We start from the raw sequence: 42,626 nt of genomic DNA on the forward strand, positions 1-42,626 counted from the left end.
GTCCTTCATACACCATTTCGTTGCCAACGGCTTTTTTCTGCAACACCTCGTTGACTTCCGCGGGCGGCTGACCGTATCCGCCTAATAAATAACGCTTCACTTCATTGGTGATGGTTTTGTAGCGCTGCCCCGCCAAGACGTTGTACACCGCTTGCGTGCCAACGATTTGCGATGTCGGCGTGACCAGCGGCGGAAAACCCAAGTCAGCACGAACACGAGGAATTTCCGCAAACACCTCACGAATCTTGTCTAAGGCGTTTTGTTCTTTTAGCTGATTGGCAAGATTAGACATCATGCCGCCGGGCACCTGATTGATCTGTACCGACACATCTTCCCGGGTAAATTCACTTTCAAACTGGTGGTATTTTTTACGCACCTCATGAAAGTAATCGGCGATTTCTGACAACAGAGTCAAATCCAATCCAGTGTCGTAATCTGTGCCTTTTAAAGCCGCCACTTGGGATTCTGTCGCTGGATGGCTGGTGCCGCTGGCGAAGGAAGAAATCGCCGTATCAATACGATCTGCGCCGGCTTCAATGGCTTTAAGCTGACACAGGGGCGCCAAGCCAGACGTGGAGTGACTGTGCACCACTAATGGCAAGTCCACCGCGTCTTTAATGGCTTTGACGAGATCGTAGGTTGCATAAGGCGTCAACAACCCCGCCATGTCTTTTATCGCAATGGAATCCGCGCCCATGGCCTGCATTGCCTTGGCTTGTTCAACAAACAAAGCCGGCGTGTGCACGGGACTGGTGGTGTAACACAGAGTACCTTGGGCGTGTTTACCGGCTTTTTTCACCGCTTTCATCGCCGTTTCAATGTTGCGTAGATCGTTTAACGCATCGAACACACGGAACACATCAATGCCATTGTCAGCGGCTTTTTGCACAAAGGCCTCGACCACATCGTCGGCATAATGGCGGTAACCCAGTAGGTTTTGTCCACGCAACAACATCTGCAGGCGGGTATTCGGTAACGCCGCACGCAGCTGACGCAAACGCTCCCAAGGGTCTTCTTTTAGGAAACGTACGCAGGCATCGAAGGTCGCGCCGCCCCACACTTCCAATGACCAAAAGCCCACTTGATCAAGTTTTTCACAAATCGGCAACATGTCTTCGGTGCGCATGCGGGTGGCAATTAAGGATTGATGGGCATCACGCAAGGTCACGTCGGTGATTTCTACTTTTTGTTTCAGCTGATTCATTTTTCTTTTCTCCTGCGGATTATCGACCAACGTGGGCGGCAATGGCGGCGGCCAATACCAAGGCGATGTCACTTGGGTTACGTTTGATGGAATAGTTAAGCAATTCTGGGTGCATGGGCACAAAACTGGTGTTGAATTCGCCCTTCACAAAGTCTGGGTGCTTGAGAATTTGTTGATAGTAATTGGCGGTGGTTTTGATGCCGTGCAAGCGCATATCGTCAATGGCACGACGACCGCGAGCGATCATCTCGTCCCACGTCAAAGCCCACACCACCAGTTTCAAACACATGGAATCAAAGTAGGGTGGAATCTCGTAGCCGGTATAGATGGCCGTATCAACCCGAACCCCCGGGCCGCCCGGTGCATAGTAATGGGTAATGCGACCAAAACTCGGCAAAAAGTCGTTTTTCGGATCTTCTGCATTGATACGAAACTGCATGGCGTAGCCGCGATATTGGATGTCTTCTTGGCGAAAACTCAGAGGCAAGCCTGCCGCAATGCGCAATTGCTCCCGCACGATATCGACTCCGGTAATTTGCTCCGTGATGGTGTGTTCCACCTGCACTCGGGTGTTCATTTCCATAAAGTAGACTTCGTTGCCAGACAACAAAAACTCCACCGTACCGGCGTTTTGATAACCTACTGCCTGCGCCGCACGCACCGCCAATTCGCAAATGTATTGACGTTGCTCAGGGGTAAGCTGTGGACTGGGGGCAATTTCAATCAGTTTTTGGTTACGACGCTGGATCGAGCAATCACGCTCGTACAAATGAATGGCATTACCTTGAGCATCAGCCAGTACTTGAACCTCAATATGGCAAGGGTCAAGAATGCATTTTTCCAAGAAGACTTCCGCCGAACCAAACGCCTTGGTCGCTTCTGAAATCACCCGAGGGTACTGCGCCGTCAGTTCTTCTGGGGTGTCGCAACGACGAATCCCGCGACCGCCGCCACCCGACGTGGCTTTGATCATCACCGGATAACCAATGCGCCCCGCTAGGGTCAAGGCGTCTTCTAGGCTATCAAGGTTGCCTTCGGAACCTGGAGTGATGGGAATACCTGCGGCGCGCATACTGTCACGGGCTTGGGTTTTGTCGCCCATTTTATGAATCACAGAGGAATGAGGGCCAATGAAAGCCACACCTTTTTGTTCGCACAACTCGGCGAAATGGGCGTTCTCAGATAAAAAACCGTAACCGGGATGAATAGCGTCACAGCCGGTTTCGATAGCAAGGTTCACCAAGCGCAGTGGGTCTAGGTAACCGGATAAGGGATCGTCACCCAATGAATAGGCTTCGTCGGCGCGTTTAACATGCAAAGCATAGCGATCCGGCTCAGTGAATATGGCCACAGAGCGAATCCCAGCCTCTGAGCAAGCGCGAATGATACGAACCGCAATCTCCCCTCGGTTGGCAATCAACACTTTTTTTAACATGAGACTCTCCTTTTTGTTGAGCTTTTAGACTACTTAAGCTCAGCGAAAAGGAAAAATTGATATTTCATGGGTTATCTATAAGCTATTCGTGATGGACAACCCCAAAGACAGGACTCCCCCATGCCACAGAGTATACAAAGTTTGGTCAGTCGTCTGACGTTTCGACAGTTACAGGTGTTTAACAGCGTGTATGAGTTACGCAGTTACAGCCGCGCTGGAGATATGTTGGGCCTAAGCCAGCCCGCGGTAAGCAATCAAATTCGACAACTGGAAAACGCCCTTGAACAACCACTGTTTGAATACCTTGGTCGCCAACTTTACAGCACACCAACGGCGGAGCGCTTGGCGCAATGCGTGGCCGGCATGTTCGATGAAATTCAACGTTTTCAGCAGGATATCTCGACACAGCAAGGCCTGATCGCAGGTCAGTTGACCTTGGTGGCGGTCAGCACAGCCCAATACATAGTGCCGTATTTATTGCGTGCCTATACCAATTTGCACCCGAACGTGACGATCAATGTGAAGGTGATGAATCGTGCCGCTGCCATTGCACGCTTGAGCGATCATCATGATGAGCTGGTCATTATGGGCATGGTGCCCAATGACAAACCTGTGTTTAGCCTACCTTTTTTGGACAATGAACTGATTCCCGTTGCCCCACAAGGTCATCCTATTTTGACGGCATCGCCCGTGACATTACACCACTTTTTAGAACAGGGTATCTTGCTGCGGGAAAGCGGCTCCGGTAATCGCCTTGCACTGGAATTGCATTGCCAGAAACAACGTATTCGCCTACAAGCCAGTATGGAAATTGGCTCTAACGATGCCATAAAACACGCGGTGATTGCCGGCCTCGGCGTTGCCGTTTTGCCAAGGCTGGGGATTTTATCTGAACTGGCATTGGGCACCTTGGTTGAAGTCCCCATCAAAGACTTTCCCTTACGCCGCTCTTGGTGTCTGATTCATCCACAAGGCCATCACCCCACACCGGCCATGCGGTCTTTTATTGATTATGTGCAACAAAACATCAATCCATTTGGGCAGATGTTTGCGCGCATGAAAGCTCTGCCCTAAAAAAGCTTTACCATAAAAAAGCTCTGCTATAAAAAAACTGCCATAAAAAACGACGCACTGGGCGTCGTTTTAAATACCAACAATCGATTTTACAACTGGCTCAACACGTATTCCGCTGAGCTGACCTTGTATTCGCCTGGCTCATCAAGCCATAACTCTTGCACTATGCCGTTATTCACTAACATGGCGTAACGACGACTGCGGATGCCCATTTTCGCGGCTGAAATGTCTAACTCTAAGCCCATAGAACAGGTAAATTCCGCCAAACCATCAGACGCCATGGTAAGGTGTTCTGCGTTGTTGGCCAGTCCCCAAGCATTGACGACGAAAATATCATTCACCGCTAGGCACACAATGTCGTCGAGGCCTTTGGCTTTTAATGCGTCGTAATGCACCACATAACCTGGCAAGTGGCTGGCACTGCAGGTTGGGGTAAAGGCCCCAGGCACGGCAAACATTAAGACGGTTTTGTCTGAAAAAAACTCGGTCACATCAATTGTTTCTGGGCCTTCTTCACCCATAATTTGAAACGTACCATGAGGCAACATATCACCAACATGAATCGCCATAAATTGCTTCTCCCGTTTTTAAGTTGACGCCATATTAACGCAACCTTATTTTTTCTCATACTGTCCAGGGTGTTTTTTCTCTGGACCGGCTTTTAGACCGTTTGCTCAGATCGTTGACTCGGACAACTTACCCGAATCGCCTGGATTTCTTTCATCCGGTCAATCTGGTAAATTACTCGCCTCTTGCTTAACTCGACCTGTGCCTTATGGATTGCCCTCTTTACGAAAAAATTGCCAACCAAATTGAACAACAGGTTGCAGAAGGTATTTTCTTACCCGGTGCAAAAATCCCCTCTGTGCGCAAGTCGAGCAAGCAAATGGCCGTCAGTGTCGCCACCGTGTTACAAGCCTATAGCCTGCTAGAAGACCGTGGCGTAATTAAAGCCCGTCCTCAAAAAGGTTACTTTGTTCAGGAAACACAACGACCCGCGTCGCCCGCTAAAAAAATCGAGCCAACGAAAACCGAAGAATCGGTACACACCCTACTGCAACGTCTTTTGCATGTGGTGCGAGACGACACCATGGTGCAATTTGGCAGTGCGGTCCCCAAGAGCCAGTTTTTGCCTGTGCGACAGTTGCAACGCTCGGTGGGTCGCTTGATGCGCCTCGAACCGGAAGTCTGTGTGTCTTATGAATTCACGCCAGGTTCCTTGGCGTTACGCCGTCAAATTGCCATTCGTATGCTCGATAATGGCTGTCAGTTGCAACCCGACGACATTACCATCACATTAGGCTGCCAGAACGCCCTGATGCTGTCGTTGCAAGCCGTCACTCAACCCGGTGATACCATTGCCATTGAAAGCCCTACGTATTATGGCGTGCTGCAAGCCATTGAAACCTTACAACTGAAAGCCATTGAGATTCCCTGCGACACCGCCACAGGTATTGACACCGAGGTGCTCCAACAAGCCACTGCCGACTGGAACATCAAAGCCTGTGTGGTGACGCCAAACAATCACAACCCGACCGGCAGCTCTTTGAATCATGCTGCCCGATTGCGCTTGATTGCATTGTCCGTTGAGCACGATTTTGTGTTAATCGAAGACGACATTTACGGGGAGCTCAGCTATCAAGACAAACGCGACCGCGCGCTTAAAGCCGACGATCAGGCCAATACAGTGATTTATTGCAGCTCTTTTTCAAAAAGTATCGCCCCAGGGTTTCGTATTGGCTGGCTGGTTGGCGGCGCTTATCAGGCGATTATTGAGCGTCAAGCCCATGCTCAATCCTTGGCGATTCCAACTTTAACGCAAACCGCCATTGCGAACTTCTTAGAAAACGGTGCCTATGACCGACATTTACGCAAAACCCGTCAGGCTTATCAGAACAATCTGGCGCGCTGCCAACAACTGATCACCCAACACTTTCCTGACGGCACGCAAATGTCTTACCCAAAGGGAGGCTTTTTGTTGTGGGTTACCTTGCCGAAAAAAGTCAACGCTATGAAGTTGCATGCGCAAGCGTTGGAGATCGGCATTGGCTTATTACCCGGCTTAGTGTTCAGTTTTACCTCGCAGTATCACCATCACTTTCGCTTAAATTATGCCTTAAATTGGGACAATGCCATCGATACGGCTTTAAAAGAGCTAGGGCGATTGAGCCACCAGCAAATGCAAGACGCGCTTTAAGACAACATCGAAAAACAAAGCACATTTCATATAAGTTTAAGTTATGATTTTGCTTTCTCGCATCTTAAAATTCATCTGTACAGGCAGGGCAAAAAGCGTACAATTCGCTTTCTTTTTTAAACACTCTGCCTGTTTGGCCGATAACATTAATATCAACTTTAGTAGCTGGCTTGTTGCGATGGAATTTGTTGCACATCCGAGAGACCTTCCATTAGATATTACGCTAATTGAAGATCAGCCTTTCCCGCCTATCTGCGCAGAAAGAGCTGGGTTTGTCGGTATTACCTATGTCACCCTTCGTCCTTTTGATCACGGGCGCTCGGTCAGAATTACACTGGAAGAAATAGACCCTAACTTTTGTGTTTCTGGTCGTGTTGTGTCCTGTTGTAAAGCGGCCGACGGTTATCAAGTGGCGATTGAATTCCCCACCAAAGAAGAGTGTTATTGCGTTCGTATGATCGAGCAGTTGTCGCAAATCGAGCATTATCGACGCCAAGCCAAAATCGACGGCCGACGACTCAATTACAATGAAGCCGCCGCTGAATGGATTCAAAAGTTCGCCGCCAGTTTCCCTGCATTCTCCCTGTAATTCCCCGTTTTTTACCTTATCCATCAACTATTAGACCCTAAAGACTATGACCACACCTCTTTCCCAGCGTGATATCGAGATCATTACCGCACAACTTGGCCGCACACCAAGCGGCATCAATGCCATCGCCCATTATTCGCCAAACGGCACACCACAAGTATTAGAAATGGAAACTTGGGTCTTTGATCAACCTTTTCCTACTTTGTATTGGTTGTCCAGTAAGGCCATCGACAAGGCGTTGGCGAAAATAGAAAGCCACGGTGTGGTGAAAGAGTTGGAACAGCGTATTTTGGACGACGAAAGTTTGCGCGAAGCTCATCATGCCTCTCACCGCGATTACATTGCACGCCGTTGGGCGGTGATGAGCGACGAACACAAGGCCATCATTGAAGAAAAGGGCTTCAAGCCTTTGTTTGATAAGCTGGGGATAGGCGGCATCGCCAATTGGGACAAGGTACGCTGTCTGCACATGCAATACGCCCACCATTTGGCAGGCGACAATGTGATTGGTCGTATTCTGGACGAAGAATACGATATCAAAGCCATTGCTGACGCGGAATAAAGCTAACGCAAAACACAGCTAACGCAGAATACAGCTAACGCAGAATAAAAGCCGCTTAATAGCGCCCTAGTCTCGGGTACGGACGCGATCCACTGCTTTTTGCCACCCCTGGTAAAGCTTATCGCCCGTGCCCTTTTCCATGGTCGGCTCAAACCGCTGGTCCGCCACCCATAAAGTACTGATGTCGTCTAGAGAGTGATAAATCCCTGTGTGTAAGCCCGCCAAGAAAGCCGCACCCAAGGCGGTGGTTTCGGTCACACAAGGTCGCTCTACGGTGATTTCCAGCAAATCACTCAGAAATTGCACCATCACATCGTTAATCACCATACCGCCATCAACACGCAACGCACTGAAGGTAGCACCGTCTTGTGCCATGGCTCCGACCAGGTCGCGAGTTTGATAACACACCGAGCGCAAGCCCGCACTGACAATGTCGGATACACTGGTGTCTCGGGTTAGCCCTATCATGGCGCCACGGGCGTCCGGGTCCCAATAGGGCGCCCCCAAACCGGTGAAGGCCGGCACCAAATACACGGAATCATCATTCAGGGCTTGCTTGGCAAGACTTTGGGTTTCTTTGGCATCAGAGAAGAGTTTCAAGCCATCACGCAACCATTGAATCGCTGCCCCCGCGACAAAAATACTGCCTTCTAGGGCATAGGTCACCTTGCCATTCAAACGATAACCCACTGTGGTTAACAGCTTGTGTTCAGAACGAATCGGTGTCTCGCCGGTATTCAAAATCATAAAGCAGCCAGTGCCATAGGTGCTTTTTACCATGCCTGGTGTAAAACACGCCTGGCCGATCAGCGCCGCCTGTTGATCCCCTGCAATGCCATTGACAGGAATCGCCGCGCCCAACCAGTGAGCGTCGATGACACCAAAGTCAGCACTGCAATCCATCACTTCGGGAAACACCACATCGCCGATGCCCAACAGCGTGATCAACTCTTGATCCCACGCTTGTGTATGTATATTGAAAGCCATGGTTCGCGCCGCATTGGTGGCGTCGGTTTTATGGGAAGTACCGCCGGTCAAGCGCCACAACAAAAAACTGTCTACCGTTCCGAAAGCCAGTTTGCCTGCTTGCGCTTTATCACGCGCACCCTCTACGTTGTCGAGTATCCAACGTATTTTGGTGGCTGAAAAATAAGGGTCGATCAGCAACCCGGTTTTTTCTTGCACCTTTTCACTCAAACCCTGATCGCTCAATTGCTGACAAAACGTCGTCGTGCGTCGGTCTTGCCAAACAATGGCGTTGTACACCGGCTCACCCGTGTCGGTGTCCCATAGGATAGTCGTTTCACGTTGATTGGTAATGCCGATGCTTGCTATCGCTTGGGCGGCGATGCCTGTATCCTTAAGCACGGCTTGGCAAACTGACAAGGTGGATGTCCAGATGTCTTCTGGATTGTGTTCCACCCAACCATCATCAGGAAAGATTTGTGGAAACTCTTGCTGAGCCTGACCGACTCGGGTGCCTTTTTCATCAAATAAAATGGCACGGGAACTGGTGGTACCTTGATCGATAGCAAGAATATAATGGGTCATAGCGGGTTCTCTTTGATATAACGGCCGCTTAATCGTAAGCGACTCAGTACAGTGTTATTTTTGTTTTTTGAACATTAATATTCAAATACGAATATTTTCTATTAAAAACCAATACACCCGTGTTTAGCAAGCAGTAACCCTCTTAAGGAGAAAAAAACGCCATGGGGCAACGCTCTCGACAGGACAAGATTGTCACGATTGTAAAAGAAACCGGCTACGTCACCATTGACGAGCTGGCCAGCAAGTTTGCGGTGACGCCACAGACCATTCGTCGCGATATCAATGATTTGGCAAAATCTGGACAGATACGTCGTCATCATGGCGGCGCCAGTTGTGACTCCAGTACCACCAATGTGTCCTACGCCACTCGACAAATTTTACAGCTTTCTGCCAAAGAACAGATTGCCAAGCGCATCGCGGCGGAAATTCCAAACAATGCGTCTTTATTTATTAATATCGGCACCACCACAGAAACGGTGGCCCGTGCCCTACTGCATCATCAAGGTCTGCAAGTCATCACCAATAACCTTAATGTGGCGGCGATTTTAAGCGCAAAAGAAGACTTTACCGTGATCATTGCCGGTGGCACAGTGCGCTCAAGGGACGGCGGTGTGATGGGGGAAGCCACCATTGATTTCATCAATCAGTTTCGGGTGGACTTTGGTATTATCGGCATCAGCGGCATCGACCCGACTGATGGTTCATTGCTAGATTACGATTATCAAGAAGTGCGAGTCGCCCAAAGCATTATCAATAATTCACGCAGTGTTTTCTTAGCCGCCGACAGTGAAAAATTTGGCCGTAACGCCGTCGTGCGTTTGGGTAATATCACTCAGGTAGATCGCTTGTTCACCGATGCCCCGCCACCCAAAGCCATTGCGGCTTTGATGAAGGAACATAAGGTTCGTCTTGAACTGTCATCTTAATGCTTTAAGGTGACAGCCTGCCTTTTTGCTTTCCTCTTAAAACAACCCTTTTTACTTTCTTTTTTCTGCTTTTCTTTTAAAACGGCTTTTTTCTTTACCGTTATTCTCACCCCACTCTTACTAAATATTCATCATAAGGTCACAAAAGGGTGTTGTCATAGAGGATCAACACCTTTACTATCGAACATAAATGTTCACTTTCGAACAAAATAAACCTTTTTGAACACGCGAGGCTCCACATGAATTCATCCCATTTTGACGTATTTGTCGTTGGTGGCGGCATCAATGGTACCGGTATCGCTGCCGACGCGGCAGGTCGAGGTTTGCACGTGGGGCTGTGTGAAATGGGCGACTTAGCCCACGCGACCTCTTCGTCCAGCAGCAAACTGATTCATGGTGGCTTGCGCTACCTTGAGCATTATGAATTCCGCTTGGTGAAAGAAGCGCTAAACGAACGAGAAGTGTTATTGAAAGTGGCGCCGCATTTAGTGACACCGATGCGCTTTCAGATGCCCCATCGTCCTCATTTACGCCCTGCTTGGTTGATTCGTCTTGGGCTGTTTTTGTATGACACACTGGGCAAACGTGAAACGCTCCCCGGCTCTAAAGGGGTGAAATACGGTGCGGACAGCCCACTAAAAAGCGACATCAAACAGGGTTTTGAATATTCTGATTGCTGGGTAGACGATGCACGCTTGGTTGTCATCAACGCCATGAGTGCGCAGCATCACGGCGCAGCCATTTTTGCCCGCACGCGTTGTGTCTCTGCCAAACGCCAAGACAACCAATGGCACTTGGTGCTAGAAGATCAACTGACTCAGGAAACCCAAGAAGTGACGGCCAAAGCATTAATTAACGCGGCCGGCCCTTGGGTGTCGTCTTTTATTGAAACCAAGTTAGAGCGAAAAGCGCCCTACGGCATTCGTATGATTAAGGGCAGTCACATTGTGGTGCCGAAGCTCTATGAGCACAATAACGCGTTTATTATGCAAAACACCGATAAGCGTATTGTGTTCGCCATTCCTTACCGTGACGATTACACCTTACTGGGCACCACGGATGTAGAGTACAAGGGAGACCCTAACACGGTTGAAATTGACAGTGATGAAACCCAATACATTCTTAACGTCACCAACGATCACTTTAAGAAAACCTTGTCCCCAGCAGACGTGGTGTGGAGTTATTCAGGGGTTCGCCCTTTGCTAGAAGATGAATCCTCTGATCCGTCTGCGGTGACACGAGATTACACCTTACACCTTGAAGATCAGCAAGGTCAGGCGCCTTTATTGAGTATTTTTGGTGGCAAAATCACCACTTATCGTAAATTGGCCTTGTCAGCGATGAAGAAAATCGCCCCCTATTTTGAGCAACAAATAGGCGACGGCGTGAACACACAATGGACGCACAGCAAGCCCTTACCCGGTGGCGACCTGGGCATGTCTCTGGACGCTTTTGGTTTGGCCTTGCAGAAACAATACCCTTTTCTGGGGGCAGCGCTTGCCCGTCGTTTTGCCAACAGTTATGGCACCTTGACCCACTTGATGCTGGAAAATATCAACGACAAAGACGGCCTTGGCCAAGACTTTGGTCATCAGTTGTATCAAGCGGAAGTCGACTACTTAATTAAGCACGAATGGGTCCATGACGCGGCGGATATTTTGTGGCGTCGTACCAAGCTGGGGCTGGAGTTCACACCCGATCAGGGTGACACTCTGCAGGCGTATGTGATCGCACAGTTCTGATAGGTTAACAAATCTTACCAAGGGCTCGTCTAGACAATTGTTTAGGCGGGCTTTTTTTGCTTTACTGACCCCTCAGCTCTGCACAGCCGCTCGCCACGTCGTTTATTTTTTAGGAAACACACACACAATGGATTTGGTCTTTTTCGATATCTCGCTCTGGGTGTTTCTGGCCTTGTTTGCGGCGGCATTTTTTGCCGGCGTTATTGACGCAATCGCGGGGGGAGGCGGCTTAATTACCGTGCCCGTATTGCTGGCGGCAGGCTTGTCACCGGCGGAGGCCTTGGCGACAAACAAGCTGCAAGGCTGTGCCGGTACCTTGTCGGCTTCTTATCATTTTATTAGAAGGGGTCAAGTGACCTTGTCTAAAATGTGGTTGCCCATTGTAATGACCGCGCTGGGGGCGATTTCAGGCACCTTACTCGTCTCTTATTTGGACAGTCGCGTCTTACTCAAAGCCGTACCAATCATTTTAATCGCCGTGGCGGTTTTCTTCTTCTTTTTACCCAAGTTACAACCCTATATTGCCCGTCGCTTATCCCTTAGCCACGTTCAGTTCGCGGTTATCATTGGTACGACCATAGGCTTTTACGATGGTTTGATTGGCCCAGGCACAGGGGCTTTTTTTTCAACCGCGTATTTGTGTTTTATGGGGTTCAATCTGGTCGCCGCCACCGCACACACCAAGGTGCTTAACGCCACCAGCAATGTGTCGTCGCTGTTGGTGTTCTTGTTCAGTGGCCATATTATCTGGGCGTTGGGCATCTCCATGGGCATAGGCCAGTGGATAGGGGCACAAATTGGCTCACGACTGGTGATTACCAAGGGCGTCAAATTAATTCGCCCTATGGTCATCATCATGTGTTTGGCGATCTCGGTCAAACTGCTAATAGACCCATAACCACCCGCACTAGAATATACAAGGTGACGTTGTCAACGAATCATACGCTGCGGATTATTGGAACAGCCGTTGATCAAAGGGATATTGGTACTGATCAACAATAGAAAAGTGTTTTGAGTCAGGGTGGAGTGGGTTAAATAAATAATTATACGAGTGCGGGACAATAACAGACGGCACTTTTAATAGAACGCTTTGAGCATTGGCCAACCACGCATCTCCAATTCTTCGCGTGATGCTTTGCTCACGCTGCTCCTCAAGAGTAAGACCTGCCTCTAAAGACTCCACTAAAACAGAGTCATCAAAATCAACTCTAAGCAACTGAAAACAGTCTGGTAAATCTTCCAAATCCACATTTAAATGAACTCGAATCTCCAACAGAGCGAGTGCAGGATGTTCGGCCAAATACACAATAGGATTCCCTGCATTATGCCATCGCCCTGCCTGTCTCATCCCGCCAATTCCCTTCAAGTCAGCAAAATTGCTGATTCTCCACAACGTCATGCAAAGTACCCTTCGTTTAGACGATACAAAGCATCACGCACCATAGCAGCACCAAATTCCGTTCTCATGTACGCGTTTGGGGTTTGATGATCAAATGCCGCAAAAGGCTTAGCGAGCCATTTATGGGCTTTTTCTGTATTACCGAACACCTCTTCTGCTAGAGCGATAGTTTGTGCTGCTCTGAGCAGTTTAGCGGTCTCTTCCGTTGTAAAACGCTGCTTTTTAGTCACGCGATGGTTCAGTGTACGACGTGGAATGATCCAGCTCGTATTCGCTGTTGGCTCAAAGCGAATGAAATGCTCAAAAGCCTGAGGTGTTACCCCTTCCAAAGCGATCGAATTAAAATCTTTTTCACCACCAATCACCAGACTTGTCATCTGCGATACCCGATCAAATACCCGCTCTGCAAGTGTTTTGTGTTCAGTAGAATTTAAGGCAGATTTAACATTGAATGTGACAGTTTGCATCGGCATCTCTCTTACGGTTTGGCAACATGCCTTATACTACATGGCATATTGCCTTTAAATCAATTCCACGGGTTAAAATTTGTTCACCTTGATTCACTGACATCGAATCAAAATGGACAATAAACTACAAGCCGCCTAGGTAACTTCTTTATAGCTGCTCAGGCGTGGTTAGGGCGTCTTCTGCCGAGTATTGATAGCACTCAGTCACCAACCAACGCAGCAGTTGTTGCACTGGCTCTCGCTGGCGCTGCATATCAGGGCAAACAAACAGGTAGGCGTGACCTTGATCTAAGGTTTCAGTAAAGGGGCGCATTAATCGACCTTGCTGTATGTCGTCCATCACCAAAGGCGTTCGTCCTAAAGCCACACCTTGCCCTGCAGCAGCGGCCTGTACCGCTAAATCTCCGCGGTTAAAACTGATACCTCGGGACAATTTGACGCCCTTTGCATTGGCCAGCAGCAACCACTTTTCCCATTCCGCATAAGGACTGGAAAAGCGCCATTCGGAATCGTCGTTTAATAAGGGCACTTGCGTTAGCTGAGCCGGTTCAAACAGCCCGCGTGACGCTGCAAACGCTGGACTGCACACAGGAAACACCTGATCTTTCATCAAGGGGACGATATAGCCTTTTGAGTTATGAACATGGCTGTGAATAATGGCGACATCAATTCGATCCCGCTGAAAATTCACCTCTCGGTCATTGGCTTGGATTCTAAGCTGCAGGTCTGGATAGCTTTCTTGCAGGCTGCCCAAACGCGGAATCAACCACTTGGTCGCAAAGGACGGCATGACCGACACACTGAGGATGTTGGAGGTTTCTTCTTCCTGCAAATCCAGAATTAAATCATTGATTTCATTAAAACTGTGGTTGAGTTGTACGGCCAAACGAGCACCCGCCACGGTTAACTCTAGACGTCGGTGATAACGTATAAATAGGGTCAGACCCAAACGCTCTTCCAACTGGCGAATTTGCTGGCTGATCGCCCCTTGGGTTAGATGCAGCTCTTGAGCGGTCTTGGTAAAACTCAAATGCCGCGCGGCCACAGCAAACGTCGCTAAGCCTGGTAAAGGAATCGATTTCATAATGTCACGGCGCTACTTTTTACTAGATTCGTTTAAATGTTTCATTCTGTTTTTTTGCTAAAAGAAAGCAGGAGAAAGTAAAAGAAAGTAGGAGAAAAGAAAAGAAAAGAAGATAGACGACGTATTTTGCATTAATTGAGCTAATCCAACAAATCAAATTATATCGTTTGCCAGTCAAAGGCAAAAAATAGATGATGAGCACAGATTAGGTTATACAGCGGCCTAATAACTGACCACAATTGCCCTAACGATTGTGGTGCTAAAAGAGACTCCCACAGGCCACTTTTAGCAGAGCATGATCATTCCCCACAGTGTGATCCTGCTCAGATTTGCTAGTTACTTTTGTTGAAGCCGGACGTTTGTCCGGCTTTTTTTTGTCTGCCCGATCTTTTCTTACCTATACACTTGCCTGTACAATTTTTTTGCAAAAAAAAGCGGTGACCCTAAAATCACCGCAAAGTAACACACACTGAATGTGTACTGATTAAACCGTCCTATTACGCCGCAGCAGATTCGTTTTGCTTTGCGGCCACATCGCTTGCGTTTGCTAGCTTTTCCATTAGACGAACAACCTGACAGCTGTAACCGTATTCATTGTCGTACCATACGTAAAGAATCGCTTGGTTATCACGAACTTTAGTAGACAAAGCGTCCACAATACCGGCTTGAGAAGAACCGATGAAATCAGAACTTACCGCATCCGCACAATCACTGTAGCCAATTTGACCCGTCAACTCTGCACTGTTAGAAGCCGCTTTTACTGCAGCGTTAATCTCTTCTACAGACGCAGCGGATTTCAAATTCAAGCTCAATACCGCGATCGAAACATTAATAACAGGAACACGAATGGCACTGCCACTTAGCTTACCTTCTAGGGAAGGAATGGCTTTAGAAACGGCTTTTGCTGCGCCTGTTTCCGTCATCACCATGTTCATGCCTGCAGCACGGCCACGACGATCACCCTTGTGAATATTGTCGATCAAGTTTTGATCGTTGGTGTAGGCGTGAACCGTTTCAACATGGCCCGACTCGATGCCGTATTTGCTTTCAAGTACCGACAAGACAGGCGCAATGGCATTGGTTGTACAAGACGCAGCAGAAACGATTTTATCTTCGCTGGTAATGTCGCTGTCGTTAACACCAAATACGATGTTACGCATTTCTTTGCCCGGTGCCGTTAACACAACACGCTCGATGCCTGGACGATTTAAGTGAACACTCAAACCATCGTGATCACGCCAGCGACCCGTGTTATCCACTAACAAAGCGTTGTTGATGCCGTGTGCTTGGTAGTCTACTTCGGCTGGATCAGAAGCATAAATAACTTTAACCGTTGCACCGTTAATAATAAGCGCTTGGTTTTCTTCATCAACTTTAACGATACCTTCGTACACACCGTGAACAGAATCGTATTTCAACAAGCTAGCACGTTTGGTTAAATCGTTGTCGCACGCTTTACGCACAACAATCGCCGCCAAAGCCATACCCGGTGTTGTGTGGCCCAGTGTGCACATACGACGTGCCAATAAACGACCGATACGACCAAACCCATACAAAACAACCGGCATTTGCGCGCCACTTGCATCGCTTGATGTTTGCGCAGACAACATGGATTCCAGATCCGCTTCCGCGATCAAGGCTTCCAACTCAACAGACGTGTTGGCAAGATCGCTGGCTAGGACTTGCTCTAACACTTGATAGACTTGCGCAAGATCCAATTCAGGGTGTTTATCAAATGCCGCCATCAAACCGGTAACGGAATCCGCCATTAATGTGTTTCCAGCCAATTCAACTTTGACGGCTTTTTCACGGCCTAATTTGCCCAAAAGAGGAATCATGGATTCTGCTTGCGAAAGTGCTTGTAACCAAGTGCTTGTCATTGTCTGCCCCCGAAAAAAGACTCTGTGGTATCAATATGCGCGCAGTTTATCGACAGTTTGAGACAAAAACAAATTGAAAGAAGACTACGAAAATCCTTTAAAAACGGGTGTTTAGCAACATTTTTTATAGAAATAACGAGATAGGCCGTGGGTGTTAGAAACTTTACTACATATTTTAAGAGATAAGGCTTTTGAAAGGGGAAAACGTGCGTTTATGTTGTAATAAGCCTACAAGAAGTGACAAGAACTTTCATAAATTATTTTATAAATGCCGTTTTCGTTCCGCTAAAATCCCCAAAATGCAGAAACACCCACCAATCAGCAGAGGACGATAGACCAAATCGACCTGCGTTATTCCCCAGTACACCAAGGGCTGGCTCCAAAGGGTTAATAAACCATAGCCAAAAGTACACATAAGGATAAACGCCATGACTCTGGCAATAAACACCCAGGAAGACACCAAGCGTTTAAGATGAGCGTTGACCTTATCGCCATAAATCACCAGACAGGTTGCCACAAACGCCAAGGCAATGTCTTGCAGATACGGCTGTAAAAAATACGCTAAGCGTAAGTTTAAGTCCAATACAACGGCCAATTTTGCTTTACCTTTTCTTCCTCAGGGCTTCTACATCAATGCGCCCTGAATCGGAGCTTTCACAGAGAGGTTCTTCATCTGTGTAAACAACGGAAACATTATACGTGGTATTGTGCAATCGAATCGAGGTGCCATCGTCAAATTCCCAAGTCGGTTTGCCAATGCCCTGATTCAGATAACCTTCATCCGGCAAGCCGTATTTACGTTGCAACAAATCCCCCAGATATTGGCGTTTCTCTTTGCTTTCTACCACACCAAACAACACCGTCTTGGTGACAAAATCAAACCGATTGTAATAAATTGTCGCAACGGTTAACCCCAAGATACCACTGTCACCCAGGCTATATTTGGCAACACACTCTTGGTAGGAGGGGTAACGGCGCACTTGCATTTTTGACAGTTGCTTTTCCAACGTCTCAATATTGAGGTCGTTAAACGGTAGGCCGAATAACTCTGCCTGGGACGCAATTTGAGGCTTTCTTGACGCCTGTTCTGTTGCAAAAGCAGACACACTCAGACTCATGGCAGACACCAGCCCTATTGCGACGATTAGACCTTTTTTTCCTTGCGACATTATTCCCCTATTTGCCACGCGTAATGTACTCAGATTGCGATATAATAAGCGCCTATAGTAGCCTAATCGTTGACGTGTTTTTATGCAGTAGGTCAATCTTTTACGCCATTTACTATGACAGCATTTTAAAAACCGTCTTTTGAAAACAGTATAAACGAGGTAAAACATGGCTCTTGTTATTGGCATCACAGGTGTCTCGGGCAGCGGAAAAAGCCGCCTTTGTGCGTTATTGGCCGAAGGCCACGAAAACACCATCACCACTTTGTGCCAAGACAGCTTCTATAATGGCTGTGGCAGCATAGACCCAGACGTCTATAATTTTGATGACCTTAGCTCACTGGATTTGGAAAGCTTGGCGCTGGCCATTCATAACTGCAAAAACCGCCAACAGCCGAATGAGATCCCGGTATACGACCACTCGCAACATAAGCGCGTTGGCTATAGAAACCTAGAAGCCACCCATGTTGTCTTGGTAGAAGGTCACATGATGTTCCAAGATGCCGCCATTCGCGATGCGGTAGATTATTTACTGTATGTGGACACCGATCTGGACATTGCCGTCGTACGTCGACTGAAACGTGATATTGCTGAGCGTGGTCGCGATGTAAACGAGGTAACCAGCCGTTATATGCGCCATGTTCGTCAGGCGGCCTTAAAGACCCTTGATATTCGTGGCAAAGCGGATTTTATTATTCCCAATAATAAAAGCTTCACCAACGCCGCCGGCTTGCTACGCAATCATATTGACTATCTTCTCAAAGAAAAAGGCGCTAAATAAGCGCCTTTTCTTTAAGCTTTAAGCCCTAAGCTTCAAGCTTTAGTCTGTTACAGATTAAGCGCGCTTCAGTCACTTTTTGATTTCATCAAAAAAGCGTTTTACGCCATCAAACCAGCTTTTTTGCTTAGGTGAATGGTCAGTGCCTTCGCCCATGCTTTCTGCCAGTTCTGTAAACAAGGCTTTCTGACGTGATGTCAGGTTCACCGGAGTTTCCACCACCGCCTTACAAATCAAGTCCCCTACTGGGCCACCGCGTACTGGCTTAACACCTTTGTTACGTAGGCGGAACAGTTTGCCTGATTGACACTCTGGTGTGACTTTTAGGCGCACACGACCATCAAGGGTCGGTACATCAATTTCGCCACCTAGGGCCGCTGTTGTAAAACTGATTGGCACTTCACAGTACAGGTTGGCACCGTCACGCTCAAAAATAGCATGAGGTTTCACCGAGACTTGCACAAACAGGTCACCCGCTGGGCCGCCGTGTGTACCCGCTTCACCTTCACCAGACAAACGAATGCGATCGCCGGTGTCTACGCCTGCCGGAATTTTCACACTCAAGGTTTTGTATTCTTGGATACGGCCTTGACCATGACAATCATTACAAGGGTCTGAAATAACTTGACCCGCACCGTGACACTCTGGACAGGTTTGCTGAACAGAGAAAAAGCCTTGCGACATACGAACTTGGCCGGCACCACCACAGGTGCCACACGTCTTAGGTGTCGAGCCTTTTTTCGCACCAGAACCATCACAAGTTTTACAGTTTACCAGTGTTGGAATGCGAATTTTTTCGTCACAACCCCATACTGCTTGTTCAAGATCCAGTTCTAATGTGTAGCGTAAATCAGAGCCACGACGGGTACGACTTTGACCGCCACCGCCTCCACCGCCGAAGATATCGCCAAATACATCACCGAAAATATCGCTAAAGCCACCCGCGCCAGCACCACCGCCGTAACCGCCACCACCTTGACCGTTTACGCCTTCGTGACCGAATCGATCGTAAGCCGCACGCTTGTCTTCAGAAGACAGAATTTCATAGGCTTCTGCCAATTCTTTGAACTTCTCTAGGGCTTCTGGGTTGTCTGGATTTTTGTCTGGGTGATACTTATTCGCCAAAGAACGATAAGCTTTTTTAATGTCTTTCTTATCAGCGTCTTTGGCGACCCCAAGAACGTCGTAATAGTCTCTTTTGCTCATCGTAAGCATTCCCGAAATAATAAGTCGAAGTAAAATCGATTGGCTGCCGCTGATTGCCTACTTAAGAAGAAGGCTAAGAACGGCGGTTGTACATAGCAAAACACGGTCCTAGAACCGTGCTCGCTATAACACCTCTCCCCGGAGGGAGAGAAAAATAAGACGCTAGCGCTTATTTTTTGTCGTCTTTTACTTCTTCAAACTCGGCATCTACTGCGTCGTCTTGTTTTTGACCGGCTTCTTCGCCCGCCGCTCCAGCCGCTTGCTCACTCGCATCCGCTTCAGCGTACATTTTCTGAGCCAAAGAGCCTGATGCTTGAGTCAACGCATTGGTTTTCTCTTCAATCTTCTCTTTGTCGTTCGATGTTAAGGCTTCTTCTAATTCAGTGATCGCTGTTTCGATCGCGGTTTTCTCTTCTTCCGTTGCCTTGTCACCAGCGTCAGCCAATGTTTTGCGTGTCGCATGGATCATGCCGTCAGCCGTGTTGCGAACTTGAACAAGCTCTTCGAACTTACGATCTTCTTCCGCATTGGCTTCAGCGTCTTGAACCATTTTTTCGACTTCTTCGTCGCTCAAACCTGAAGAAGATTTGATTACGATAGACTGCTCTTTGCCTGTTGCCTTGTCTTTCGCAGACACGCTCAAGATACCGTTAGCATCGATGTCGAAGCTTACTTCGATTTGTGGCACGCCACGTGGTGCTGGCGGAATATCAGCCAAGTCAAAGCGACCCAATGATTTGTTTTGTGACGCTTGCTTACGCTCACCTTGCAATGCGTGAATGGTAACCGCATTTTGGTTGTCTTCTGCCGTTGAGAACGTCTGAGACTTCTTCGTTGGGATCGTCGTGTTTTTCTCGATCAAGGCCGTCATCACGCCGCCCATGGTTTCAATACCGAGAGACAGAGGCGTTACATCTAGAAGAAGAACGTCTTTTACGTCACCAGACAATACCGCACCTTGGATAGACGCACCGATCGCAACCGCTTCGTCAGGGTTCACGTCTTTACGTGGCTCTTTACCGAAGAATTCTGTTACTTTCGCTTGCACAAGTGGCATACGAGTCTGACCACCTACCAAGATAACTTCGTCGATGTCAGAAGCAGACAATTCAGCGTCTTTCAATGCTTGACGGCAAGGCTCAAGAGATTTCAACACTAGCTCTTCAACCAAAGACTCCAACTTAGAGCGTGTCAATTTCACGTTTAAGTGTTTAGGGCCTGTCGCATCGGCTGTGATATAAGGTAAGTTAACTTCTGTCTGTGAAGAAGAAGACAACTCAACTTTGGCTTTCTCACCCGCTTCTTTTAGACGCTGTAAAGCAAGAGGATCGTTGTGTAGATCAATGCCGGATGTTTTCTTGAATTCAGCCGCTAGGAATTCGATCACGCGCATGTCGAAATCTTCACCACCTAGGAAAGTATCACCGTTGGTTGACAATACTTCGAACTGTTTCTCACCGTCTACGTCAGCGATTTCGATGATAGAGATATCAAATGTACCACCACCAAGGTCAAACACAGCAACGGTTGAATCGCCTTTGCTCTTGTCTAAGCCGTAAGCCAAGGCCGCAGCGGTTGGCTCGTTGATAATACGTTTTACTTCTAGACCGGCAATTTTACCCGCATCTTTTGTTGCTTGACGCTGTGAGTCGTTGAAGTACGCAGGTACGGTGATAACCGCTTCGGTAACTTTTTCACCGAGGTAATCTTCTGCGGTTTTCTTCATTTTCTTCAGTACTTCAGCAGAAATTTGTGGTGGCGCTTTTTTGTCGCCCTTCACTTCTACCCAAGCATCGCCATTGTCAGCACCGATGATTTTGTAAGGCACCATAGAGATGTCTTTTTGAACCACATCGTCTTTAAATTTACGACCGATCAAACGCTTGATCGCAAACAAGGTGTTTGTTGGGTTGGTAACAGCTTGACGCTTAGCAGATTGGCCAACTAACACTTCACCATCGTCGGCAAAGGCAACGATGGAAGGAGTGGTACGATCGCCTTCTGCGTTTTCAATAACGCGTGCTTTTTCGCCATCCAACACAGCAAGACAAGAGTTTGTTGTACCTAAATCAATACCGATGATTCTACCCATGGTTTGTATCTCCAATAAATTCGTTTGTTCAATGATAATTCTGTATTTGGGTACGCTTAAAAATATTTCAAGCGTCCAGTGTCAAAAAAATGACAGTGTTTTTAAGCAGCGCTTGAAACCACAACCATCGCAGGGCGAATTAGGCGGTTGTTTAGGGTATAACCCTTCTGCACAACATCCATCACGGTGTTAGGCTCCATCTCTGGATTAGGCACCATGGTGATCGCCTGGTGTAACTCTGGATTGAAAGGCTGGCCATGTGGGTCCACTACTTTCACTTCAAAGCGCGCTAAGGTTTCAATCAAATCTTTCAGCGTTAGCTCAACACCTTCACGGACAGAATCCGCTTCGCCAGTCGCTGGCGCAGAAGCAAGAGCACGCTCTAGGTTGTCTGCTACATTTACAATTGACTTAGCAAATTTCTCTAGGCCAAATTTATGTGCTTTTTCAACATCGAGCTCTGCACGACGGCGAATATTCTGCACATCAGCATGGGCACGCAAAGCGGCTTCTTTATATTGCGCGGCTTCTTCTTGTGCTTTTGCTAATTCGTCGTTTTCAGTCACTTCTTCAAGCGTGCCTTCAGCAGGCTCTAAAAGCTCTTCTACGGCTTCGTTTTGCGTTTCGCTTTTCAAATCTTGCTCCGTGTCTAGGTTAGGATTTTTTTGCTGCTCACTCATTTTTAACTCCAAATTACAGAAACAATTCTTTGCTTGTGCTGGGTATATGGGGACAGCTTTTGCCCTTTCAACACTAAATACACATTAAATTTGTGGAAAAACTCGCTGATATTTACCGCGAAACAAGGCGTACTTTTACGGCGACTTTTTATTCTTTCTTTTTCCCCTTATAAAGCCCCCTTTTAGCCCTTACAAGGAAAGCCAGTGTGTCAACATAAGCCACAAACACTACGTCCTGCTGGATACACGCCAACACGCTACTTTTCTCGCGCTCTAAAATAGTGCCAACAAAATAGACTTTAAGGGTGAGTTTTATTACTCTTTGTTGTAAGAATAGTGATATTAACTAATGAATTCACATTATTCTGTGCACATTTAAGCGATTCTGGGGCTTTATTTTGCCCAAATTAAACATGGTTTTATTTAAGAATCCACGAAACGCAAATTAGGAGTTACTGAAATGCTAAAATCAAGTGCTTTTGCTACTGCCGTACTCGCCGCATCCGTCGGCTTAGCCGTTTCTGTTCCCGCTCAAGCAGCCGAGCAGCAATTTATTACAATCGGTACAGGTGGTGTAACTGGGGTGTATTACCCTACGGGTGGCGCTATTTGCCGTTTGGTGAATAAAGGTCGTAAAGATCACGGTGTTCGTTGTTCTGTTGAATCGACCGGTGGTTCTGTTTACAACACTCGCACCATTCGTGGCGGTGAACTGGACTTTGGTGTCGTGCAATCTGATGTACAGTCTGCTGCAATGGACGCCAAACGCGCCTTTGCCAATGACGAGCCATACGGCGATCTACGTTCTGTTTTCTCACTTCATTCAGAGCCACTACACGTCATGGTACGCGGCGACTCGGGCATCGAGTCAGTGGCGGATATGGAAGGCAAACGCGTTAATATCGGTAATCCAGGTTCGGGTCAACGTGTTCTAGCAGACGTATTAATGGATGCAGCAGGTATCACGCCAGATGATTTGTCATTGGCCGCTGAGCTGAAATCCTCTGAACAAGCCGCGGCACTGTGTGACGGCAAAATCGAAGCCGCTATTTGGGCAGCCGGTTTGCCAAACGGTTCTACTATGGAAGCCACCTCTACTTGTGATGTGAAACTGCTTGATCTGACCACCTCTGGTACTGATAAAGTCTTGGCTGCAAACCCAGCCTACGCTGCAGCGAGCATTCCAGCAGGCTTGTACCCGAATAACGAAATCGAAATTGCATCATGGGGCCCTAAAGCGACCTTCGTTGCCGATGCAAACACTTCTGACGAAGTGGTTTACGTGTTGGTCAAATCTGTCTTTGATAACTTCTCTGACTTCAAAAAATTGCACCCTGCCTTTGGCACCTTGCAAGAAGAAGGCATGATTAAAGATGGTTTAAGTGCACCCCTTCACCCAGGTGCAATTAAATACTACAAGGAACGTGGCTGGTTGTAATACAAGCCCGTTTTTTGTTTGGTGAATCAATGCCTGTTAGCGTTTCGTTAACAGGCATTGATGTTTTTCCCCGCTCTTTTTCTTTCCTAAAAAGGAACCCTCATGTCTGACAAAACACTGGACAGCGATCTTAACAATACAGATCTTGACAATATTGTTGGTGATTCCGATGTTGGCGGTCGCAGACCCAATGATGCTTTTGGTAAATCTGTCCTGTGGTATTTGCCACTCATTTGGGCGATTTATCAGTTATGGATCGCCTCACCTTTACCCTATATGCTGGGTGTCGGTGTCTTGAATGACACGCAAACACGTTCTATTCACCTTGGTTTTGCCGTTATTTTGGCCTTCCTTGCTTTTCCTGCCTTTAAATCCAGTCCGCGCCATCGTATCCGTGCTCTGACCTGGGTGATCGCCATTGTTGCAGCGGTTTCTGCCTCTTATTTATGGTGGGATTATCGCGGCGTAGCCGATCGTACCGGTGCGCCAAACACAACCGACCTAGTCATTGCCGGTATAGGGATTGTCTTACTACTTGAAGCCGCACGTCGCTCGCTGGGTTTTCCATTAATGGGCGTGGCGCTGTTTTTCCTTGCTTATGTATTTTTTGGCTCTTGGAGTGGCTTGCCTGACATTGTCCAATGGAAAGGTGCGTCGTTTGAAAAAGCCATGAGTCATATGTGGCTCACCAGTGAAGGTGTCTTTGGTGTCGCCCTTGGTGTGTCGTCTGGTTTTGTCTTCTTATTCGTTTTATTTGGCTCTTTGCTTAACCAAGCGGGTGCCGGTAACTACTTTTTACAACTGGCTTTTGCTGCATTGGGTCATTTACGTGGCGGTCCTGCCAAAGCGGCGGTCATTGCTTCTGCGGCAACCGGTTTGGTGTCTGGCTCTTCTATCGCCAACGTGGTGACCACAGGGACCTTTACTATCCCTTTGATGAAAAAAGTCGGCTTCCCGGCCACTAAAGCCGGTGCCATCGAGGTGTCCTCGTCAATCAATGGGGTATTAACACCGCCCGTGATGGGGGCCGTTGCCTTCTTGATGACAGAGTATGTGGGCATTTCCTATGTCGAAGTGGTGAAAACCGCCATTGTACCTGCGGCCATTTCTTATATTGCCTTGGTGTACATTGTTCACCTTGAAGCCCTAAAAATGGGCATGAAAGCCACGTCAACGACCCACCCTGTCAAAATCATTTTGGCGTCTATCTTGGTCATCGCCTTGTCGATTATCTTCTTTGGTGGGGCGCTCTATTTATCTGGCTTGGCGGTGGGTGCCTTAAGTGGTGCCGTCGGAGGGGCCTCGATTTGGATCATTGTTGCCTTGATGTTAGTAGGCTATATCGCTGCCGTACGATTCGCGGCGAAAGGCCCAGATTTAGACATGAGTTTGAACGCCATTGAAAACCTTCCTCCTACGAAGGTGATCTTCAAAACTGGTATTCATTACCTCATGCCTATCATGCTGTTGATGTACTTGCTGATGATTGAACGCAAATCACCCGGTTTGTCAGCCTTCTGGTCAACCATCTTCATGCTGTTTATCTTGCTGACACAAAATCCACTGAAAGCCTATTTCCGTGGCCAAGGTGAAATCGGTCGTCATATTAAAGAAGGTTTATCGGACATCGCTGAGGGCATGATTTCCGGTGCGCGTAATATGATTGGTCTGGCCGCAGCAATGGGTGTGGCAGGCATTATTGTTGGATCGGTCACCCTAACTGGGATCGGTCAAGTCATGGCGGAGTTTGTCGAATTCTTGTCAGGCGGTAATTTGCTGGCCATGTTGTTCTTTGTGGCCTTGATCTCCATCGTGTTAGGCATGGGCTTACCAACAACAGCAAACTACATTGTTGTGTCGTCTTTGATGGCGGGTGTGGTTGTCGAATTAGGGGCGCAAAATGGCTTGATCGTTCCCTTGATCGCGGTACACATGTTTGTCTTCTACTTCGGTATCATGGCAGACGTGACACCGCCTGTGGGGCTGGCGAGTTTTGCCGCCGCGGCGATCTCCAAGGGCGATCCGCTAAAAACTGGCTTCCAAGCGTTTTTCTACTCAATCCGAACCGCCTTGTTGCCTTTCCTCTTTATCTTCAATACGGATCTGTTGTTGATTGATGTGGGACCGATACAGGCCGTCTTTGTCTTTATCTTCGCACTGATTGCTATGCTGTTGTTTGCAGCGGGTACGATGAACTTCTTTGTGGTGAAATCCAAGCTTTGGGAAAGTGCAACGCTTTTATTAGCCGCTTTTATCCTGTTCCAACCTGGCTTTTTCCTCAACCAGTTTGCCCCTGAGTTTGAAACACGACCAGGCAGTGCCGTATTGCAAATGGCCGAAGAAGCAAAAAGCGACAGCACACTGCGTGTCCGTTTGGTGGGTGAAGATCTGTACGGTGATGTGGTCGATGCGCGTTACTTATTGCCTGTTGGCCCCAAAGGCGACAGCGGTGAAGCACGTTTATTCGATTCTGCAGGCCTAGAATTGCGCAACGAAGAAGGCAGATTCTATGTGGATAACCTAAACTTTGGCGGTGCGGCCGAACAATTGGGCATTGATTTCGATTGGGAAGTGGTTGAACTGGAAGTAGAAACCGACCGTCCACCGAAGGAGCTGTTTTACATTCCTGCTCTTTTGATGGTGCTTATGGTGATTGCATTGCAAGTACGTCGCCGTCGTAAACTGGAAATAGAGGCTTAGCCATGAATAAACATATTTTATGCTGTATCGACTTAACCCATACCAAAGACGCAAAAAACGTCATTTTGGAAGCGGAAAGACAGGCCAATATTGACGGTGCTAAGCTGACCATCATGACGGTCATCCCTGATTATGGCTCTTCTTGGGTGGGGTTGTTTTTTAAAGAAGGCACACTGAGCGATGCGGCCAACGCAGCCAGTAACACACTCAAAACCCTTATCAAGGACACCTTACCTGAGCACAAAGGGGTCAAAAGTGTGGTAGAGATTGGCGTGGTGTACGAGCAAGTATTGCATCAGATTGATAAGCTGAAAGTGGATTTGATCGTGCTAGGCGCTCACAAGCCCAACGTGCTTGATCATTTGATGGGCCCTAATGCCGCACACATTGTGCGCTCATCGCCTATTTCCTCTTTAATAGTGCGAACGCAAAAGTAGCGTCAAACTGATAACCCATCAAAAGCAGAATACGCGTTCATCGTATTCTGCTTTTTTATTTTTCGTATCATCCTCCTCCAAACGGGCAAAATAGCAACGAATCCCTGTATTACCAGACAAGGAATACACGTCTCAAAAAGACGCTGACAAGGTCTCACCAGTGCCATAAAAATAAAAAACTAATGTTTTTTTTGTGCCACCCAATAGGCATTGTTTTCCTGTCTTAGCTCCTCATAAGACGTGATCCTTTGTTGTGCACTCTCGCCCCCTTGCGCCACCAGCATGGCCAGAAGATTTTCAATTACTGCCATCATGCCGGTATAACAACCAAAGTAGTGAGTGGATAAGACCGACGCGATCAGGGTCTCGTCTGGGGTAAATTCCGGTGACACAATGTCACTGTCCGAAATCACAATCAGCTTAATGCCCTTACGTTGGGCAAACTGACACGCCTCTATGGTTTCACGAGAATAAGGCGTCATTGCAATGGCAATCATCACGTCCCCTTCTCCTGCCAAATGCAGATCATCAATGGCACTGCCCATATGACGTGGAATCAGTTGCAGGGAAGGCAATGCCATACGACCAACATAGTGCAAGTAAAACGCCATCGCATAACTGGCTCGAACCGCGGTCAAATAGACGCCTTTGGCGGACAAAAGTACATTCACCACACGTTGCATACGATCCGCATCAAGGTGCTCTAAAGAACGCTGGACAATGGCCATGCTGTTTAACGCGGCATCCGCCTGCACGCTGCCACTTTCACCACGCTCTCTTAGGCCCTCAATCCAACTCGGCTGGTCCACGCTGGCCGCCGCCGATACGAGGGATTGGCGAAACGGCTCTCTCAGTTCGTCATAGCTGTCGACGCCCATTTTTTCCGCCAAACGAATCAATGTATAGGTGCTTACCCCAGCCTTACGCGCGGTTTCGCGGATCGGGTCGAGGCCAAAATCCGACGGATGATCAATGATGTATTTGGCCACAGTGCGTAAGCCCCGGGACAGATTGGGAATCGCCGCTTTTAAGTGCACGAGCAATCTATTTTTGAGCGTTGGATCCATAGGCAAACCTCTTTAAACAAAGAACATAAAAATACGACAACTAATTACAAACGTTATTTTTATGAATTATTGACTAAAAATGTAATTAGCGCAAAATTGATCTCGCTCAAGGTTATCAACATTTAACGCTCGCAACATCGTTTGATCGTTTAGGAAACTCTATTATGGCCTACTCTCTCCCTGCCCCTGCTTCCGACGCCGTTATCGGCGCACCAATGGAGGCATAAGCGAATGACTCGTCCTTTTATTATGGTTGCCCCTAATGGGGCACGTCGAGGTAAGGAGGCGAATGCTTCTTTACCTATCACCCTTCCAGAAATGATCACCACTGCTGCCAGCTGTCAGCTTGCAGGCGCCGATGCCTTGCATTTGCATGTGCGTGACGCACAAGGTCGCCATACCATCGACGTTGGTCTGTATCGTGAAGCCACCAGCGAGTTGGCGCTTAAGGTACCGGAGCTTGAGGTGCAAATTACCACAGAAGCAGCGGGCATCTTTGACGTCCCGGCACAATATCAATGCTTACGGGACTTACAACCAAAATGGGCGTCGGTGTCGATTCGTGAAATGGCTCGCGATCTGAGCCTTGCCCCCAAGGTGTACGACCTATGCGCCGAAAACAACACCAAGATTCAACACATTCTGTACAACACAGACGACATTGCTTTGCTGCTGGAATGGCAGAAACAAAGCATCGTCAAGGCCACACAGGACAGCGTCTTGTTTGTACTAGGTCGCTACACCCAAGGTCAGGTGTCATCACCCGATGACCTGACACCTTTTCGTCAAGCATTGCCGAACATCAAACATTGGATGGTGTGTGCCTTCGGTCCAGACGAACACCGTTGTTTAGCCCATGCCGCCCATCAAGGTGGTGCGGTACGCGTCGGTTTTGAGAACAGCTTAGTCGCGCCAGATGGTACGCCACACGCAGACAATGCCGCGTCCATCACAGCGCTAATTAACACGATTGAAAAGGGGTATTCTGCATGAGTCACGTTTTTCCACGCCATTGTCACGCCTCTTTACCAACAGCGGTTGCCGGTGATGGCTGTTATTTGATCGACAAAGACGGTAAACGCTATTTCGATGGCTCGGGTGGGGCTGCAGTCTCCTGCCTTGGGCACTCTAACCAAAATGTCATCAATGCGATCAAAGAGCAGGCAGAGAAATTGGCGTTTGCGCACACGAGCTTTTTCACGTCAGAACCGGCCGAAGAATTAGCGGACTTATTAATTGCCAACGCACCAGGCGATCTAGACCGCGTGTATTTTGTTTCTGGTGGTTCCGAGTCCGTAGAATCTGCTATTAAATTAGCGCGCCAGTACTTTGTCGAAAAAGGCGAACCTCAGCGTCGTCATCTTATTGCCCGTCGTCAAAGCTATCATGGCAATACTTTAGGCGCTTTGTCTGCAGGCGGTAATGTGTTGCGTCGTGAAAAGTTTGCGCCGATCTTGGTGGAAATGAGCCACATTGCCCCTTGTTATGAATACGCAGAACGTGATTCAGCGGAAGACTTAGAAGCCTACGGTCAACGTGTTGCCAATGAACTGGAGGCCGAAATTTTGCGTTTGGGCTCCGGCACTGTAATGGCCTTTATTGCTGAGCCGGTTGTCGGTGCGACCTTAGGCGCCGTGCCCAGTGTACCCGGCTATTTCAAACGCGTGCGTGAAATTTGCGACGAACACGGTGTTTTATTGATCCTTGACGAAGTAATGTGTGGCATGGGTCGTACCGGCTATTTGTTCGCCCATGAAGCCGAAGGGATTAAAGCCGATATCGTGTGTATTGCCAAAGGACTTGGGGCGGGTTATCAACCCATTGGCGCCATGCTCTGTACGGATCACATTTACAACACAGTGAAAGAGGGCTCTGGCTTTTTCCAGCACGGTCATACCTATATAGGCCACCCGGTTGCTACCGCTGCAGGTTTGGCTGTTGTGAAAGAGATGTTAAACAACGACTTGGTCAATCAAGTGAAACAGCGTGGTGCATTTTTGGAACAGGCGTTACAGGCTAAATTTGCTGACCACCCCCACATCGGCGATCTCCGTGGCCGTGGTTTATTCCGCAGTCTAGAGATTGTCGAGAATCGTGACAGCAAAAAACCTTTTGATCCAAGTTTGGCCTTAGCCGGTAAGTTAAAGAAAGCCGCTTTAGAAGAAGGCTTGGTTTGTTACCCAGGTAGCGGAACACGAGACGGTAAACACGGCGATCACATTTTATTAGCTCCTCCCTTCATCGCCAGCGAGGCACAATTAACAGAACTGGTCGAGATGCTATCACGCGCTATCGACAAAACATTATCAAAAACAATAAGGTAAAACACCGCTCAACCCTCTCACTAATGTTTCTATTTTCCCGCTGTCTCTTTTTCTATTGCCATAAGCGGCTTATTATAAGCCGCTGAATGAACAGACGACTTGAGTAATTGGCAAGTGGGTCAAACCGGTAAAGTGTCCGATTATGGCCTAGTTAGTGATTTATTTGATGTCGTACCAGAATTAATGGAGCAATTATAATGTCTAAGTATTGTCTAACGGTTACCTGCCCTTCTCGTCGTGGAATTGTTGCTGCGATCTCCGGTTTCTTGGCTGAAAAAGGCTGTAATATCACAGACAGCGCTCAATATGATGATATCAATACCGATCGTTTTTTTACTCGTCTTAGCTTAGAAAGCCAAGCAGGCACAGAACAAGCAGACCTGGAAAGGGATTTCGCTGCCATCGCCGAAAAATTCGATATGGAATGGGGCTTTCACGCGGAAGATGAGAAAATGAAAGTCTTGATCATGGTGTCACGCTATGGTCATTGTTTAACCGACTTACTTTACCGTAGCCAAATCGGCACCTTGCCCATCGAAGTGGTGGGTGTGATATCCAATCATTTGGATTATCAAAAGTTAGTGGTGAATAACGACATCCCATTCCATTACGTCAATGTTACAAAAGACAATAAGCTCGAAGCGGAAGCGAAACTGCTGAGTTTAGTTGAAGAAAGTGGCGCTGAATTGGTTGTATTGGCCCGTTATATGCAAATTTTATCGGATGAGCTTTGCCAAAAAATGTCGGGGCGAATCATCAATATTCATCACTCTTTCCTACCGTCTTTTAAAGGCGCAAACCCTTACAAACAAGCGTTTGATAAAGGCGTAAAATTGATCGGAGCGACCTCTCATTATGTGACGGCAGACCTAGATGAAGGCCCAATCATTGAACAAGAAACCACTCGCGTCACCCACGCACAATCCATTCAGGATTACGTGAGTTTCGGACGTGAAGTAGAGTCTTCTGTTCTGGCTCGTGCCGTTCATGCCCATGCACGTCGCCGTGTGTTCCAAAACGGAGCAAAAACCGTGGTTTTCCCAGCATCGCCAGGCAGTTACTCTGCCGAGCGAATGGGCTAGGCATTAAAGGCAATCACAATGCGATGCTGTCAGGCAAAGCCGCTGCAATAAAACCTCCCACCAAAACCCCCTTGCTGCTATACCGCAAGGGGTTTTTTCTTTTTGGGGCTTGTATCTTCGCATCAAACTACTGTATAAATAAATAGCACTGTATAGATAAACAGTTAATTTATCTCTGTCTATTTTCTCTTTGGAGTTTTTATGCTGACCAGCATCGCTATTGCCAACTTTGCCATTGTTGAATCTCTTGAACTGGAGTTCAAAAAAGGCATGACCGTTATTTCGGGTGAAACCGGAGCGGGTAAGTCCATTATGGTCGACGCCTTATCCCTTTGTTTGGGTGATCGCACCGATGCTGCGGTTGTTAGGCATGGTCAGAAAAAAGCCGACATCAGCGCCAGTTTTGATATTCAGCACTACCCTCATGTCCATCGATGGTTAAGTGAGCGCGATTTAGAGCAGGATCAGCATTGTATTTTACGTCGTGTCATCAGCAAAGAGGGTCGTTCTAAAGCCTATATTAATGGTCGCCCTTGTACCTTGAGCGATTTAAAAGAAGTAGGAAGCCAACTGGTCGACATTCATGGCCAGCATGAACACCAGTCACTCTTGAAAAAAGATGCTCAACGCCAGCAGTTAGATGCGTATGGACAACTTACCGAGCTAAGACGGTCTGTAAGCCAGCAGTACACGACCTGGCGTCAGCTAAAAGACGCGTTATCTGCTCAGCAAAATCGCTCTGCTGAGTTTGACGCCAAGGTGCAACTCTTGTCTTACCAAGCACAAGAACTGCAGCAGCTCGATTTAAAAGAGGGTGAAATAGAAGCACTTGAAGAGGAACAGGCTTTTCTGTCCAATATCGCCGACTCTCAATTCAAGGCTTATCAAGCCAGCGGGTTACTCGTTGACAGCGACGAAGGCAATGTCTGCTCACTGTTGCATCAGGCGATCAATAGCGCTGGCCAGATTCGCCCGGCCACCAAAGCCCTGGAAGATGCCCTCGATATGATGAACGCCGCGCTGATTCAAGCTCAGGAAGCCGCCGATAGTCTGCATCACTACCAAGACACCTTGGAGCAAGACCCAGAGCGTCTTACCGACATTGAACAGCGCCTTTCTGATATTTACGATACCGCGCGTAAACATCGCACCCTGCCTGAAGGCTTGTTATCACTACGAGAAAGTGTGGAGGCTGAGTTAGATGGGCTGCAAGGCAGCGAAGAAAGCATTGAAGCCTTAAAGGAAAAAGAAGAACAGGCTTATGAAACCCTCACGGCATTGGCAACCACCTTGACAGAAAAGCGTATTCTGGCGACAGATGATCTCGCCCAGAAAGTGGAAGAGCAGATACACGGTTTGGGCATGCCTCATGCGCGTTTCTTTATTCAATGCCAGCCTTTGAATCAGGTCACGGCACACGGTTTTGAAGACATCGAATACATGATTGCTTCCAACCCTGGGCAACCGGCTCAGCCTCTGCGTAAAGTGGCTTCTGGGGGCGAATTATCACGTATCAGCCTTGGTATCCAAGTCGTCACAGCGCACACGTCCATCATTCCGACCTTGGTGTTTGATGAAGTCGATGTTGGCATCAGTGGTGGAACCGCAGAAGTGGTTGGACGCATGCTACGCTCTGTTGGGCAGCGTGGTCAGGTATTCTGTGTCACACATTTGGCGCAAGTGGCTGCACAAGGCAATCAACACCTTAGAGTCAGTAAACAAGTCACCGAAGAGGCCACCTCGTCTCAAGTGCAACAACTGCAAGAACAAGATCGCACCCAAGAAGTAGCTCGCTTACTTGGTGGCTTAGAACTCACCAAGCAAACATTGGCGCATGCCCGTGAAATGCTGGGCAATGTACACTTGCAATAATCGCTGTGCTTTTTGGCATTAAACGCAAAAAGCCTAAACAAACCAAGTTTGTTTAGGCTTTTTTGTGACTTAATGTCTCAATTTGATTATTGCTTAGGGCGCACGTAAAGAATCAAACTGTGGTCTTCAATTTCATAACCATGCTCTTCGGCAATTTCATGCTGACGCTTTTCAATAATAGGGTCAACGAATTCAATCACTCTGCCTGATTCTAAACAAATCATATGGTCGTGGTGATCTCCTTTCGCCAATTCAAACACCGCCGTACCTGCTTCAAAGTGATGACGCTGAACCAACCCAGCGGTTTCAAATTGAGTCAGCACACGATATACGGTCGCAAGACCCACATCTTCCCCTTGATCGAGCAAGGTGCGATAAACATCATCAGCACTCATGTGACGCTCACCGGCACTTTCAAGGATTTGTAAAATTTTCACTCGCGGCAAGGTTACTTTAAGGCCGGCTTTTTTTAGCTCTTGATTTTCGCTAGTCATGAGTCATTCTCTATTCGATCTTGTTAATAATTACTTTATCATTAGCACACCAGAGTAAGGATGATACAAATGAAAAAATCAGTGTTAATACTATGCGCAGCGATATCACTGAGCGCATGCAGTTTATTTCCCCCTCCGTACAAAGTGCCTGTGACACAAGGCAACTTGATAACAGAGGAGCAACTAGCAAAGTTACAAGTAGGCATGTCTGAGTCTCAGGTGACTTACCTACTGGGGAATCCTATGCTAAAAGATACCTTTAAACCTAATGAATGGCACTACTTGTACGTTACTCGTTATGCAACACCCGACACCAAAAAGAGCAACGCTACCGATTTAACCCTCATTTTTGAACGAGGTGTGTTAACCGAGATTCAAAATCCCTAGCCTTTAGCGGCTTTTGCTGCACGGTTGGCCCGAGCTTGCTTCGGGTCAACCTTCAGCTCTCGGTATAACTCAACACGCTCACCTTCTTTTAACGTTTGCTCTTCTGGCTTACGCACGGCTTTGCCAAAGATACCTAGCTTAACGGTCTCAATGTCGATGTCCGTAAATTCATGGTGGATATTCGACAAGCGCACCGCTTCACGCACAGTACACCCCTCTTCGACGTCTAAACTGATGATTTTCTGCTTTTCGGGTAAAGCATAGGCGACTTCTACTCTCATGTTATTCACCATAAACCACTTTTGCACGCTTACTAAACGAGTCCACCATGGTATTCGCAATTTGGCTGAACACGCCACCAAAAGCAAATTTCAACATACCACTTAATTCAAACTCGATGTTTAACATAATTTTACAGCTTGTCGGTGACAATTCCGTAAACGTCCAAACACCGTGCAAGCTTTTAAAGGGACCTTTTACCAACGTCATCTCAATACGACTGTAATCATGCAAAAAGTTCCGTGTGGTAAAACTTTGTCGAACGGGACCTTTGCCCACTTCAAGGGACGCTACGATTTCCGTTGGTGTTTTGGACACCAAGGTGGAACTTAAACATCCTGGTAAAAACTCTGGATAACCATCCACATCATTAACCAAAGCGTACATTTGCTCACAACTGTAGTTAACATGAGCAAAACGTTCTATATGACTCAAACTAGACTCCTATCCAACCAGCAAAAGCAATCACAATCATTGCCGGAATACTGATGTATTTCAATGTGTTATACCACCATTGAAAATGATTTGTTTGTTTCGTAATCATTTCATTCTGCAACATTGAGCGAGGTATAAACCAAGCCACCAAAGCGGACAATAAAATCGCCCCCAATGGCAATAAAATAAACGAAGTGATTCCGTCCAGAAGTTCAAAAAAATTGCGACCAAATAATATTTTGCGGTCACCATGATTGAAAGACATCAAAACGGCAATGCCAAGCAGCCAAACCGCACTGCCCATCAATAACGCAGCTTTTAAACGGGCAATGTAAAATTTCTCATGCAACCAAGCCACAAAGAGTTCCAACATAGGAACGGCTGACGTCAATGCCGCTATCAGCAATAAGCTAAAAAAGACACCAGAGAAAAGCTGTCCACCTGGCAGGTTGCCAAAAATAATGGGTAAAGATACAAACGTTAAACTTGGCCCTGCTTCAACGTCAATATTAAACGCAAACACCAGTGGAAAGATCACTAATCCCGCTAAAAGCGCAACCAACAAGTCTATTCCGACAACAATACTGCACGCCCGTGCGATGGACATATGCTTACTCATATACGCACCGTAAGCAAACATGGCTCCCATACCAACACTTAAACTGAACAAAGCCATGCCAACTGCGGCTAAAATAACGTCAAAATTGACATCTTGCCATGACCAACGAAACATAAAATCCAATGTTGCTGTCATATTGCCTATGACCATGGCATACGCCGCCATCAACAACAAAGTCACGATCAGAATAGGCAGCAACAAACGAACCAAGGCCGATAAACCACGAGTCACCGATTGCCCTACGGTCAAAACCACCAAGCCCATAAACACAGAATGCCACAACAGCATTTCGGTACGGTTGCCAAGCAAATCGTCAAACATGGTCGACGCACCCGCTTGCGTTATTCCGACAAACTCACCTGAAAGCGCACGATTCAAGTAGGCCAATGCCCAACCAGCAATGACGCTGTAAAAAGCTAAAATCAAAAAACCGGTGATACCCGCCAACCAAGGCACGCCTACCCATGCAGGATGAATAATACGGCGTTCACTTAAATCATTGACCGTATCAATAGGATTGGAACGCACGGTCCGCCCTAGCGCTACTTCTGCCATTAATACAGGTAAGCCCACCAGCAACAAGCACAGGCAATAAATCACTAAAAACGCACCGCCGCCGTTTTGCCCGAGCACATAGGGAAACTTCCAAATATTCCCTAAACCCACCGCCGATCCACTGGCCGCAAAAATAAATATCCACGGACTCGACCAGATACCTTGTAAACATCGACTTTCAGGCATAAATTTAAACTCTAATGACACTTTACGTGTTTTAAAGATAGGTGCTCAAAGCAGGCAGGGTCAATACAACCTCTACGCGACTATCAAAAATGAATAAGTAACTATTAATTTTCTAACATTCAGGCGTATACCTCAAGAAAAGCATAGGTTTTTGCCACTATCGACCGTATAATTTGTAACTATGAGTAAAGTAAAGAAAAAATCCAGCAGCACGGGCACTATTGCGCTTAATAAACGTGCAAAATACGACTACTTTGTCGATCAGAAATTCGAAGCCGGGTTGGTTTTGTCTGGTTGGGAAGTAAAGAGTCTACGTGAGGGCAAAGCTCAGCTTGTCGACTCGTTTGTCATCATTCACCAAAACGAAGCTTGGCTCGTCGGTGCAAGGATAACGCCTCTTCTGAGTGCGTCAACACACGTGGTTTGCGAACCGATGCGTCAACGCAAGCTCCTGTTGAACCGCAAGGAATTGGATAAAATCATCCAAATCACTGAGCAGAAAGGCAAAACCTGTGCCGCCATGGCACTTTACTGGAAGGGCAACAAAATCAAATGTGAAGTGGCCCTAGTAACCGGTAAAAAAGACCACGATAAACGCGACACAGAACGCGATCGTGATTGGTCAAGAGACAAAGAACGTCTAATGAAACATGCTTAATATGTTTGTGATTTTTAGGCATACAAGGTAAGCATTTCAGCGTAATCGCTAGCGTAAAAAGAATATTTCCGTTAGTATTACGCAACTTATTGGGGACGACATGGTTTCGACGTCGGTTACAAACCCAAAGGTGCATGTCGAGAGTGATGCGTGATCTCGTAAATCCCCCGCATCAATTTAATAGTCGCAAACGACGAAAACTACGCTTTAGCAGCCTAAACCGCTGCTAGTGTGCTGCCCTCAGGTTGCTTGTAGCCAGAGACTCTGCAGTATCATAAATTACAAGATGCTAACTGATGCCCCGCCTAGGGATAAGGTTCTAAGACTAAGTAGGCTCGCCATTAACACCCTGTCCTTCGGGCGGTTCGTGGTCAAATAATTGAAGTGACTATGCATGTAGAGCCGATGGCAGCGGACTGACGGACGCGGGTTCGATCCCCGCCGTCTCCACCAAACATCTTAAAAACCACCCTTTTGGGTGGTTTTTTTTTGCCTCAAACCCTTGTTTTCACTGGCTTACAGCCCTATTCTCGCTTTTAGAGGGGTTCAATAAGTTTCTATTAGTTTCGCTGATGCCCCTATTTTTTGGGGGTATTTCAGCAAACCAAAAACGGTCATCTGTTACTTTAGCTTAAATCCAGTCGAAGCGTTTTACCCAGCGCCTTAGCCGCATTATCCAAGGTGTGAAGGGTAATGGATGTGTTGTTGGGGTCTAGCAGTCGATCAAGTGCGGCACGGCTGGTGTTCATTAGTTGCGCCATTTTGGTTTTAGTGAGGTGTTCTGTTTCAATTTTCTGTTGGATTTCCCATGCGATCACACGCTTAATGGCGACAGCATTCGTTTCCGCTAACACGCCTGTTTCTTCTAAAAAGTCATCAAATGATGAACCTATGTGTGTATTAGCCATGCTCTACCTCCCGTTGGCGTTTTTTGCCTAGCTCTAAATCTGACTTTGATGTCTTTTGTGTTTTTTTAATGAAGCCATGAAGTAACACCAAACGCTCATCATGAAAACAGAACAAAACACGGGCAATACGGCCACCGCCTAAAGTGGTTCTGACTTCCCATAATCCGTCCCCCATGGAGCGACAAACAGGCATACCAATTGGCCAACCATATTCCACTAATTTAATATCCTGCCCGATTACGCTTCTGTCTTCCTTGGGCAACGACAACAACCACTCACGTAAAGGCTCGTTACCCGAGATCGACCGATAAAAACACGCAGACACTTTCTTTCGACTTTGATTTTCCATAATCATTTGTACCATAAATGATACGATAGAAGCTATCGTGTTCTAAATAATTGCGCACCTTCCGTACGCATTGAGCGAAAAATATACTCATGGAACAAATAAAACTAATACGAACACATTAGCTGAATGGGGGCATAAACAGAAACATTAAAAATATTATCTTTAAATAACAAAAGCTTAGATATAAGTTCGAGTGCCGCCGTACCACCAAACATTGAAAGGCCACCTGATTAGGTGGCCTTTTTTTATACCTAAACCCTTGTATTTACTGGAAATGTTACACCTGTCGTATATGATTTAGGGAAAGCTGGAACTGATTTTTCTTTATTAAATATATTCACCTCTCTTTTATCTACAATAACACACCCAGCTGTGACTGAGCTAAAGAGCGATTGCCGTACTGCTTTTTACGGTTCTTAATGACACTGAGGTGTGAAACTTTCGTACATTAACATCAGTGTGGATAACTCGATCCACAAACGTTTCATAGGCTTCCATGTTGGGCACAGTGACGATCACCATAAAATCGTAAGTACCAGTAATTTGATAGCAATGCATGACTTCTGGAGCTTTACTGATGGCAAGTTTAAAGCCATCGTAGACATCTTTTCGATCTCTCTCCATTTCTACCGATACCAGTAAGGTTAGCTTGTTACCACAGACTTCAGGGTTGACTAACGACACATCAGCAACGATGACGTTGCTGTCTCGCAAGCGCTTAACTCGTTTGTGACAAGCTGGTGGCGATAGCCCCACTTCCTCTGCCAGCTCAATATTGGCAATACGATTGTTGCGTTGCAAAATGTTGAGTATCTTTTTGTCTATCTTGTCTAATTCCATATATTTCTCAATATGATTATATTTCGATGAAATATTTCTTAAAACGCCAAAATTAGAAATTTATATTGATTGATAGCTCGAAATTAAGCGACATATTTTTCCAGAAGTACATAAAATTTTCGCCATTCTTACTGGAGTAGAAAAATGCAAATACACATAAAACGCTGGACAAAACAATTATTTCATGGCCTGTTCAGGGAGATTTTTGATGTCACCTGGACGCTGTATAAAATCATGGTGCCGATGATCATAGTGATTAAAGTGGTAGAAGAGTTGGGCGGCATTGAGCTACTGAGTCTATGGCTGGGGCCTGTGATGTCGATCGTCGGTTTGCCCAGTGAAATGGGCTTGGTGTGGGCCACAACCCTGGTGACCAATATGTACGCTGGATTGGTGGTGTTTATGAGCCTAGATACCGAATTGACCGTCGCTCAGGTCTCCGTGCTGAGCATTCTATTGTTGCTGGCGCATTCTCTGCCTGTCGAAGTCGCGGTGGCGAAAAGAGCTGGCGTAGGCATTGTCGCGACACTGACGATTCGCCTTGGTGGTGGTTTACTCATGGGGTGGCTGCTGCACCAGTATTATCACCATTTTGGTGTGTTAAACACGCCCACAGAAGTGGTATGGAGACCTGAATCCAAGGTCGATGCCAGCTATTTGGTTTGGGCAATTGAGCAGGTAAAAAGCTTGGTGATGATCTTCGTGGTGATTGCTGTGCTGATGACGTTTTTGCGCTTACTGAAACTGCTTGGTATCGAAAAACTCATGGGCATTGTACTGCGTCCTATTTTATCTGTGTTGGGCATCAGCCGTGAAGCGACCAACTTAACCATAGTAGGCATCACTCTAGGCATGTCTTTTGGTGGTGGTTTATTGATCAACGAAGCCAAGCGCGGACACATCACACCACGGGACATCTTTATCGCCATGATGCTGCTTAATTTAATGCACAGCATGATAGAAGATACCTTATTGGTATTATTAATTGGCGCCAACTTCACCACTGTATTCTGGGGGCGCATTGTGTTTTCGATTGTGGTGATCGCTATTCTAGCCTTTGTTGTCAAACGCATGGACGAAACCCGCTGCCAGAAATACTTGTATTCGAAAGTAGAGACATGACAGACAGGCAAATAGTCTAAAAGAAAGCGCGTGAATGGTTATACTGATAATATGTTTCATACATCACAATAGATGTTGTTGTTGCAGGGTATTTGAAGGGGGCTATGACCATTCGAGCGTTTAAACCCAGCAAAAAAGAAAAAATCGGGCGGCTTTCGGCCTTGGCACTGTTTAACGATCCACTGAGTGCATCGCAGCAGTTAGCAGAAGGATTTGACTTCGCCGTCATTGGGCGCATTACTCAACCTAAAACACCCTCAATGCCAAAAAATCAAAAGATTTGCACAACGAGTCGCGTTTTCTATCGATCCAAGGTTGGCAACAAAATAGCAGTGACTGCTCCCCTAACTTTCAAGTTCTCAGCTAATAGCATAGGCACCCACGATCGATAAGTAAAAATAAGAGCATCAGTAGCTGTGTATAAATAAGAAAACAGCTTCTACAACCAATAAAACCACCCTAGGGTGGTTTTATGACAACAACATAATAGTACTTAGTGTTTAACTGTTTTTTAGCTCAAGTTCTGGCGCTTCATCTTGCTCGAACACATTAGCATCCGTATGGCCGAGCCATTTTGATGTAATCGTTCCTGCGGTCATCGCGCCGTTCACATTGACGGCTGTACGCCCCATGTCTATCAAGGGTTCGATAGAGATCAGTAGACCGGCTAAAGCAACCGGCATATCCAGCGCAGACAAAACGATCAAGGCTGCAAAGGTTGCTCCCCCACCAATACCCGCAATACCAAACGAACTGATGGTAACGATCGCCATTAGAGAAATAATAAAGCTCGGATCCAATGGGTTAATACCGACCGTAGGAGCAATCATCACCGCCAGCATGGCAGGATACAAACCCGCACAGCCATTTTGCCCCATCGTGGCACCAAAAGACGCAGAGAAGTTTGACTCTCCTTCGCCGTTACCCAGACGCTTCACTTGAGTATCAATGTTCAGTGGAATGGTGCCAGCACTAGAGCGAGAGGTAAACGCAAACAACAATACTGGCAGAACTTTTTTAAAGTAGCGAAGCGGTGAAATACCGTTAAACGCCAGCAAACATAGGTGCATCACAAGAATCAGTGCCAACCCTACATAAGACGCCATCACAAAGTTAAGCAAGGTCAAGATGTCAGAAACATTGGATCCCGCAACCACTTTTGTCATCAAAGCAAGAATACCGTATGGCGTCAGGCTTAATACCATGCGAACCAAGGTTCTAACGATAGATTGAGCAACATCCACAAAGCGCTCAAACATTGCCCCTAATTCGGGTTCAGCACGAGCGACTGTTACGCCGGCCACACCAACAAAAGCAGAAAAAATCACTACAGCAATCGTCGACGTTGGACGGCTCCCCGCTAAATCTGCAAAAGGATTACCCGGAAAGAAAGACGTGATCATGTCAGCAAAGGAAACATTGGCCAAGCCGTCCAAACGCGTTTCCAAAGCAGCACCGCGCGCCATTTCTCGCGCACCCTGTACAATACCGTCGGCAGACAGACCAAATAAGTTACTAACAAAAACACCAATAAGGGCCGACACCGCAGTGGTTGCTAGCAAGATACCAATAATGCCACCAGACATTTTGCCCAAAGAGCCCGTATCTTTGACCTTAATAATAGCGCCAATAATCGACACTAAAATAAGCGGCATAATGATCATTTTTAACAAGCTGACATAGCCGTACCCAACAATGTTAACGTACTCTAATGTCGCAGTCGCTTCAGCACTACCAACACCATAGATAAATTGCAACGCAGCACCAAAAGCAACGCCCAAGCCTAAACCGGTAAACACCTGAGTGGACAGCGTCTTTTTCGCTTTTTGTAACTTGAATAACACAACAATCAACAGAGCAAACACCGCTAAGTTAATAATGGGATACAACATGGAAAAATAACCTTAAGAATTGAGCCATAGAACACCAATTTCCAGCTTATCTGAGTACAAATAAACAGACAGAATCGATCAATGGCGGCCATATTAACAAGACACTGACTAAATGGATAAGAAGGAAAAGTCATTAACTTATATAAGAAAAACGAATAAATAAAAAATCTTCTTTAAAGAGATGTATATTCAGATAATAAGTACACCACTCATAGTTAAGTAGGCGGCGAGAGATCAACTGCCTATAAGTGGTATTCCAACGTTATCATCTGAATTTGTGCTTAAGTTCTAGACAATTAATACCAAATCTGTATAGATTTTATAGAAATATAACATTTCTATTATGAATCTAATCAGCTTAAGATCGCGCTCTATCGCTAACCCAAATTACATCGAGCCACTTATGTCAGCCAACACCTATCACGAGCCTGTGAGCATCAGCAAGAAACTGATTTTTTTGATTGCTACGGCCGTCTCAGCCACTGCGGCGAACCTTTATTATAACCAACCTATTTTGCCGCTGATTGGTCAGGATTTAGCGCTAAGTGACTTATTGCTCGGTGCTATACCTGCCGCTACGCAACTTGGCTATACGGCGGCTTTATGTAAGCGTCAGAGCATCACCACCTAGATAGATCGGACGTTCCATGGCAGCAGGTCATCAAGACTTTCGTTGGTCTGTCGTTTCGGTAATTCTTCGAAGAGTGTCACTAAGTAATCATACGGGATTAGCCCATTGGCTTTAGCGGTTTCGATGATGCTGTAAAGTATCGCACTCGACTTGGCTCCATTACCTGTATTAGCAAACAACCAGTTTTTACGCCCGATTACGAAGGGTTTGATGGCTCTTTCAGCTCGGTTGTTGTCGATGTTAATTTGCCCATTCTGAAGATAAACCGTGAGTTTCTCCCATTGATTCAGATTGTATTGAATCGCTTTTCCAAGCAAGG

The 42,626-nt window shown here is 46.9% G+C and carries 43 protein-coding genes and 1 other RNA gene (1 of these 44 cut by a window edge); 21 read left to right on the forward strand and 23 right to left on the reverse strand.

What is annotated here, in order from left to right:
- A protein-coding gene (gene oadA, locus LG368_RS06450) for a sodium-extruding oxaloacetate decarboxylase subunit alpha (protein ID WP_226753912.1) crosses the window boundary here: on the reverse strand, positions 1–1,204 show its 5' portion. It extends 602 nt beyond the left edge of the window; the window shows 1,204 of its 1,806 coding nt (coding positions 1–1,204); it begins with the start codon at positions 1,202–1,204; the stop codon falls past the left edge of the window.
- 19 nt (positions 1,205–1,223) lie between these two features.
- The gene (locus tag LG368_RS06455; RefSeq protein WP_226753913.1) at positions 1,224–2,639 is read right to left on the reverse strand and encodes an acetyl-CoA carboxylase biotin carboxylase subunit; all 1,416 of its coding nucleotides are present in this window, start codon (positions 2,637–2,639) and stop codon (positions 1,224–1,226) included.
- A gap of 120 nt (positions 2,640–2,759) precedes the next feature.
- On the opposite strand from LG368_RS06455, the gene LG368_RS06460 reads away from it, so the two are divergent.
- Positions 2,760–3,713, forward strand: a complete 954-nt coding sequence (locus LG368_RS06460; RefSeq protein ID WP_226753914.1) for a LysR family transcriptional regulator — start codon at positions 2,760–2,762, stop codon at positions 3,711–3,713.
- Between the two features lie 89 nt (positions 3,714–3,802).
- Here the strand turns inward: LG368_RS06460 and LG368_RS06465 are convergent, their stop codons facing one another.
- A complete protein-coding gene (locus tag LG368_RS06465; RefSeq protein ID WP_226753915.1) occupies positions 3,803–4,282 on the reverse strand; it encodes a peroxiredoxin in 480 nt (159 codons plus the stop codon).
- A 206-nt stretch (positions 4,283–4,488) separates the two neighbouring features.
- On the opposite strand from LG368_RS06465, the gene LG368_RS06470 reads away from it, so the two are divergent.
- The 3 genes from LG368_RS06470 to LG368_RS06480 all read left to right on the forward strand — a co-directional run bounded on the left by LG368_RS06470 (position 4,489) and on the right by LG368_RS06480 (position 7,061).
- Complete coding sequence (locus LG368_RS06470; RefSeq protein ID WP_226753916.1) at positions 4,489–5,910, forward strand: aminotransferase-like domain-containing protein; 1,422 nt, start codon at positions 4,489–4,491, stop codon at positions 5,908–5,910.
- 178 nt (positions 5,911–6,088) lie between these two features.
- Positions 6,089–6,499: an energy transducer TonB gene (locus LG368_RS06475; protein ID WP_226753917.1), complete on the forward strand. Its 411-nt coding sequence runs from the start codon at positions 6,089–6,091 to the stop codon at positions 6,497–6,499.
- Between the two features lie 46 nt (positions 6,500–6,545).
- A complete protein-coding gene (locus LG368_RS06480; RefSeq protein ID WP_226753918.1) occupies positions 6,546–7,061 on the forward strand; it encodes a DUF501 domain-containing protein in 516 nt (171 codons plus the stop codon).
- Between the two features lie 66 nt (positions 7,062–7,127).
- Here LG368_RS06480 and glpK read toward each other — a convergent pair whose 3' ends face one another.
- Positions 7,128–8,612, reverse strand: a complete 1,485-nt coding sequence (gene glpK / locus LG368_RS06485; RefSeq protein WP_226753919.1) for a glycerol kinase GlpK — start codon at positions 8,610–8,612, stop codon at positions 7,128–7,130.
- 161 nt (positions 8,613–8,773) lie between these two features.
- On the opposite strand from glpK, the gene LG368_RS06490 reads away from it, so the two are divergent.
- The 3 genes from LG368_RS06490 to LG368_RS06500 all read left to right on the forward strand — a co-directional run bounded on the left by LG368_RS06490 (position 8,774) and on the right by LG368_RS06500 (position 12,178).
- Entirely contained in the window at positions 8,774–9,538 is a 765-nt protein-coding gene (locus tag LG368_RS06490; protein ID WP_226753920.1) for a DeoR/GlpR family transcriptional regulator, read from the forward strand.
- 239 nt (positions 9,539–9,777) lie between these two features.
- Positions 9,778–11,280 carry a glycerol-3-phosphate dehydrogenase gene (glpD, locus tag LG368_RS06495; protein ID WP_226753921.1) on the forward strand — a complete coding sequence of 501 codons (1,503 nt, stop codon included), beginning with the start codon at positions 9,778–9,780 and terminating at the stop codon, positions 11,278–11,280.
- 127 nt (positions 11,281–11,407) lie between these two features.
- The gene (locus LG368_RS06500; protein WP_226753922.1) at positions 11,408–12,178 is read left to right on the forward strand and encodes a TSUP family transporter; all 771 of its coding nucleotides are present in this window, start codon (positions 11,408–11,410) and stop codon (positions 12,176–12,178) included.
- A gap of 54 nt (positions 12,179–12,232) precedes the next feature.
- On the opposite strand, the gene LG368_RS06505 is transcribed toward LG368_RS06500, so the two are convergent.
- The 6 genes from LG368_RS06505 to LG368_RS06530 all read right to left on the reverse strand — a co-directional run bounded on the left by LG368_RS06505 (position 12,233) and on the right by LG368_RS06530 (position 17,279).
- Complete coding sequence (locus tag LG368_RS06505; RefSeq protein ID WP_226753923.1) at positions 12,233–12,679, reverse strand: RES family NAD+ phosphorylase; 447 nt, start codon at positions 12,677–12,679, stop codon at positions 12,233–12,235.
- Positions 12,676–13,146, reverse strand: a complete 471-nt coding sequence (locus LG368_RS06510; RefSeq protein WP_226753924.1) for an antitoxin Xre/MbcA/ParS toxin-binding domain-containing protein — start codon at positions 13,144–13,146, stop codon at positions 12,676–12,678. Before LG368_RS06510 ends, LG368_RS06505 begins: the two co-directional genes overlap by 4 nt.
- 148 nt (positions 13,147–13,294) lie before the next feature.
- A complete protein-coding gene (gene gcvA / locus LG368_RS06515) occupies positions 13,295–14,230 on the reverse strand; it encodes a transcriptional regulator GcvA (protein ID WP_226753925.1) in 936 nt (311 codons plus the stop codon).
- Between the two features lie 497 nt (positions 14,231–14,727).
- The gene (locus tag LG368_RS06520; RefSeq protein WP_226753926.1) at positions 14,728–16,110 is read right to left on the reverse strand and encodes a glyceraldehyde-3-phosphate dehydrogenase; all 1,383 of its coding nucleotides are present in this window, start codon (positions 16,108–16,110) and stop codon (positions 14,728–14,730) included.
- A gap of 262 nt (positions 16,111–16,372) precedes the next feature.
- Positions 16,373–16,705, reverse strand: a complete 333-nt coding sequence (locus LG368_RS06525; protein ID WP_226753927.1) for a DUF3392 domain-containing protein — start codon at positions 16,703–16,705, stop codon at positions 16,373–16,375.
- 7 nt (positions 16,706–16,712) lie between these two features.
- Positions 16,713–17,279 carry a uridine kinase gene (locus LG368_RS06530; protein ID WP_226753928.1) on the reverse strand — a complete coding sequence of 189 codons (567 nt, stop codon included), beginning with the start codon at positions 17,277–17,279 and terminating at the stop codon, positions 16,713–16,715.
- 166 nt (positions 17,280–17,445) lie between these two features.
- Here LG368_RS06530 and LG368_RS06535 point away from each other — a divergent pair, with 166 nt between their 5' ends.
- Complete coding sequence (locus tag LG368_RS06535; RefSeq protein ID WP_226753929.1) at positions 17,446–18,057, forward strand: uridine kinase family protein; 612 nt, start codon at positions 17,446–17,448, stop codon at positions 18,055–18,057.
- 69 nt (positions 18,058–18,126) lie between these two features.
- Here LG368_RS06535 and dnaJ read toward each other — a convergent pair whose 3' ends face one another.
- From dnaJ to grpE, 3 genes are all read right to left on the reverse strand, one after another.
- Positions 18,127–19,260 carry a molecular chaperone DnaJ gene (gene dnaJ / locus LG368_RS06540; RefSeq protein ID WP_226753930.1) on the reverse strand — a complete coding sequence of 378 codons (1,134 nt, stop codon included), beginning with the start codon at positions 19,258–19,260 and terminating at the stop codon, positions 18,127–18,129.
- Positions 19,261–19,429: 169 nt separating this feature from the next.
- Complete coding sequence (gene dnaK / locus LG368_RS06545; RefSeq protein WP_226753931.1) at positions 19,430–21,352, reverse strand: molecular chaperone DnaK; 1,923 nt, start codon at positions 21,350–21,352, stop codon at positions 19,430–19,432.
- Between the two features lie 101 nt (positions 21,353–21,453).
- Positions 21,454–22,032, reverse strand: a complete 579-nt coding sequence (gene grpE / locus LG368_RS06550) for a nucleotide exchange factor GrpE (protein WP_226753932.1) — start codon at positions 22,030–22,032, stop codon at positions 21,454–21,456.
- A 460-nt stretch (positions 22,033–22,492) separates the two neighbouring features.
- On the opposite strand from grpE, the gene LG368_RS06555 reads away from it, so the two are divergent.
- The 3 genes from LG368_RS06555 (at position 22,493) to LG368_RS06565 (ending at position 26,607) form a co-directional block, all read left to right on the forward strand.
- Positions 22,493–23,470 (forward strand): TAXI family TRAP transporter solute-binding subunit, encoded by a 978-nt coding sequence (locus LG368_RS06555; RefSeq protein WP_226753933.1) that lies wholly within the window; start codon positions 22,493–22,495, stop codon positions 23,468–23,470.
- 102 nt (positions 23,471–23,572) lie between these two features.
- On the forward strand, positions 23,573–26,170 hold the full coding sequence (locus tag LG368_RS06560) for a TRAP transporter permease (protein ID WP_226753934.1): 2,598 nt from the start codon (positions 23,573–23,575) through the stop codon (positions 26,168–26,170).
- Positions 26,171–26,172: 2 nt separating this feature from the next.
- Positions 26,173–26,607 carry a universal stress protein gene (locus tag LG368_RS06565; protein ID WP_226753935.1) on the forward strand — a complete coding sequence of 145 codons (435 nt, stop codon included), beginning with the start codon at positions 26,173–26,175 and terminating at the stop codon, positions 26,605–26,607.
- Positions 26,608–26,786: 179 nt separating this feature from the next.
- Here the strand turns inward: LG368_RS06565 and LG368_RS06570 are convergent, their stop codons facing one another.
- Positions 26,787–27,674: a MurR/RpiR family transcriptional regulator gene (locus LG368_RS06570; protein WP_226753936.1), complete on the reverse strand. Its 888-nt coding sequence runs from the start codon at positions 27,672–27,674 to the stop codon at positions 26,787–26,789.
- Between the two features lie 231 nt (positions 27,675–27,905).
- Here LG368_RS06570 and LG368_RS06575 point away from each other — a divergent pair, with 231 nt between their 5' ends.
- From LG368_RS06575 to recN, 4 genes are all read left to right on the forward strand, one after another.
- Positions 27,906–28,667: a beta-keto acid cleavage family enzyme gene (locus tag LG368_RS06575; RefSeq protein WP_226753937.1), complete on the forward strand. Its 762-nt coding sequence runs from the start codon at positions 27,906–27,908 to the stop codon at positions 28,665–28,667.
- Entirely contained in the window at positions 28,664–29,998 is a 1,335-nt protein-coding gene (locus tag LG368_RS06580) for an aspartate aminotransferase family protein (protein ID WP_226753938.1), read from the forward strand. Before LG368_RS06575 ends, LG368_RS06580 begins: the two co-directional genes overlap by 4 nt.
- A gap of 197 nt (positions 29,999–30,195) precedes the next feature.
- Positions 30,196–31,080 carry a formyltetrahydrofolate deformylase gene (purU, locus tag LG368_RS06585; protein ID WP_226753939.1) on the forward strand — a complete coding sequence of 295 codons (885 nt, stop codon included), beginning with the start codon at positions 30,196–30,198 and terminating at the stop codon, positions 31,078–31,080.
- Between the two features lie 201 nt (positions 31,081–31,281).
- Positions 31,282–32,952, forward strand: a complete 1,671-nt coding sequence (gene recN, locus LG368_RS06590) for a DNA repair protein RecN (RefSeq protein ID WP_226753940.1) — start codon at positions 31,282–31,284, stop codon at positions 32,950–32,952.
- An 86-nt stretch (positions 32,953–33,038) separates the two neighbouring features.
- Here the strand turns inward: recN and fur are convergent, their stop codons facing one another.
- Entirely contained in the window at positions 33,039–33,446 is a 408-nt protein-coding gene (gene fur / locus LG368_RS06595) for a ferric iron uptake transcriptional regulator (RefSeq protein ID WP_226753941.1), read from the reverse strand.
- Between the two features lie 69 nt (positions 33,447–33,515).
- On the opposite strand from fur, the gene LG368_RS06600 reads away from it, so the two are divergent.
- Positions 33,516–33,833 carry an outer membrane protein assembly factor BamE gene (locus tag LG368_RS06600; protein WP_226753942.1) on the forward strand — a complete coding sequence of 106 codons (318 nt, stop codon included), beginning with the start codon at positions 33,516–33,518 and terminating at the stop codon, positions 33,831–33,833.
- On the opposite strand, the gene LG368_RS06605 is transcribed toward LG368_RS06600, so the two are convergent.
- The 3 genes from LG368_RS06605 to LG368_RS06615 are packed head-to-tail and all read right to left on the reverse strand — an operon-like array spanning position 33,830 to position 35,907.
- Positions 33,830–34,114: an RnfH family protein gene (locus LG368_RS06605; protein WP_264193992.1), complete on the reverse strand. Its 285-nt coding sequence runs from the start codon at positions 34,112–34,114 to the stop codon at positions 33,830–33,832. The two genes, LG368_RS06600 and LG368_RS06605, sit on opposite strands and share 4 nt — an antisense overlap.
- Position 34,115: 1 nt before the next feature.
- A complete protein-coding gene (locus LG368_RS06610; protein ID WP_226753944.1) occupies positions 34,116–34,547 on the reverse strand; it encodes a type II toxin-antitoxin system RatA family toxin in 432 nt (143 codons plus the stop codon).
- A gap of 1 nt (position 34,548) precedes the next feature.
- A complete protein-coding gene (locus LG368_RS06615; protein ID WP_226753945.1) occupies positions 34,549–35,907 on the reverse strand; it encodes a sodium-dependent transporter in 1,359 nt (452 codons plus the stop codon).
- Positions 35,908–36,088: 181 nt separating this feature from the next.
- Here LG368_RS06615 and smpB point away from each other — a divergent pair, with 181 nt between their 5' ends.
- Complete coding sequence (gene smpB, locus LG368_RS06620) at positions 36,089–36,565, forward strand: SsrA-binding protein SmpB (protein WP_211535005.1); 477 nt, start codon at positions 36,089–36,091, stop codon at positions 36,563–36,565.
- 91 nt (positions 36,566–36,656) lie between these two features.
- Positions 36,657–37,018: a transfer-messenger RNA gene (ssrA, locus tag LG368_RS06625) on the forward strand.
- A gap of 173 nt (positions 37,019–37,191) precedes the next feature.
- Here ssrA and LG368_RS06630 read toward each other — a convergent pair.
- From LG368_RS06630 to LG368_RS06640, 3 genes are all read right to left on the reverse strand, one after another.
- The gene (locus LG368_RS06630) at positions 37,192–37,473 is read right to left on the reverse strand and encodes a helix-turn-helix domain-containing protein (RefSeq protein ID WP_226753946.1); all 282 of its coding nucleotides are present in this window, start codon (positions 37,471–37,473) and stop codon (positions 37,192–37,194) included.
- Positions 37,466–37,822, reverse strand: coding sequence for a type II toxin-antitoxin system RelE/ParE family toxin (locus LG368_RS06635; RefSeq protein WP_226753947.1), 357 nt, complete (start codon positions 37,820–37,822; stop codon positions 37,466–37,468). The genes LG368_RS06630 and LG368_RS06635 overlap by 8 nt, the downstream gene beginning before the upstream one ends.
- Before the next feature lie 381 nt (positions 37,823–38,203).
- Positions 38,204–38,662, reverse strand: coding sequence for an Lrp/AsnC family transcriptional regulator (locus LG368_RS06640; RefSeq protein WP_226753948.1), 459 nt, complete (start codon positions 38,660–38,662; stop codon positions 38,204–38,206).
- A gap of 144 nt (positions 38,663–38,806) precedes the next feature.
- Here LG368_RS06640 and LG368_RS06645 point away from each other — a divergent pair, with 144 nt between their 5' ends.
- Positions 38,807–39,784 carry a hypothetical protein gene (locus LG368_RS06645; RefSeq protein ID WP_226753949.1) on the forward strand — a complete coding sequence of 326 codons (978 nt, stop codon included), beginning with the start codon at positions 38,807–38,809 and terminating at the stop codon, positions 39,782–39,784.
- A gap of 104 nt (positions 39,785–39,888) precedes the next feature.
- Positions 39,889–40,176, forward strand: a complete 288-nt coding sequence (locus LG368_RS06650; RefSeq protein ID WP_226753950.1) for a hypothetical protein — start codon at positions 39,889–39,891, stop codon at positions 40,174–40,176.
- A 108-nt stretch (positions 40,177–40,284) separates the two neighbouring features.
- Here the strand turns inward: LG368_RS06650 and LG368_RS06655 are convergent, their stop codons facing one another.
- Positions 40,285–41,676: an L-cystine transporter gene (locus LG368_RS06655; RefSeq protein WP_226753951.1), complete on the reverse strand. Its 1,392-nt coding sequence runs from the start codon at positions 41,674–41,676 to the stop codon at positions 40,285–40,287.
- Between the two features lie 403 nt (positions 41,677–42,079).
- Here LG368_RS06655 and LG368_RS06660 point away from each other — a divergent pair, with 403 nt between their 5' ends.
- Positions 42,080–42,307, forward strand: coding sequence for a hypothetical protein (locus tag LG368_RS06660; protein ID WP_226753952.1), 228 nt, complete (start codon positions 42,080–42,082; stop codon positions 42,305–42,307).
- Here LG368_RS06660 and LG368_RS06665 read toward each other — a convergent pair.
- On the reverse strand, positions 42,304–42,626 hold a 323-nt coding region (locus LG368_RS06665), incomplete at its 5' end, for an IS66 family transposase (RefSeq protein ID WP_226753953.1). The two genes, LG368_RS06660 and LG368_RS06665, sit on opposite strands and share 4 nt — an antisense overlap.

Origin of the sequence: Marinomonas algarum (genome assembly GCF_020532605.1) — a bacterium.
GTDB classification, from domain to species: domain Bacteria; phylum Pseudomonadota; class Gammaproteobacteria; order Pseudomonadales; family Marinomonadaceae; genus Marinomonas; species Marinomonas algarum.

What these genes read in the sequence shown, in the direction of transcription:
- LG368_RS06555 (WP_226753933.1), top strand. Translation starts at nt 22,493, where the DNA reads ATGCTAAAATCAAGTGCTTTTGCTACTGCCGTACTCGCCGCATCCGTC.
- glpK (WP_226753919.1), bottom strand. Translation starts at nt 8,612, where the DNA reads ATGACCCATTATATTCTTGCTATCGATCAAGGTACCACCAGTTCCCGT.
- LG368_RS06510 (WP_226753924.1), bottom strand. Translation starts at nt 13,146, where the DNA reads ATGCAAACTGTCACATTCAATGTTAAATCTGCCTTAAATTCTACTGAA.
- LG368_RS06575 (WP_226753937.1), top strand. Translation starts at nt 27,906, where the DNA reads ATGACTCGTCCTTTTATTATGGTTGCCCCTAATGGGGCACGTCGAGGT.
- LG368_RS06635 (WP_226753947.1), bottom strand. Translation starts at nt 37,822, where the DNA reads ATGGAAAATCAAAGTCGAAAGAAAGTGTCTGCGTGTTTTTATCGGTCG.
- smpB (WP_211535005.1), top strand. Translation starts at nt 36,089, where the DNA reads ATGAGTAAAGTAAAGAAAAAATCCAGCAGCACGGGCACTATTGCGCTT.
- LG368_RS06455 (WP_226753913.1), bottom strand. Translation starts at nt 2,639, where the DNA reads ATGTTAAAAAAAGTGTTGATTGCCAACCGAGGGGAGATTGCGGTTCGT.
- LG368_RS06655 (WP_226753951.1), bottom strand. Translation starts at nt 41,676, where the DNA reads ATGTTGTATCCCATTATTAACTTAGCGGTGTTTGCTCTGTTGATTGTT.
- LG368_RS06580 (WP_226753938.1), top strand. Translation starts at nt 28,664, where the DNA reads ATGAGTCACGTTTTTCCACGCCATTGTCACGCCTCTTTACCAACAGCG.
- dnaJ (WP_226753930.1), bottom strand. Translation starts at nt 19,260, where the DNA reads ATGAGCAAAAGAGACTATTACGACGTTCTTGGGGTCGCCAAAGACGCT.
- LG368_RS06605 (WP_264193992.1), bottom strand. Translation starts at nt 34,114, where the DNA reads ATGAGAGTAGAAGTCGCCTATGCTTTACCCGAAAAGCAGAAAATCATC.
- LG368_RS06565 (WP_226753935.1), top strand. Translation starts at nt 26,173, where the DNA reads ATGAATAAACATATTTTATGCTGTATCGACTTAACCCATACCAAAGAC.
- recN (WP_226753940.1), top strand. Translation starts at nt 31,282, where the DNA reads ATGCTGACCAGCATCGCTATTGCCAACTTTGCCATTGTTGAATCTCTT.
- LG368_RS06630 (WP_226753946.1), bottom strand. Translation starts at nt 37,473, where the DNA reads ATGGCTAATACACACATAGGTTCATCATTTGATGACTTTTTAGAAGAA.
- LG368_RS06570 (WP_226753936.1), bottom strand. Translation starts at nt 27,674, where the DNA reads ATGGATCCAACGCTCAAAAATAGATTGCTCGTGCACTTAAAAGCGGCG.
- LG368_RS06520 (WP_226753926.1), bottom strand. Translation starts at nt 16,110, where the DNA reads ATGACAAGCACTTGGTTACAAGCACTTTCGCAAGCAGAATCCATGATT.
- LG368_RS06490 (WP_226753920.1), top strand. Translation starts at nt 8,774, where the DNA reads ATGGGGCAACGCTCTCGACAGGACAAGATTGTCACGATTGTAAAAGAA.
- LG368_RS06530 (WP_226753928.1), bottom strand. Translation starts at nt 17,279, where the DNA reads ATGTCGCAAGGAAAAAAAGGTCTAATCGTCGCAATAGGGCTGGTGTCT.
- LG368_RS06505 (WP_226753923.1), bottom strand. Translation starts at nt 12,679, where the DNA reads ATGACGTTGTGGAGAATCAGCAATTTTGCTGACTTGAAGGGAATTGGC.
- LG368_RS06640 (WP_226753948.1), bottom strand. Translation starts at nt 38,662, where the DNA reads ATGGAATTAGACAAGATAGACAAAAAGATACTCAACATTTTGCAACGC.
- LG368_RS06615 (WP_226753945.1), bottom strand. Translation starts at nt 35,907, where the DNA reads ATGCCTGAAAGTCGATGTTTACAAGGTATCTGGTCGAGTCCGTGGATA.
- LG368_RS06460 (WP_226753914.1), top strand. Translation starts at nt 2,760, where the DNA reads ATGCCACAGAGTATACAAAGTTTGGTCAGTCGTCTGACGTTTCGACAG.
- grpE (WP_226753932.1), bottom strand. Translation starts at nt 22,032, where the DNA reads ATGAGTGAGCAGCAAAAAAATCCTAACCTAGACACGGAGCAAGATTTG.
- LG368_RS06650 (WP_226753950.1), top strand. Translation starts at nt 39,889, where the DNA reads ATGACCATTCGAGCGTTTAAACCCAGCAAAAAAGAAAAAATCGGGCGG.
- LG368_RS06535 (WP_226753929.1), top strand. Translation starts at nt 17,446, where the DNA reads ATGGCTCTTGTTATTGGCATCACAGGTGTCTCGGGCAGCGGAAAAAGC.
- LG368_RS06465 (WP_226753915.1), bottom strand. Translation starts at nt 4,282, where the DNA reads ATGGCGATTCATGTTGGTGATATGTTGCCTCATGGTACGTTTCAAATT.
- purU (WP_226753939.1), top strand. Translation starts at nt 30,196, where the DNA reads ATGTCTAAGTATTGTCTAACGGTTACCTGCCCTTCTCGTCGTGGAATT.
- LG368_RS06600 (WP_226753942.1), top strand. Translation starts at nt 33,516, where the DNA reads ATGAAAAAATCAGTGTTAATACTATGCGCAGCGATATCACTGAGCGCA.
- fur (WP_226753941.1), bottom strand. Translation starts at nt 33,446, where the DNA reads ATGACTAGCGAAAATCAAGAGCTAAAAAAAGCCGGCCTTAAAGTAACC.
- dnaK (WP_226753931.1), bottom strand. Translation starts at nt 21,352, where the DNA reads ATGGGTAGAATCATCGGTATTGATTTAGGTACAACAAACTCTTGTCTT.
- LG368_RS06560 (WP_226753934.1), top strand. Translation starts at nt 23,573, where the DNA reads ATGTCTGACAAAACACTGGACAGCGATCTTAACAATACAGATCTTGAC.
- LG368_RS06660 (WP_226753952.1), top strand. Translation starts at nt 42,080, where the DNA reads ATGTCAGCCAACACCTATCACGAGCCTGTGAGCATCAGCAAGAAACTG.
- LG368_RS06480 (WP_226753918.1), top strand. Translation starts at nt 6,546, where the DNA reads ATGACCACACCTCTTTCCCAGCGTGATATCGAGATCATTACCGCACAA.
- LG368_RS06645 (WP_226753949.1), top strand. Translation starts at nt 38,807, where the DNA reads ATGCAAATACACATAAAACGCTGGACAAAACAATTATTTCATGGCCTG.
- LG368_RS06475 (WP_226753917.1), top strand. Translation starts at nt 6,089, where the DNA reads ATGGAATTTGTTGCACATCCGAGAGACCTTCCATTAGATATTACGCTA.
- glpD (WP_226753921.1), top strand. Translation starts at nt 9,778, where the DNA reads ATGAATTCATCCCATTTTGACGTATTTGTCGTTGGTGGCGGCATCAAT.
- LG368_RS06470 (WP_226753916.1), top strand. Translation starts at nt 4,489, where the DNA reads ATGGATTGCCCTCTTTACGAAAAAATTGCCAACCAAATTGAACAACAG.
- gcvA (WP_226753925.1), bottom strand. Translation starts at nt 14,230, where the DNA reads ATGAAATCGATTCCTTTACCAGGCTTAGCGACGTTTGCTGTGGCCGCG.
- LG368_RS06500 (WP_226753922.1), top strand. Translation starts at nt 11,408, where the DNA reads ATGGATTTGGTCTTTTTCGATATCTCGCTCTGGGTGTTTCTGGCCTTG.